The sequence below is a fragment of the Escherichia sp. E10V5 genome, assembly GCF_004212315.1.
GTDB lineage: Bacteria > Pseudomonadota > Gammaproteobacteria > Enterobacterales > Enterobacteriaceae > Escherichia.
The window spans coordinates 287,947-345,617 of record NZ_RHJM01000002.1 but is presented as its reverse complement, the minus strand read 5'-3'; the positions used below and the strand labels follow the sequence as shown (position 1 = coordinate 345,617).

Sequence of the window (57,671 nt, the reverse complement as noted above, 5' to 3'; positions counted from 1 at the left end):
GTGGCGCACCGTCTGGCAATGGGCGAGCCGATTAGCGAAATCCGCGATGTGCGTAATACCGCGATTATCGTGAAAGAGGCGCTGCCAGGCTGGAGCGGCGTGGATTCCACCCGTCTCGATACCCCGGGCAAAATCGACCCGATCCCGCATCCGTATGGCGAAGATTTGCCGTGCGCGGATAACAAACCGGTGGCGCCGAAAAAACAAGAAGCCAAAGCCGTTACCGTGCAGCCACCGCGCCCGAAACCGTGGGAAAAAACCTACGTGTTGCTGCCTTCTTTCGAGAAAGTGAAGAGCGATAAAGTCCTGTACGCCCATGCTTCGCGTATTCTGCACCACGAAACTAACCCAGGCTGCGCCCGCGCATTGATGCAAAAACATGGCGACCGCTATGTGTGGATCAACCCGCCTGCTATTCCGCTTTCTACCGAAGAGATGGACAGCGTCTTTGCACTGCCGTACAAGCGTGTGCCGCATCCTGCTTATGGTAATGCCCGTATTCCTGCTTACGAAATGATTCGTTTCTCGGTCAATATTATGCGCGGCTGCTTTGGCGGCTGCTCTTTCTGCTCTATTACCGAGCATGAAGGGCGCATTATTCAGAGCCGTTCGGAAGATTCGATCATTAATGAGATTGAAGCGATCCGCGACACCGTTCCTGGCTTTACTGGCGTGATTTCCGATCTCGGTGGGCCAACTGCCAACATGTATATGTTGCGCTGCAAATCGCCACGCGCCGAGCAAACTTGTCGCCGTTTGTCGTGCGTTTACCCGGATATTTGTCCGCATATGGACACGAATCACGAACCAACGATCAACCTCTATCGCCGTGCGCGCGATCTGAAAGGGATTAAAAAGATCCTGATCGCCTCCGGCGTGCGTTATGACATCGCCGTAGAAGATCCACGCTATATCAAAGAGCTGGCGACCCATCACGTCGGCGGTTATCTGAAGATTGCCCCGGAACATACCGAAGAAGGGCCGTTGTCGAAGATGATGAAGCCGGGCATGGGGAGCTATGACCGCTTTAAAGAGCTGTTCGATACCTATTCCAAACAGGCAGGTAAAGAGCAGTATCTGATCCCCTATTTCATCTCCGCGCACCCGGGTACGCGTGATGAAGATATGGTGAACCTGGCGCTTTGGCTGAAAAAGCATCGCTTCCGCCTCGACCAGGTACAGAACTTCTACCCATCGCCGCTGGCTAACTCGACCACCATGTATTACACCGGGAAAAACCCGCTGGCGAAGATTGGTTATAAGAGTGAAGACGTCTTCGTACCGAAGGGCGACAAACAGCGTCGTTTGCATAAAGCGTTGTTGCGTTATCACGATCCGGCAAACTGGCCGTTAATCCGTCAGGCGCTGGAAGCAATGGGTAAAAAGCATCTGATTGGCAGCCGTCGCGATTGCTTAGTGCCTGCGCCAACCATTGAAGAGATGCGCGAAGCTCGCCGTCAGAACCGCAATACCCGTCCGGCGTTGACCAAACATACGCCGATGGCGACCCAGCGTCAGACGCCTGCTACGGCAAAAAAAGCGTCGTCTACGCAATCTCGTCCGGTGAATGCTGGCGCGAAGAAACGCCCTAAAGCAGCGGTCGGACGTTAAAAAAATCCCCGGTAACAGAATGCTGCCGGGGATTGTTTTGTCATTCCGCATACATACGCAAGCAGCGCAGGCAATCGAAATAGTCCTGCGCATCAAGACGCGTATTGGCTCTGTTAGCTTCAGATTTTGCCGCATAGATTTGTGGGCGTAATGCTTTCATATCCTGCTCAAGTCGGGTGATTTTGGCATTTAATGTTTGCACATTACTCGCCAGTTGATTGACCTTTTGCTCATTGACGCACCCGTTTAATAAGCCGGTTACCAGAATTAGTGTTCCCACGCTGAAAGTCTTTTTCATTATTTATTTCTCCCTGTTTTTTATTGTTATGATTAATAGTTGATTGATGTTTAGTGGAGTATTACCACCGTGGCGGGTGCGCCCAAATTCCGTCTGGCCATCTTCCGGCATCATCCAGCCGTGTGTTAACTTTTTCTGCCGCTTCTTTCGCTACCTGAATTTCCTGACGTAAAGCGTTGATATTCTGTTGGAGTTGTTCGACTTTTATATTTATCAGATGAATATCATTTTCTACATGACTGATTTTTTCATTACTGACGCAGCCTGTGAGTATGAACATTAGAAAAAAGAGTAACAGTTGATTATTCATTTCCAGTTTCCTTTATCTGGTATTAATTATTCCGCTCACCGCTGTAATCTGGCGGCAGTCTTCGCTTCAATCTGTTTAAGTAAACTTCCGCCGCCTGGGCGGATAAAATCGGCAATTTCCCACTTACCCTCACGCCGCTGTAAAACAATTTCTTGCTCTTCGCTGTTGCCATTGGTCAATGCAAAACGAACATAAATACGAGCGGAGTCGGCAGTTTTCTCCAGCACACGAATTTCATCAACGCGTGAAAATAACGACTCTTCGCCAAAACAGATTGGGTTGTCGTAGATAAATTGCCGCTCTAATTGCATATCTTCATCGGAGTTACTGTCAGTCTTGAAGGTAGTTTTATAGAAGGCATTAACAGCCTGGCGATAGGTGTTGGAAACGACCCACGTCCAGGGCCAGCTATAATGAGTGATATGGTCAAACAACTCGGCGACATAGGCTTCAGGCTGCTCTTTTTGCAGCGATGCCAGTACCGCCAATATTTTTTCATTCTCACCGTTAACTGACTGCCAGACGCTGCCATGATTGCTGACAATATCATCAATCACCCAACGACCATTTTCTGCCACCATTTTCAGTGTTTGCGTGGTCTTTTCTTTATCGTCTTTATAGGGACGAAAGCGCACAAGGGCATCTACGTGATCGGCATCCGTTTGAGTAACCGCGACACTTTCTAACACCAGATCGCCGTAATCCTGACAATCGCAAACCGGATCGTAATCCAGCCAGCCAATATTACCCGGCAGTGTGAGATTGTCATTCAAGGTTAGTGCCTTTTGCATTCGCGTTGATGTTATTGCTTGCTCACTGTTATCAGCGAAATAAGGAACGCTAGCCCCACCGGTATAGTGTTGATAAATCTGCCTGACTGTTTGTTCAGCGGTTAGCGAGAGGGATTGCGCCTGGAGGGTAAAACTTAAAAAGGCTGCCAAAAACAGAACCATTATTTTCATCTGTTTTTCACCTCTCCATCGCGTTTATCCCTGGTGTAGATGAGTTGTTCCTTTAAGAGCTTCCAGCTCCGCATGATGATGTCCTTATATTTGGTGTTCCTGAACAGGGGAGAGTAACAACGGGCGGGAGGCGAGGGGAATAAATGATTTCTGAAAAGTCCGGTAGCGGAACATTACCGCTACCGGGAGAATTTGTGCGTTAGCCGCTGAACTGGTCGGGATCGGGGCCGAGGCGTTTACCCTGGTCGAGTTTTGCAATGTCACCAAGTTCGTCTTTGTCGAGACGGAAATCCCAGACATCGAAGTTTTCAGCAATTCGTGAAGGGGTGACCGATTTCGGGATTACGACCAGACCGTTATCCAGATGCCAGCGGATAACAATCTGTGCCGGGGTTTTGCCATACTTATCTGCCAGATCGCGAATGATTTTCTGATCGAATACGCCTTTCCCGCCCTGGGCTAATGGGCTCCAGGATTCGGTCTGGATTTTGTGTGTGGCGTTCCAGGCATGCAACTGACGTTGCTGCATCAGCGGGTGAAGTTCTATCTGGTTAATAACAGGCGCCACGCCAGTTTCATCAATCAGGCGCTGAAGATGGTGGATCTGGAAATTGCAGACGCCGATACTTTTGATTAATCCCTCTTTTTGCAGCTCAATCATTCCTTTCCATGCTTCGACATAATGGTCGATTGCGGGAACGGGCCAGTGCATTAAGTAGAGGTCGATATAATCAAGCTGGAGTTTTTTCAGACTGTTGAGTAGGGCTTCGCGGGGGCGCTTGTGGTTGTCGTTCCACAGTTTAGTGGTGATGAACAGATCTTCTCTGTTAAGTGCGGAATTTTTCAGGGCTTTACCGACACCTTCTTCGTTCTTGTAGGCTGCGGCGGTATCAATCGAACGATAACCAACTTCTAACGCTTTTTGAATAGCGGTGATAACTTCCTCATTACTTGCTTGCCAGACGCCCAGTCCCAGCTGGGGCATGACATTGCCGTCCTGTAGCTTAATAACGGTTGGATTAGCCATACGTTCCTCCTTATATGAACTCACCGGAGCAGGCTCCGGTGAGATGTTGTGAACTTAAGTCTGGACGAAATGCCCGAAAACGAAAGTTTGAGGCGTAAAAAGCTTAACGGGCGGCTTCGTAGATGCGGCGGCTGACTTCCAGCGTAATGTCATGATTTTCGCCCAGTTGGGTCATGCCGTGTTCTTCCAGTTTTTTCAGCAATGCCGGGATAGAGCTGCCGTCCAGACCGTAGTCGGAAAGATGCGTCGGCACGCCTAATTGCTCGAAGAAGTTACGGGTAGCGGCAATCGCGGCGTCAATGCGCTCGTCGTCGGAACCTTCGGTGATGTTCCAGACGCGTTCAGCGTATTGCAGCAGTTTCGCACGCTTGGTGTCGCGTTTTTCATTCCACAGAGCAGGCAGGACGATAGCCAGAGTTTGTGCGTGATCCAGACCGTGCATAGCGGTCAGTTCGTGGCCCAGCATATGCGTTGCCCAGTCCTGAGGTACACCTGCGCCAATTAAACCGTTCAGCGCTTGGGTCGCCGCCCACATAACGTTGGCGCGCACATCGTAGTTTTCTGGTTCTTTCAGGGCCTTCGGACCATCTTCGATCAGCGTCAGCAAAATACCTTCTGCGAAGCGATCCTGGATTTTGGCATCAACCGGTTTGGTTACATACTGTTCTACGGTGTGCACAAAGGCGTCCACTACGCCGTTAGCCACCTGGCGCGGCGGCAGGGTGTAGGTATAAACCGGATCTAGTACGGCAAATACCGGCTGAACATGGGCAGAATGGAACGCCTGTTTGTCGCCAGTGGTTTTACGGGAGATAACCGCGCCCGCGTTAGATTCAGAACCGGTCGCTGGCAGCGTCAGCACACAGCCCATCGGGATAGCGCTTTTAATCTCTTTACCGCCCGTTTGCAGAATGTGCCACGGATCAATATTTTCCGGATAGTTAGCCGCTGCGGCGATAAATTTGGTGCCATCCAGCACGGACCCGCCGCCAACCGCCAACAGGAAAGTCACTTTCTGTTCGCGAACCAGTTTTACGGCGTTCATCAGCGTTTCATAAGACGGGTTTGGTTCGATACCGCCAAACTCCAGCACGTCCATACCTTTCAATGCATCCAGAACTTGATCGAGGACGCCGGTTTTTTTCACACTACCACCGCCGTAGGTAATCAATACGCGGGCGCCATGAGGAATTTGCTCGCGTAAACCAGCGATTGCGCCTTTACCAAACAGAATGCGGGTTGGGGTGTGCAGATTAAAGTTGTTCATTACTTGCTCCCTTTGCTGGGTCAATATGAGGGCAGAGATCGGTCTGCCTGATGTTTTTCATTGTGGTCGCCTGCGTCGTGGCTCTCAATGCTCATTTCTGCCAATGTCTTGCCTATTTCTCCAGAGTGCTGGAGAAATGGTACAAAATTGCGCACAATCAAATTGCCGCATTATTCCTAAGAAATTACGCGATATGAAACGTGAAGAGATATGCCGCCTACTGACGGATAAAATTAATAGACTGAAAGATAAAGAAAATAGTTTGTCAGATATGTTGCCTGATGTGCGCTTATTGTATGGTGAGAACCCCGGTGCGCGTACGCCAGTGATGTATGAACCTGGCATCATAATTCTCTTTTCCGGGCATAAAATCGGTTATATCAATGAACGCGTGTTTCGCTATGACGCCAATGAATACCTGCTGCTGACGGTGCCGTTGCCGTTTGAGTGCGAAACCTATGCCACGCCAGAGGTGCCGCTGGCGGGGGTGCGTCTCAATGTCGATATTTTGCAGTTACAAGAGCTGTTGATGGACATTGGCGAAGATGAACATTTCCAGCCGTCGATGGCTGCCAGCGGTATAAATTCCGCTACATTGTCCGAAGAGATTTTATGCGCGGCGGAGCGGTTACTGGATGTGATGGAACGACCGCTGGATGCGCGCATTCTCGGTAAACAGATTATCCGCGAAATTCTTTACTATGTGCTGACGGGGCCTTGCGGCGGCGCGTTACTGGCACTGGTAAGTCGCCAGACGCATTTCAGCCTGATTAGCCGCGTGCTGAAACGAATTGAGAATAAATACACCGAAAACCTGAGCGTTGAGCAACTGGCCGCAGAAGCCAATATGAGCGTTTCGGCGTTCCACCATAATTTTAAGTCTGTCACCAGTACCTCGCCGTTGCAGTATCTGAAGAATTACCGTCTGCATAAGGCGCGAATGATGATAATCCACGACGGCATGAAGGCCAGCGCGGCGGCGATGCGTGTCGGCTATGAAAGCGCGTCGCAATTTAGCCGTGAGTTTAAACGTTATTTCGGTGTGACGCCGGGAGAAGATGCAGCCAGAATGCGGGCGATGCAGGGGAGTTAAATGCGTTCCCGGCATGGCCACCGGGAACGGAGGAAATCGTCAGGCACTAGAGTACTTTTTTTTAATCACCACGAACAGCGTGCCTAACAAGCCAGCGGTTAGCAAGGCAATCGGCAGGATCATCAGGAACGTCATCACCTGATCTTCATGGCGTTTTACAAACGGGATCATGCTTAAGGCATAGCCAAAACTGGTTACCACGCTGACCCATAACAACCCGCTTAACCAGTTGAAAAACTGGAAGCGGCGGTTTGGCAGTCCGGAAATCCCCGCCATGGTTGGCAGCAGCGTGCGGACAAAGGCGAGAAAACGTCCAGCAAGCAGCGCCAGCAGACCGTGGCGGTCAAACATACAGGTGGCGCGCTGGTGATATTTGGCCGGAAGCTGCGCCAGCCAGCCTTTCACCGTTTTGGTATTACCCAGCCAGCGCCCTTGAATGTAACTCAACCAACAACCCAGGCTGGCTGCGGCAGTCAGAATCGTGATTGTTGGCAGAAAATCCATAACCCCCTGGGCAATCAATGCGCCAGCCAGAATCAACAAGCTGTCGCCAGGCAAAAATGAGGCGGGCAGCAGGCCGTTTTCTAAAAACAGCGTGGCAAACATGACAAAGTAAACAACGCTAACAATGTGAGGGTCCGCCAGCGCGGCAAAGTCATGTTGCCAGAGCGCAGCGATAATATCTTGAATAACAGCCATGGACTTTCCTGTGGAACAGCGTTTAAGCCTTAATTTGACTATTGTACTCCTGAATCGTCCGGGACGCCTTGATCCCGGACGCAACAATTTAAGACTATTCACAATTAAATGTCTGCAAAATTGTCCAAATTGGCAACGTTACACAATTCGCGCGAAGCCGGCGTCCAGATCGGCAATCAGATCGTCGACGTTTTCCAGACCAATATGCAGGCGAATCAAGGTGCCGCTAAAATCGATCTTACCTTGCGGGCGGATGGCGGCGAGATGTTCTGGCTGGTTCGCGAGGATCAAGGATTCATACCCGCCCCATGAGAAGGCCATGCTGAATAACCTGAAGTTATCCAGATAGTTCGCCAGTTCTTCATCATTAAGTTTTTTCTTCAGGACAAAGGAAAATAGTCCGCTGCTACCTGTAAAGTCTCGTTTCCAGAACTCATGGCCTTTACTGCCTGGCAGAGCAGGGTGGTTAACTCGCTCAACCTGCGGATGTGCGGCCAGCCATTCTGCCACTTTCAGGCTGCTTTCATGATGTTGGCGCAGACGCACGCCCAGTGTACGCAGGCCACGACTGGTCATATAGGCGGTATCGGCGTCGACCATCTGCCCCATCAGATAGGCATTTTCCCGCAGTTGCTCCCAGCAACGGGCATTGCACACAGCAGTGCCAATCATCGCATCCGAATGCCCTACCAGATATTTGGTGGCGGCCTGAATAGAAACATCAATACCAAAATCAAGAGCTTTGAACAGCACTCCGGCAGCCCAGGTGTTATCGATCATAATGATGGCGTCCGGCACCACACTGCGTACGGCGGCAACAATCGCCGGAACGTCGTGGACTTCCATGGTGATGGAGCCTGGCGATTCCAGAAACACGATTTTAGTGTTTGGCTGCAGATGTTTAACGATATCGGCACCAATCAGCGGATCAAACCATGATGTCGTTACGCCCAACTTGCTGAGGATTTTGCTACAGAAATCCTGGCTCGGCTCGTAGGCGGTATTGGTCATCAACACATGATCGCCCTGTTCAACAAAAGCAAGAATGGAATTGGCAACCGCTGCCGCCCCGCAAGGAAACAGCGCGCAACCTGCGCCACCTTCCAGTTCGCACATCGCTTCTTGTAAGGAGAAATGGGTTAACGTTCCGCGCCGTCCATAGAACAACTCGCCATTGGCGCGATTGCGCGTCGCATGTTTTTTGGCTTCCACACTGTCAAAGACCAGCGAAGAGGCGCGCTGAATCACGCTATTTACCGCGCCGAGAGTGTATTTTTTGCTACGTCCTGCATTGACCAGTTGAGTATCAAGTTGTTTGTCTGCCATGTTGGGATTCCTGTTTTTATACGTCTGGATGTCTAAACTAGCACGAATGAGGTCATGCGCATCCTGAAGAATTGGCATAAAGCAGAAAAATTTCGCAAAAGGTGTACTGGTGACTTTTTTACTGCGTAAACGCAAAGAAAAGAAAGCAAAGGTACGGCAGTATGCAAATAGTAATGAGAACGACTATCAATTCGACGTCGTTTTGATATTATTGTGCGCAGATTTTGTGACTTGCGTCCTGGAGATACACAGTGGGTAATAATTTAATGCAGACGGACCTTTCCGTCTGGGGTATGTATCAGCACGCCGATATTGTCGTTAAGTGCGTGATGATTGGGCTGATTCTGGCCTCCGTAGTCACCTGGGCAATCTTTTTCAGCAAGAGCGTAGAGTTCTTCAACCAGAAGCGTCGCCTGAAGCGCGAGCAGCAACTGCTGGCTGAAGCACGCTCTTTAAACCAGGCCAGCGATATCGCCGCTGATTTTGGTAGCAAAAGCTTAAGCCTGCATTTGCTCAATGAAGCGCAGAACGAGCTGGAACTGTCAGAAGGCAGCGACGATAACGAAGGTATTAAAGAGCGTACCAGTTTCCGCCTTGAGCGTCGGGTCGCCGCAGTAGGTCGTCAAATGGGCCGCGGTAACGGTTATCTTGCTACCATCGGCGCAATTTCGCCGTTCGTTGGTCTGTTTGGTACGGTCTGGGGCATCATGAACAGCTTTATTGGTATCGCGCAAACGCAAACTACCAACCTGGCAGTGGTTGCACCGGGTATTGCAGAAGCGTTGCTGGCAACGGCAATCGGTCTGGTGGCAGCGATTCCGGCGGTCGTTATCTATAACGTATTTGCACGCCAGATTGGCGGCTTTAAAGCGATGCTTGGCGATGTCGCAGCGCAGGTATTGTTGCTGCAAAGCCGTGACCTGGATCTGGAAGCCAGCGCCGCTGCGCATCCGGTTCGTGTTGCACAAAAATTACGCGCAGGATAATGTCCGATGGCAATGCATCTTAACGAAAACCTCGACGATAACGGCGAAATGCATGATATCAACGTGACGCCGTTTATCGACGTGATGTTGGTTCTGCTGATTATCTTTATGGTGGCGGCACCGTTAGCGACGGTAGATGTGAAGGTGAACTTGCCTGCTTCTACCAGCACGCCGCAGCCGCGCCCGGAAAAACCGGTTTATCTGTCGGTGAAGGCGGACAACTCAATGTTTATCGGTAACGATCCGGTCACCGATGAAACGATGGTTACGGCGCTGAATGCGTTAACCGAAGGTAAGAAAGATACTACCATCTTCTTCCGTGCAGATAAGACCGTCGACTACGAGATGTTGATGAAGGTAATGGATAAGCTGCATCAGGCAGGTTACCTGAAGATTGGTCTGGTCGGCGAAGAAACTGCCAAAGCGAAGTAAAGAGAATTGCCTGATGCGCTACGCTTATCAGGCCTACAAAATCTATCGCAACGTGTTGAATTTGCACGAGCTGGTAGGCCAGATAAGGCGTTTACGCCGCCTCCGGCATTCGGTGCTCAATGCCTGATGCGACGCTGGCGCGTCTTATCAGGCCTACAAAATCTATCGCAACGTGTTGAGTTTTCATGAGTTTGTAGGTCGGATAAGGCGTTTACGCCGCATCCGGCAAGGTTAAAAGCACAATGATGCCCGGTTGCTATCACACAACCGGGTATTTTTTAGCCTAAATGTTCGCCGCCACACACGCCGTGCACTTCTGCGGTGACATAGCTCGACTCCTGACTTGCCAGATAAACATATACAGGGGCCAGCTCCGCCGGTTGCCCCGCACGTTTCATCGGTGTTTTCTGACCAAACTGCGGGATCTTATCCTGCGTCTGTCCGCCGGAAATTTGCAGTGCTGTCCAGATAGGGCCTGGCGCGACAATATTCACCCGAATACCTTTCTCCGCGACTTGTTTTGCCAGGCCACGGCTGTAGTTCAGAATCGCCGCCTTCGTAGCCGCATAGTCCAGCAAATGCGGGCTTGGCTGGTAGGCCTGGATTGACGAAGTGGTGATGATACTGGCGCCTTTCGGTAGCAGGGGAATTGCTTCCTGGGTTAGCCAGAACAGCGCGAAAACGTTAATGGTAAAGGTCTTTTGAAACTGTTCGCTGGTGAGGTCTGCAATATCAGGAATGGCAACCTGTTTCCCGGCGACCAGCGCCATAATATCCAGCCCGCCTAACGCCTTATGCGCGTCGTGAACCAGCGAACGGGCAAATTTCTCATCGCTTAAATCGCCCGGCAGCAGAATGGCTTTGCGTCCGCATTCTTCAATGATCTTTTTCACATCCTGAGCATCTTCTTCTTCCACGGGAAGATAACTGATCGCCACGTCAGCCCCTTCACGGGCGTAAGCGATGGCGGCAGCGCGACCGATTCCGGAATCGCCCCCTGTCACCAGTGCTTTACGATCTTTCAGGCGACCGCTACCGACATAGGTTTTCTCGCCGCAATCTGGCACGGGCGTCATCTTCGCCTGGATGCCGGGCGCTGGTTGTTTCTGTTTGGGATATTCACCAGTGTAATACTGTGTGGTCGGGTCTTTTAAATGAGACATCGCTTTTCTCCCTTCAGGTTCAACGTCCTTTAAGGGTAGACGCACGTGCCACGGTAATCAGGGAACCAGGAAGATCCCTAAACCTCGGATTTATGCGATAACGGGTTAACGTATATGTTGATTTGCTGTTGCGTGCTGTTAACTCAATTGCGATATACTGTTGCCCGTTTTAACTACACGACAGGAATGTATGGAACGTTTTCTTGAAAATGCAATGTATGCTTCTCGCTGGCTGCTTGCCCCCGTGTACTTTGGCCTTTCGCTGGCGCTGGTTGCCCTGGCGCTGAAGTTCTTTCAGGAGATTATTCACGTCCTGCCGAATATCTTCTCAATGGCAGAATCAGATTTGATCCTCGTGTTGCTGTCGCTGGTGGATATGACGCTGGTTGGCGGTTTGCTGGTGATGGTGATGTTTTCCGGTTATGAGAATTTCGTCTCGCAGCTGGATATCTCCGAGAACAAAGAGAAACTGAACTGGCTGGGGAAAATGGACGCAACGTCGCTAAAAAACAAAGTGGCAGCGTCGATTGTGGCAATCTCTTCCATTCACTTACTGCGCGTCTTTATGGATGCGAAAAATGTCCCGGATAACAAACTGATGTGGTACGTCATTATCCATCTGACGTTTGTGCTTTCTGCATTTGTGATGGGCTATCTTGACCGACTGACTCGTCATAATCACTGATCTGATTCGGGCGCGGTTCTCGCGCCCGGTATGAACTTGTTATTTATCGGAAGATGCTTGCCACAGGTTTAGCTCGCCATCGGCGATATGCTGGTCAATCTGCGCCAGTTCTTCGGCACTAAACGCCAGATTATTCAATGCCTGCACGTTCTCCTCCAGTTGCTCTGGACGACTGGCACCAATCAATACCGACGTCACTCGCTCCTCTTTCAGCAACCAGCTTAACGCCATTTGCGCCATCGACTGACCGCGCTGCTGCGCCATTTCATTCAATAACCGCAGGCTGTTGAGGTTAGCGTCGGTGAGCATTTTCGGTGTCAGGCCGCGCACTTTATGACCTTCGCGATGCATCCGTGAATCTTCAGGAATGCCGTTGAGATATTTTCCGGTCAGCAATCCCTGGGCCAGTGGGGTGAAGGCAATGCAGCCCACGCCGTTATTTTGCAGGGTATCCAGCAGGCCACTTTTATCCACCCAGCGGTTCAGTAAATTGTATGAAGGCTGATGAATTAACAGCGGAATTTTCCACTCGCGCAGCAACTCGACCATTTTTTGCGTCCGCTCTGGCGAGTATGAAGAGATCCCAACATACAGCGCCTTACCACTTTGCACCGCATGGGCAAGCGCAGAGGCGGTTTCTTCCATTGGCGTATTTTCATCGACACGGTGCGAGTAAAAGATATCGACATATTCCAGCCTCATACGCTTCAGGCTTTGGTCGAGGCTGGCGAGCAGGTATTTACGTGAGCCGCCAGAGCCGTACGGGCCGGGCCACATATCGTATCCGGCTTTGGTGGAGATAATTAACTCGTCACGATAAGGCGCAAAATCTTCCCTCAGCAGACGACCAAAGTTCTCTTCTGCGCTTCCTGGAGGTGGCCCGTAATTGTTGGCTAAATCAAAGTGCGTAATGCCTAAATCAAACGCTTTACGCAGGATCGCACGCTGTGATTCCAGCGCGTTAACGTGACCGAAATTGTGCCATAAACCGAGCGATAACGCGGGCAGGCGTAAACCGCTTTTTCCGCAATACCGGTACTGCATCTGCCCGTAACGTTCGGGGTTCGCTAACCAGACCATGACATCTCCTTTCCACCATTCAATTTCGAAACAATGTTTCTAGTCTAGCGATTTACCTGGACGTATCCCGTAGCATCGCTCACAGAGTGACGAAAAACTGGGCAAAAACACACGCTTATGCTTTGCTTAAAAAAACAACAGTTGAGGAGTAAAACGATGCCGCGTTTGACCGCCAAAGATTTTCCGCAAGAGTTGCTGGATTACTACGACTATTACGCTCACGGGAAAATATCGAAACGTGAGTTCCTCAACCTGGCAGCGAAGTACGCGGTGGGCGGGATGACGGCGTTAGCGTTGTTTGATTTGCTCAAGCCAAATTACGCGTGGGCGACCCAGGTGGAGTTTACCGACCCGGAGATTGTCGCTGAGTACATCACATATCCTTCGCCAAATGGTCACGGCGAGGTTCGTGGTTATCTGGTGAAGCCTGCGAAGATGAGCGACAAAACACCCGCTGTGGTGGTCGTGCATGAAAATCGTGGGCTGAATCCGTATATCGAAGATGTAGCACGGCGGGTGGCTAAAGCGGGATACATCGCTCTGGCACCCGACGGTTTAAGTTCCGTTGGTGGTTACCCGGGAAATGATGATAAAGGCCGCGAACTGCAACAGCAGGTTGATCCAACCAAACTGATGAATGATTTCTTTGCTGCAATTGAGTTTATGCAACGCTATCCCCAAGCCTCGGGCAAAGTTGGCATAACCGGATTTTGCTATGGCGGCGGCGTCTCGAACGCGGCTGCCGTGGCGTATCCGGAACTGGCCTGTGCGGTGCCTTTTTATGGTCGCCAGGCACCTACTGCCGATGTGGCGAAGATCGAAGCGCCTTTACTGCTCCACTATGCTGAACTGGACACCCGAATCAATGAGGGCTGGCCCGCTTACGAGGCGGCGTTGAAGGCTAATAACAAAGTCTATGAAGCGTATATTTATCCGGGGGTTAACCATGGATTCCATAATGATTCCACGCCACGTTATGACAAATCAGCCGCCGATCTTGCCTGGCAAAGGACGCTGACATGGTTCGATAAATATCTTTCCTGAAGTGTTTATCCCTTAAAGGATAACGTCCTACATGTGCAGGAAAAAATAGCGTGCGTAAAAGTCGGAGTTTGCCTAAAATATCGCTATATATACTGATATATAACGTTTGAGGTAAACGATGAATAACCATTTCGGTAAAGGCTTAATGGCGGGATTAAAAGCAACGCATGCCGACAGTGCAGTTAATGTGACTAAATTTTGCGCCGATTATAAACGTGGTTTTGTATTAGGCTACTCGCACCGGATGTATGAAAAGACCGGCGATCGCCAGCTCAGCGCCTGGGAAGCGGGTATTCTGACGCGCCGTTATGGGCTGGATAAAGAGATGGTAATGGATTTCTTTCGTGAGAATAATTCCTGTTCTACGTTGCGCTTTTTTATGGCGGGTTATCGCCTCGAAAATTGATCAAACATACGTATTATCTTGCTTTAATTAATTACACTAATGCTTATTCCCTTCGTTTTAGCGCCCCGCCGCAGTATCATTGTAATGATAACCATAATAAATGTGTGGTAAATGGCGCATCGATCGCATTATTGATTTTGCGGTTGAGGCAAAATATATGCCAGGTCTTCGCAACGGAATAACTATAAATGACTGGAGATAACACCCTCATCCATTCTCACGGCATTAATCGTCGTGATTTCATGAAGCTTTGTGCAGCATTAGCCGCCACCATGGGGTTAAGTAGCAAAGCCGTCGCAGAGATGGCCGAATCGGTCACTAACCCGCAGCGCCCGCCGGTTATCTGGATTGGCGCGCAGGAATGCACCGGTTGTACGGAATCTCTGCTTCGTGCGACGCATCCAACGGTAGAAAACCTCGTACTGGAGACTATCTCTCTGGAGTATCACGAAGTGCTTTCTGCCGCCTTCGGCCATCAGGTTGAAGAGAACAAACACAACGCGCTCGAGAAATACAAAGGGCAGTATGTGTTGGTTGTGGATGGTTCCATCCCATTAAAAGATAACGGTATTTATTGCATGGTTGCCGGTGAGCCGATTGTGGACCACATCCGCAAAGCGGCAGAAGGCGCAGCAGCCATTATCGCTATCGGTTCCTGCTCCGCGTGGGGCGGCGTCGCCGCTGCCGGGGTTAACCCGACTGGCGCGGTCAGCCTGCAAGAAGTTCTGCCAGGCAAAACCGTTATTAACATTCCAGGCTGCCCGCCGAACCCGCACAACTTCCTCGCGACCGTTGCGCACATCATCACTTACGGTAAACCGCCGAAGCTGGATAACAAAAACCGCCCGACCTTCGCTTATGGTCGTCTGATTCACGAACATTGCGAACGTCGTCCGCACTTCGATGCTGGTCGTTTTGCCAAAGAGTTCGGCGATGAAGGCCACCGCGAAGGCTGGTGCCTGTACCACCTCGGCTGTAAAGGGCCAGAAACTTACGGCAACTGCTCCACGCTGCAATTCTGCGACGTTGGCGGCGTGTGGCCGGTGGCAATTGGTCACCCATGCTATGGCTGTAACGAAGAGGGTGTCGGCTTCCATAAAGGCATCCATCAGCTTGCCAACGTCGAAAACCAGACGCCGCGTTCACAAAAACCGGATGTCAACGCTAAAGAAGGCGGCAACGTCTCTGCGGGCGCTATTGGTTTGCTCGGCGGTGTGGTTGGGCTGGTTGCCGGTGTCAGCGTGATGGCGGTGCGTGAACTGGGTCGTCAGCAAAAGAAAGATAACGCTGACTCACGGGGAGAATAACCGTGAACAGACGTAATTTTATTAAAGCAGCCTCCTGCGGGGCATTGCTGACGGGCGCACTGCCGTCTGTCAGTCATGCGGCTGCTGAAAACCGCCCGCCAATTCCGGGATCGCTGGGTATGTTGTACGACTCGACCTTGTGCGTAGGCTGTCAGGCTTGCGTCACCAAGTGTCAGGATATCAACTTCCCTGAACGTAACCCGCAAGGGGAACAGACCTGGTCGAACAACGACAAACTGTCGCCGTATACCAATAACATCATTCAGGTGTGGACCAGCGGCACGGGCGTCAACAAAGACCAGGAAGAGAACGGCTACGCGTACATTAAGAAACAGTGTATGCATTGCGTCGATCCGAACTGTGTCTCCGTGTGTCCGGTATCTGCGCTGAAAAAAGATCCGAAAACCGGCATTGTCCATTACGACAAAGATGTGTGCACCGGCTGCCGTTACTGCATGGTTGCCTGTCCGTACAACGTGCCGAAGTACGACTACAACAACCCGTTTGGTGCGCTGCATAAGTGCGAACTGTGCAACCAGAAAGGTGTGGAACGTCTCGATAAAGGCGGTCTGCCTGGCTGCGTAGAAGTATGCCCGGCGGGGGCGGTGATTTTTGGTACGCGTGAAGAGCTGATGGCGGAGGCGAAAAAACGTCTGGCGCTGAAGCCTGGCAGCGAATACCACTATCCGCGTCAGACGCTGAAATCTGGCGACACTTACCTGCATACGGTGCCGAAATATTATCCGCATCTGTACGGCGAGAAAGAGGGCGGCGGTACTCAGGTTCTGGTACTGACGGGCGTTCCTTATGAAAATCTCGACCTGCCGAAACTGGACGATCTTTCTACCGGTGCGCGTTCCGAAAATATTCAACACACCCTGTATAAAGGCATGATGCTACCACTGGCTGTGCTGGCGGGCTTAACCGTGCTGGTTCGTCGCAACACCAAAAACGACCATCACGACGGAGGAGACGATCATGAGTCATGATCCACAACCGCTGGGCGGCAAAATCATCAGTAAACCGGTCATGATTTTTGGACCGTTAATCGTCATCTGTATGCTCCTGATTGTGAAGCGTCTGGTGTTCGGTCTGGGCTCTGTCTCCGACCTGAACGGCGGCTTCCCGTGGGGCGTGTGGATCGCGTTTGACCTGTTGATCGGCACCGGCTTTGCCTGTGGCGGCTGGGCGCTGGCGTGGGCGGTATACGTCTTTAACCGTGGGCAATACCATCCGCTGGTGCGTCCGGCGCTGTTGGCAAGTCTGTTCGGTTATTCACTGGGCGGCTTGTCGATCACCATCGACGTTGGTCGTTACTGGAACCTGCCGTACTTCTACATTCCGGGTCACTTCAACGTGAACTCGGTACTGTTCGAGACGGCGGTCTGTATGACCATCTACATCGGCGTGATGGCACTGGAGTTTGCTCCGGCACTGTTTGAACGTCTGGGCTGGAAGGTTTCTCTCAAGCGTCTGAACAAGGTGATGTTCTTCATCATTGCACTTGGCGCGCTGTTGCCGACCATGCACCAGTCTTCAATGGGGTCACTGATGATCTCGGCGGGCTACAAAGTGCATCCGCTGTGGCAGAGCTATGAAATGTTGCCGCTGTTCTCGCTGCTGACGGCGTTCATCATGGGCTTCTCGATTGTCATCTTTGAAGGTTCGTTGGTGCAGGCGGGTCTGCGTGGCAATGGTCCAGATGAAAAGAGCCTGTTCGTCAAGCTGACGAATACCATCAGCGTACTGCTGGCGATTTTCATCGTGCTGCGCTTTGGCGAGCTTATCTATCGCGACAAGCTGTCGTTAGCGTTTGCCGGTGACTTCTACTCCGTGATGTTCTGGATTGAAGTCCTGCTGATGCTCTTCCCGCTGGTGGTTCTGCGTGTGGCGAAGCTGCGTAATGATTCCCGCATGCTGTTCCTGTCGGCACTGAGCGCGCTGTTAGGTTGTGCAACCTGGCGTCTGACCTATTCGCTGGTGGCATTCAACCCGGGCGGCGGTTACGCCTACTTCCCGACCTGGGAAGAACTGTTGATTTCTATTGGTTTTGTGGCTATTGAGATTTGCGCTTACATCGTACTCATTCGCCTACTGCCGATACTTCCTCCTTTAAAACAAAACGATCATAATCGTCATGAGGCGAGCAAAGCATGAGCCAGAGAATTACTATTGATCCGGTAACCCGAATTGAAGGGCATTTACGCATCGATTGCGAAATCGAAAATGGCGTCGTTTCGAAAGCATGGGCTTCCGGTACCATGTGGCGCGGCATGGAAGAGATCGTGAAAAACCGCGATCCGCGCGATGCATGGATGATTGTGCAACGTATCTGTGGCGTATGTACTACTACTCACGCACTGTCTTCCGTTCGTGCGGCAGAGAGTGCGCTGAATATCGACGTTCCGGTTAACGCGCAATACATCCGTAACATCATTCTGGCTGCGCACACCACGCATGACCATATTGTTCATTTCTATCAGCTTTCGGCGCTGGACTGGGTGGACATCACTTCTGCACTGCAAGCTGATCCAACCAAAGCCTCCGAAATGCTGAAAGGCGTTTCGACCTGGCATCTGAACAGCCCGGAAGAGTTCACCAAAGTTCAGAACAAGATCAAAGATCTGGTTGCCAGCGGTCAGTTGGGTATTTTCGCCAATGGCTACTGGGGTCACCCGGCGATGAAACTGCCGCCGGAAGTGAACCTGATTGCGGTAGCGCACTACCTGCAAGCGTTGGAGTGCCAGCGTGACGCTAACCGCGTCGTGGCGCTGCTGGGCGGTAAAACGCCGCACATTCAGAACCTGGCGGTAGGTGGTGTCGCTAACCCAATCAACCTCGACGGTCTGGGTGTGCTGAACCTTGAGCGCCTGATGTACATCAAGTCTTTCATCGACAAGCTGAGCGACTTTGTTGAGCAGGTTTACAAGGTTGATACCGCCGTTATCGCCGCGTTCTACCCGGAATGGCTGACGCGCGGTAAAGGTGCGGTGAACTACCTGAGCGTGCCGGAATTCCCGACCGACAGCAAAAACGGTAGCTTCCTGTTCCCGGGCGGCTACATTGAGAATGCGGATCTGTCCTCGTATCGTCCGATCACTTCCCATTCCGATGAATACCTGATCAAAGGGATTCAGGAAAGCGCGAAGCACTCCTGGTATAAAGACGAAGCGCCGCAGGCACCGTGGGAAGGCACCACCATTCCGGCTTACGACGGTTGGTCTGACGACGGTAAATACTCCTGGGTGAAATCGCCGACTTTCTACGGCAAAACGGTAGAAGTGGGGCCGCTGGCTAACATGCTGGTGAAACTGGCGGCAGGTCGCGAGTCTACCCAGAACAAACTGAATGAAATCGTTGCGATTTATCAGAAACTGACTGGCAACACGCTGGAAGTGGCGCAGCTGCACTCCACGCTGGGCCGTATTATTGGTCGTACCGTTCACTGCTGCGAATTGCAGGATATCCTGCAAAACCAGTACAGTGCACTGATCACCAATATCGGCAAAGGCGATCACACCACCTTTGTGAAACCGAACATTCCGGCAACGGGTGAGTTTAAAGGCGTTGGCTTCCTCGAAGCGCCGCGCGGTATGCTCTCTCACTGGATGGTGATCAAAGACGGTATCATCAGCAACTACCAGGCGGTTGTTCCATCAACCTGGAACTCCGGTCCGCGTAACTTCAATGATGACGTCGGTCCTTACGAGCAGTCGCTGGTGGGTACACCGGTTGCCGATCCGAATAAACCGCTGGAAGTGGTGCGTACCATTCACTCCTTCGACCCGTGCATGGCCTGTGCGGTACACGTAGTGGATGCCGACGGCAACGAAGTGGTTTCAGTGAAGGTTCTGTAATGCGTATTTTAGTCTTAGGGGTCGGCAATATTTTGCTGACCGATGAAGCCATCGGTGTGCGGATTGTTGAAGCGTTAGAGCAACGATACATTCTGCCGGATTATGTTGAGATCCTCGATGGCGGCACGGCGGGAATGGAGCTGCTTGGCGACATGGCAAATCGCGATCATCTGATTATCGCCGATGCCATTGTCTCGAAAAAGAACGCGCCGGGAACGATGATGATCCTGCGGGATGAAGAAGTTCCGGCGTTGTTTACCAACAAAATCTCTCCGCATCAGCTTGGCCTGGCCGACGTCTTGTCGGCCCTGCGCTTCACCGGTGAGTTTCCGAAAAAGCTGACCCTGGTCGGCGTGATCCCGGAATCGCTGGAGCCGCACATCGGCTTAACGCCGACGGTTGAAGCAATGATTGAACCTGCGCTTGAGCAGGTTCTGGCTGCGCTGCGCGAATCAGGCGTGGAAGCTATCCCACGGGAGGCAACTCATGACTGAAGAGATAGCAGGTTTCCAGACCTCCCCGAAGGCGCAAGTACAGGCAGCATTTGAAGAAATTGCCCGGCGTTCGATGCACGATCTCTCTTTTCTGCATCCTTCAATGCCGGTGTATGTTTCCGACTTTACGCTGTTCGAAGGTCAGTGGACGGGGTGTGTGATCACCCCGTGGATGCTGAGTGCAGTTATCTTCCCCGGCCCGGATCAACTTTGGCCGCTGCGCAAAGTGAGTGAAAAAATCGGTCTGCAACTGCCGTATGGCACTATGACCTTTACCGTTGGCGAACTGGACGGTGTGTCGCAATACCTCTCCTGCTCGCTGATGTCGCCGCTTTCGCACAGCATGTCGATTGAAGAGGGCCAACGCCTGACGGATGACTGCGCGCGAATGATCCTTTCGCTGCCAGTCACTAATCCGGATGTACCACATGCAGGGCGTCGCGCCCTGCTGTTTGGTCGCAGGAGTGGCGAAAATGCATGAGTTGTCGCTTTGCCAGAGCGCCGTTGAGATTATCCAACGGCAGGCGGAGCAGCACGATGTTAAGCGCGTCACCGCCGTGTGGCTGGAAATTGGCGCGCTCTCCTGCGTTGAGGAGAGCGCCGTCCGTTTTAGTTTTGAAATTGTCTGCCACGGAACGGTGGCGCAAGGGTGCGATTTACATATCGTCTATAAACCCGCCCAGGCCTGGTGCTGGGATTGCAGCCAGGTGGTGGAGATTCATCAGCACGATGCGCAGTGTCCGCTCTGTCACGGCGAGCGGTTGCGTGTCGATACCGGCGATTCGCTGATCGTCAAAAGTATTGAAGTTGAATAACCGGAGTTAACAATGTGTATTGGCGTTCCAGGCCAGGTGCTGGCTGTCGGTGAAGATATTCACCAGCTTGCGCAGGTTGAAGTATGTGGTATCAGGCGCGACGTGAATATCGCCCTGATTTGCGAAGGTAACCCTGCCGATCTGCTGGGCCAGTGGGTACTGGTGCACGTCGGATTTGCCATGAGCATCATCGACGAAGACGAAGCCAAAGCCACATTAGACGCACTGCGCCAAATGGATTACGACATTACCAGCGCGTGATGATTAAAACCGGATGCTTTCGTAGGCCTGATAAGACGCGCGAGCGTCGCATCAGGCATTGTGCTTGATTGCCGGATGCGGCGTGAACGCCTTGTCCGGCCTACATGGCTTGCTGCGATATGCACCAACCATTACCCCTGACGCTTATCTTCCGTATTTGTCTCGAAATCACTGGCGTCATGGCGCTCATGCAACTGCTCGTTCAGCGGCCCGTTGGTGCGGTTAACAATACGCCCACGTTTCACTGCCGGACGTTCGCCCACTTCTTTCGCCCAGCGTTGCACATGCTTATAACTGCCCGCATCAAGAAACTCTGCGGCATCATACACGCCACCTAACACCACGTTGCCAAACCACGGCCAAATCGCCATATCCGCAATGGTGTACTCGTCTCCCGCAACAAACTTGTGCTGCGCCAGCTGCTTATCCAGCACGTCGAGAAGACGCTTGGCTTCCATGGTAAAGCGGTTAATGGCGTACTCAATTTTCACTGGCGCGTAATGATAAAAGTGACCAAAACCACCGCCGAGGAACGGCGCAGCGCCCTGTAACCAGAACAGCCAGTTCATCGTTTCGGTACGCTTTGCCAGATCCTGCGGCAGGAAGTAGCCAAATTTCTCGGCCAGATAAAGCAGAATCGATCCTGACTCAAACACGCGGATTGGCGGGTTATGCGTATGATCGCGCAGAGCGGGAATTTTCGAGTTCGGGTTCACTTCGACAAAACCGCTGGAGAATTGATCGCCATCGCCAATGCGAATCAGCCACGCGTCGTACTCTGCGCCGGTGACGCCCAGCGCCAGCAGCTCCTCAAGCATAATCGTTACTTTCTGACCGTTCGGCGTTCCCAGCGAATAGAGTTGCAATGGGTGTTTGCCAACGGGCAGCGTTTTTTCATGTGTCGGACCAGAAACCGGGCGATTGATATTGGCGAACGCGCCGCCAGCGGATTTATCCCACGTCCAGACTTTCGCGGGCTGATAAGTATTGTCTGCCATAGTGAGTTGCCTTCTGAGTGGTAGTGTTGAAGCAGTGTAGCAGGTCACTTGCTGTACAGAATGTGAATTTTTTAACCCTTTGCGCCAGCCGCTGCGTTGAGGTGTATGATAAGTCTAACCTCTGTCCGGTTAATGTCGCTGAGCAGGTAATCAGAGCACAACAATTACGCCAACTGCTTAGGTTGTATTGTTAAAGGTAAAGTGATGAGCAAAGGAACGACCAGCCAGGATGCCCCGTTCGGGACGTTATTGGGCTACGCCCCCGGTGGTGTAGCAATCTACTCTTCAGATTACAGTTCTCTCGATCCGCAGGAATACGAAGATGATGCCGTATTCCGTAGCTATATCGACGACGAATATATGGGCCACAAATGGCAATGCGTTGAGTTTGCTCGCCGTTTTCTCTTTCTGAACTACGGTGTGGTCTTCACTGACGTGGGCATGGCGTGGGAGATTTTCTCGCTGCGCTTCTTGCGTGAAGTGGTTAATGACAACATTCTGCCATTGCAGGCATTTCCTAACGGTTCGCCGCGTGCGCCGGTCGCGGGCGCGCTTCTTATCTGGGATAAAGGCGGTGAATTTAAAGATACCGGCCATGTCGCCATCATTACGCAATTACATGGCAACAAAGTCCGTATTGCCGAACAGAACGTGATTCATTCCCCGTTGCCGCAAGGGCAACAGTGGACGCGCGAGCTGGAGATGGTGGTAGAAAACGGCTGCTATACCCTCAAAGACACCTTTGATGACACCACTATTCTGGGCTGGATGATTCAGACGGAAGATACCGAATACAGCTTGCCGCAGCCGGAAATCGCAGGCGATTTGTTGAAGATCAGTGGAGCGCGCCTGGAAGACAAAGGCCAGTTTGACGGTAAATGGCTGGATGAAAAAGATCCGCTGCAAAACGCCTACGTGCAGGCGAACGGTCAGGTGATCAATCAGGATCCGTATCATTACTACACCATTACGGAGAGCGCCGAACAGGAACTGGTTAAAGCCACCAACGAGCTGCATCTGATGTATCTTCACGCCACCGATAAAGTGCTGAAAGATGACAACCTGCTGGCGCTGTTCGATATTCCGAAAATCCTCTGGCCGCGTTTGCGCCTCTCCTGGCAGCGTCGTCGCCACCATATGATCACCGGTCGTATGGATTTTTGTATGGATGAGCGTGGCCTGAAGGTCTATGAATACAACGCCGACTCCGCCTCCTGTCATACTGAAGCGGGCTTGATCCTCGAACGTTGGGCGGAGCAGGGCTATAAAGGCAACGGCTTCAATCCGGCGGAAGGTCTGATTACCGAACTGGCTGGCGCGTGGAAACACAGTCGCGCGCGTCCGTTTGTCCATATCATGCAGGACAAAGATATTGAAGAGAACTATCACGCTCAGTTTATGGAGCAGGCGCTGCAACAGGCGGGCTTTGAAACGCGTATCTTGCGCGGTCTAGATGAACTGGGCTGGGATGCTGCCGGACAACTGATTGATGGGGAAGGGCGACTGGTTAACTGCGTATGGAAGACCTGGGCGTGGGAAACGGCGTTTGATCAGATTCGCGAAGTCAGCGACCGTGAATTTGCTGCGGTCCCGATTCGCACTGGTCATCCGCAAAATGAAGTGCGCCTGATTGACGTTCTGCTACGCCCGGAAGTGCTGGTTTTTGAACCGCTTTGGACGGTGATCCCTGGCAACAAAGCGATTCTGCCAATTCTCTGGTCGCTGTTCCCGCATCATCGTTATCTGCTGGATACCGATTTCACTGTTAATGATGAACTGGTGAAAACCGGTTACGCCGTGAAACCGATTGCCGGTCGCTGTGGTAGCAATATCGACCTGGTCAGCCATCATGAAGAGGTGCTCGACCAAACCAGCGGTAAATTTGCCGAGCAGAAAAATATCTACCAGCAACTGTGGTGCCTGCCAAAAGTGGACGGTAAATACATTCAGGTATGTACCTTCACCGTGGGCGGCAACTACGGCGGGACGTGTTTGCGCGGCGATGAATCTCTGGTCATCAAAAAAGAGAGTGATATTGAGCCGTTAATTGTGCTGAAAGAGTAATAGACTTTTTCGCAAACCCGTGCTGATTATCAAAAATAGTCAGCACGGAAAATCGTTCATGGAATGCTCAAAATATTGAATATTGAAATACATTAAGTTAATAAATTCACAATATGAATGTATTAATGATTGAAATGATTCGACATTAATTATTTCTTAAAACTTTGAATGGCAACTTATTATCTGATACTAAAGAAATAACACTCTTTTATCGTTAAAAGATGATATTTCACTTTGCCCGCGCCGTTAAAGTCACTGATAATGCGTCCGTTCGTAAATTCAAAATGGCGTAATCTAATATATGCTAAATTTATTTGTTGGCCTTGATATATACACGGGGCTTTTGTTATTACTTGCTCTGGCATTTGTGTTGTTCTACGAAGCAATCAATGGTTTTCATGACACGGCGAATGCGGTGGCAACCGTTATTTATACTCGTGCCATGCAGCCACAGCTTGCCGTGGTAATGGCGGCATTTTTTAACTTTTTTGGCGTATTGCTTGGCGGACTTAGCGTCGCCTATGCCATCGTCCATATGTTGCCAACTGATTTGTTGCTGAATATGGGGTCAACCCACGGTCTGGCGATGGTCTTTTCCATGCTGCTGGCGGCGATTATCTGGAACCTGGGAACGTGGTTCTTTGGTTTACCGGCCTCCAGTTCGCACACATTGATTGGCGCGATTATCGGCATCGGCTTAACCAACGCGCTATTGACCGCTCGTCGGTGATGGATGCGTTAAACCTGCGTGAAGTGACCAAGATTTTCTCCTCGTTAATTGTCTCCCCCATCGTCGGCCTGGTCATTGCGGGTGGTCTGATTTTCCTGCTGCGCCGTTTCTGGAGCGGGACGAAAAAGCGTGACCGTATTCACCGCATTCCTGAAGATCGCAAAAAGAAAAAAGGCAAACGTAAGCCGCCATTCTGGACGCGTATTGCGCTGATTGTTTCCGCTGCGGGCGTGGCGTTTTCGCACGGCGCGAACGACGGGCAGAAAGGGATCGGCCTGGTGATGCTGGTACTGGTGGGGATTGCCCCTGCAGGTTTCGTCGTCAATATGAACGCGTCCGGCTATGAAATTACCCGTACCCGCGATGCCGTCATCAATTTCGAACACTATCTGCAACAGCATCCTGAACTACCGCAGAAGTTGATTGCGATGGAACCTCCATTGCCTGCGGCATCGACTGATGGCACGCAAGTGACGGAGTTCCATTGTCATCCGGCAAATACCTTTGATGCGATTGCGCGCGTTAAAACGATGCTGCCGGGCAATATGGAAAGCTACGAGCCGTTAAACGTAAGTCAACGCAGTCAGCTGCGCCGTATTATGCTTTGTATCTCTGATACCTCTGCGAAGCTGGCGAAACTGCCAGGCGTTAGCAAAGAAGACCAGAGCCTGCTGAAAAAACTGCGCAGCGATATGTTAAGCACCATTGAATATGCTCCAGTGTGGATAATCATGGCGGTGGCTTTAGCACTCGGTATTGGCACCATGATTGGCTGGCGCCGTGTAGCGATGACCATCGGTGAGAAAATTGGTAAGCGCGGCATGACTTATGCGCAAGGGATGGCGGCGCAGATGACGGCGGCGGTATCTATCGGTCTTGCCAGTTATATTGGGATGCCTGTTTCCACAACTCACGTACTCTCTTCTGCGGTGGCGGGGACGATGGTGGTAGATGGCGGTGGGTTACAGCGTAAAACGGTAACCAGTATCCTGATGGCGTGGGTGTTTACCTTACCGGCGGCAATTTTTCTGTCTGGTAGTCTGTACTGGATTGCATTGCAGCTTATCTAACCTTCCTGTTAATGCCCGGTCCTGCGATCGGGCATTATCACTTCTGACTAGCGATAACCTCGCGCTGTCATAAAATCCATTATCGCTTTTTCCGCATCAACCAGCACTTGTTCCAGCGGTTGGTTGGCATCGATATCAACCAGTTGCGCGCCTCCAAAGGTTAACTTTGGCGTTATGGCAATTTTCTTCGCCAGAGATTCTCGTTTGTGGTCAGGCTTACGTGCGCAGGCCACGTCCAGGGAGACATTGAGTTTGATGACCAGATCGGGCTTATGGCTCGCCATCCAGTGAAATGCTTTACGTTCCTGACTTGCCAACCATGACACAAACCGGCCACCTTCAACGTTAGGCGGGAACAGCGTACCATCGTAAGCGCCAGGAATCTGGTCCTGTGGATAACGGTCGGTCAAAACAATTAACCCGCGACGACGACAGGCAAGCATATGACGAAAGCGCAGTAAGCGGCGGGCGACAAACGCTGTAATTACCAGCGCCGGAACTGGCCCAGGCAATTTTTTCGCTGTTTTCACTTTATTGCGTTCAATTGATTTATTAAGCGATTTTCCCATTAAGGGCAGTTTTACCACTGCACGACCGACATTTCCGGCTTGCTTTCCTAAATGAACTCTTTCTGCGGCACCATATTTTTCGACAACGGTAATGAGATGTTCACAAACCGTTGACTTGCCTGAACCATCACTACCAATAACGGCTATTAATGGAGGTGTTATAGACTGCATGAATATATCCTTAAATTTAAATATCCATCCCAAATATTTATCTGTTTAATATGTTTTAATGAAAGCGTAATTCAGGTCAATGTCACAATTAACCATTGTCACAATAAGGTTGAGCGGATATTCTGAGCACGGACCACGTAATATTCAATACATTATTTGCTGCCGGGTTTTTCGTGAATCAACGTAATATGTCAATAATTAATTCCATGCCAGTGCGTGTTATTGCCATTGTGGGATGTGATGGTTCAGGTAAATCGACCCTCACGGCAAGCCTGGTGAATGAACTGGCAGCAATAATGCCAACAGAACAAATTTATCTTGGGCAGTCTTCCGGACGAATTGGCGAATGGATTTCACAGTTCCCTATAATTGGCGCCCCTTTTGGGCGTTATCTGCGGGGTAAGGCAGCTCATGTACATGAAAAGCCCTCAACACCGCCTGGCAATATTACCGCGCTGGTTATCTATTTGCTTTCCTGCTGGCGGGCGTACAAGTTTCGCAAAATGTTGAGAAAAAGCCAGCAAGGCTTTTTGTTGATTACCGACCGTTACCCGCAGGTTGAAGTCCCTGGCTTTCGTTTTGATGGTCCACAACTGGCTAAAACTAAAGGCGGTAATGGCTGGGTAAAAATGTTAAGGCAGCGCGAGCTGAAGCTGTACCAATGGATGGCGTCTTATTTGCCCGTATTGTTGATTCGTCTTGGCATTGATGAACAAACCGCGTTTTCGCGTAAACCTGACCATCAACTGGCGGCGTTACAGGAAAAAATCGCCGTTACGCCGCAACTGACTTTCAACGGCGCCAGGATCCTTGAACTGGATGGTCGGCAACCAGCCGATGAAATCCTGCAAGCGTCACTACGTGCAATTCACGCCGCACTTTCCTGATCACTAAAATGGATAGGGGATGATTTAAAGAATGGATGCACTACAAACGCAAGCTGTTAACAGCACTACCGCGTCGCAGCCCAGCTACATTCCGGGGCTAATTGCGGTGGTCGGGTGCGATGGCACCGGCAAATCCACGCTGACCACCGATCTGGTGAAATCATTGCAACAGCACTGGCAAACCGAGCGGCGCTATCTGGGGCTACTGTCCGGTGAAGACGGCGACAAAATCAAACGATTACCGTTGGTTGGTGTCTGGCTGGAGCGGCGACTGGCGGCAAAATCCTCGAAAACCCAAAGCATGAAAACTCGCTCTCCGGCGCTCTGGGCGGCGGTGATTATGTACTGCTTCTCGCTGCGAAGAATGGCGAACCTTCGTAAGGTTCAGCGACTGGCGCAAAGCGGCGTACTGGTGGTCAGCGATCGCTTTCCGCAGGCGGAAATTTCCGGTTTTTATTATGACGGGCCGGGGATTGGCGTCGAACGCGCGACCGGGAAAATCAACCAATTTCTGGCGCAGCGCGAGCGACAGTTATACCAACAAATGGCGCAGTACCGTCCTGAATTAATCATTCGTTTGGGGATTGATATTGATACTGCCATCTCCCGCAAGCCTGACCATGACTATGCCGAGTTGCAGGACAAAATCGGCGTCATGTCGAAGATTGGCTATAACGGCACAAAAATTTTAGAGATTGATTCCAGAGCGCCCTACAGCGAAGTGCTGGAACAGGCACAGAAAGCGGTTTCTCTGGTTGCCATCGTTTCTGACCGCCGAAGCTTGACTTAAGGCAGACGGGATATTTTTCATTTTTCAACGATAAGGTCTGGCTGAATTGGCAGGTTTTAACATCAAACATTGGTTTGCAGATGGAGCCTTTCGCACCATTATTCGTAACAGCGCCTGGTTAGGTTCCAGCAATGTCGTGAGTGCCTTGCTGGGCTTACTGGCGCTTTCGTGCGCCGGTAAAGGAATGACTCCAGCGATGTTTGGCGTACTTGTCGTCATACAGTCTTATGCCAAGTCGATTAGTGATTTTATTAAGTTTCAGACATGGCAGTTGGTGGTGCAGTACGGAACGCCAGCATTAACCAACAATAATCCCCAGCAATTCCGCAATGTCGTCTCATTTTCCTTCTCGCTGGATATCGTCAGTGGTGCGGTGGCGATTGTCGGCGGCATTGCCTTACTGCCATTCCTTTCCCATTCATTAGGTCTGGATGACCAAAGCTTTTGGCTGGCGGCGCTCTATTGCACACTTATTCCTTCAATGGCTTCCTCCACGCCGACCGGCATTTTGCGTGCGGTTGATCGCTTCGACTTAATTGCTGTACAGCAGGCGACGAAACCTTTTCTGCGTGCGGCGGGCAGCGTAATCGCCTGGTATTTTAACTTTGGCTTTGCCGGATTTGTTATCGCCTGGTACGCATCGAATCTGGTTGGCGGCACTATGTACTGGTGGTTTGCCGCGCGCGAATTACGCCGCAGAAATATCCATAACGCGTTCAAATTGAATCTGTTTGAGTCTGCCCGACACATCAAAGGCGCATGGAGTTTTGTCTGGTCAACCAACATTGCCCATTCCATTTGGTCGGCGCGTAATTCATGTAGCACGGTACTGGTGGGGATCGTATTAGGGCCAGCTGCTGCCGGGTTATTTAAAATCGCCATGACATTCTTCGATGCTGCCGGGACGCCCGCCAGTTTGTTGGGTAAGAGTTTTTACCCTGAAGTCATGCGATTAGATCCACGAACTACCCGACCGTGGCTCCTGGGCGTGAAGTCTGGATTACTGGCTGGTGGGATTGGCATTCTGGTGGCGCTGGCCGTGTTAATCGTTGGCAAGCCACTTATTTCACTGGTGTTTGGTGTTAAGTATCTCGAAGCGTATGACCTGATCCAGGTGATGCTCGGAGCCATTGTTATTTCGATGCTGGGCTTCCCACAGGAGTCATTATTGCTAATGGCTGGGAAACAGCGTGCTTTTCTCGTGGCGCAAACCATCGCCTCTATCGGCTACATCGTGTTGCTGTTCATGTTCTGCCATCTGTTTGGCGTGCTGGGGGCAGCATTTGCTTACTTCGGTGGGCAATGTCTTGATGTGGTGCTCTCGTTAATTCCGACATTAAAGGCGTTCTTTCAACGCCATTTATTGGCCTATAACGCAGTGGGAGAAAAATCCCAATGATGAAAAAATATTTTCCACTTGAGGTCAGTGAGCGTTTATTTATCGCGGTCGAAGAAGATGATGTTGTTGACGCTCAAGTTAGCTTACCACCAACGATCGCACTGCGTTGTTCATCGGAAATTATTCATGATAATTATGCATTATGCCTGAGATTCTGGTTGGACGGAGTCAATCGCAAGGCGTTACTCCACCTGACCCTGAAGCAGGCTAAAGGTGACCCTCTTACCGACGAAGAACGCAAACAGTATAAATACATGCGAGCGCGCTACAAGCATCTGCGTTTTGCGCAACGGCTGTATTTAAAGAAGCATCAGGCTGGTTTTTTATTTGGCAAAACGACCGTTTTTCTGGGGCGTTTTCAGGATGGTTTTCGTAACGGTAAGAAAAATATTGTGTCGTATTACGGCAACCTGTTACGTATTTATTTAAGCTCTCCTGTCTGGTGGCTGGTGAACTATTCATTACGCCATAGCCAGCTAGAAAGCGTTAATGGTTTTATCGCTTATCGGCAGAAGCAAATGCGCATCCTGAAAGAAATTATTGCCAGGCCGCAGCTAACCGGCAGGGAATTTCATGATGTGCGAAAAATCATCAGTCAGCAGGTTTCTTATTACGACACTCTAAGATCGCTTGATCCCGAAAATACAGAGGCGTTGCAGATTTCCCGCTTCCTGGCGGCCATTAATGGCCTGATGGGGGATAAGCACGACGACATGGTGGCGGATGATTTGGACAATCGCCAATCGTATGATGCGCCAGTGGCACTCGACAGCGATACTCGTCAGCGCTTAGAACTGCTGATTTCGCGTTTTCCGCTATAACCGGAGTAATGATGTCCTCTCGTCTGATTACTGCGCTGATATTTTCACTCTTCTCGTTCGGCGCTACTGCGCACAATTTCGTCATCGGAAAACCGGTCACACCTGTTTATATTCAGGACGGTGGCGAATTACTGCTCAAAAATGACGAAATTTACTATCAAAAGTGGAACAGCACGCAGCTGAAGGGAAAAGTCCGCATTATTCAGTATATCGCCGGACGAAAGTCAGCGAAGAAGAAGAACTCTCTGTTAATCAAAGCAGTAGAAACAGCAAACTTTCCTCAGGATCGTTTTCAGCCCACCACCATTGTGAACACCGATGATGCCATCTTCGGCACCGGCTATTTTGTGACAGGTAAAATTGAAAAAAATAAACGTCGTTATCCGTGGGCGCAATTCGTAATCGACGGCAGCGGTCTGGGGCGCGTTGCCTGGCAACTGCCGGAACAGAGTTCAACCATTCTGGTGCTGAATAAATACGGGCAAATTCAGTGGGCGAAGGACGGCAGCCTGACGCCAGAAGAGGTTGATCAGGTCATTGCGTTGGCGCAGAAGCTGATCAATGAATAAAAAACTCAAAGGATTGAGGACGTTAGTGAGATGAAGCGGGTTGAACACTACATCATGCGTGGTACGCGCCGTCTGGTGCTGATTATCGTTGGTTTTTTGATCTTTATCTTCGCCAGTTACTCTGCACAGCGTTACCTGACCGAAGCAGCCAATGGGACTTTAGCGCTTGATGTAGTACTTAATGTTGTTTTCTACAAAGTGCTGATAGCGCTTGAAATGTTACTTCCAGTGGGCCTGTATGTGTCGGTTGGTGTGACACTTGGGCAGATGTATACCGACTCGGAAATTACCGCTATCTCTGCGGCGGGCGCCAGTCCCGCACGTTTGTATAAAGCCGTTCTGTATCTGGCAATTCCATTAAGTATTTTTGTCACGCTGTTGTCGATGTATGGTCGGCCCTGGGCTTATGCGCAGATTTATCAACTGGAACAACAGTCGCAGTCGGAGCTGGATGTTCGCCAGTTGCGGGCAAAGAAATTTAACACTAACGATAACGGACGAATGATCATTTCGCAGACGGTTGATCAGGATAATAATCGCCTGACTGACGCGCTGATTTATACTTCTACTGCCAATCGAACCCGTGTTTTCCGCGCCCGTTCGGTTGATGTGGTTGACCCATCACCCGAGAAACCGACCGTTATGTTGCACAACGGGACCGCCTATCTTCTTGATCATCAGGGTCGTGACGACAACGAACAGATCTACCGTAATCTGCAATTACATCTTAATCCACTGGATCAAAGTGCCAACGTCAAACGTAAAGCAAAATCGGTCGCGGAACTGGCGCGCTCTGTATTTCCTGCCGATCATGCCGAACTGCAATGGCGACAAAGCCGTGGCCTGACAGCGTTGTTGATGGCTCTGCTGGCCATCTCTTTAAGTCGGGTAAAACCGCGGCAAGGGCGATTTTCAACGTTACTGCCACTGACGTTGCTGTTTGTTGCCATTTTTTATGGCGGTGACGTCTGCCGTACGCTGGTGGCTAACGGCACGATTCCCCTCATTCCTGGTTTGTGGTTAGTGCCCGGACTCATGCTAATGGGCCTGTTGATGCTGGTCGCACGCGACTTCTCCTTGCTGCAGAAATTTTCCCGATGAATGTTTTCAGTCGCTATTTAATCCGCCATCTCTTCCTCGGTTTTGCTGCCGCTGCCGGGCTACTGCTGCCGCTTTTTACCACCTTCAATCTGATTAACGAACTGGATGATGTCAGCCCCGGTGGTTATCTCTGGACTCAGGCGGTGCTGGTGGTACTGATGACCTTACCGCGCACACTGGTCGAACTTTCGCCGTTTATCGCGTTATTGGGTGGGATTGTTGGTCTCGGGCAGTTATCGAAAAATAGTGAACTTACCGCCATTCGCAGCACGGGGTTTTCTATCTTCCGTATTGCACTGGTGGCGCTGGTCGCCGGGATACTGTGGACTGTTTCGTTAGGCGCGATTGATGAGTGGGTGGCGTCGCCATTGCAGCAACAGGCGCTGCAAATCAAATCGACTGCCACCGTGTTGGGGGAGGACGATGACATTACCGGCAATATGCTGTGGGCCAGGCGCGGCAATGAATTTGTAACGGTGAAATCGCTAAATGAACAGGGCCAGCCGGTAGGCATAGAGATATTTCACTATCGCGACGATCTCTCGCTCGAATCCTACATTTATGCACGCAGTGCCACCATTGAAGACGGCAAAACGTGGATCCTGCACGGCGTGAATCATAAAAAATGGCTGAATGGCAAAGAAACGCAGGAAACATTAGCCAATCTTGGCTGGCAATCGGCATTCACCAGTATGAACCTTGAAGAGTTATCGATGCCGGGGAATACTTTTTCTGTCCGTCAGCTCAATCATTACATCCATTATTTGCAGGAAACCGGACAACCCAGCAGCGAATGCCGCCTTGCACTGTGGGAGAAGCTGGGGCAACCCATTTTAACTCTGGCAATGATTTTACTGGCTGTGCCCTTTACCTTTAGCGCCCCGCGCTCACCGGGGATGGGTAGCCGTCTCGCTGTAGGCGTCATCGTTGGCTTGCTTACCTGGATTAGCTATCAAATCATGGTCAATCTGGGATTGCTATTTGCGTTGAGTGCGCCCGCTACCGCACTCGGTTTACCAGTAGCGTTTGTGCTGGTGGCGTTAATGCTGGTGTATTGGTACGACAGGCAACATTAATAATCCCGCCGTGGGGTAACACCACGGCGGCCAATATTACTGCTTCAGGGTCGCAAATGCCTGAATGATGGCATCGATTTGTTCACAACTGTGGGCAGCGTTTACGCTACAGCGCAACAGCGTAATACCCGCAGGCGCGGCAGGTGGCAGGATAAGATTCACATACACGCCCAGCGAAATAAGCTCACGCCAGATGCGTAAACCTTCCTCTTTCGAACCGATTATTACCGGCACTACCGGACTAATATGTGAGCTTAACTCGTAACCCAGTTTTTGCAGCCCGTCATACAGATGGTTGGCATTATCCATCAGTTTTTGCCGCAGCTCTGGTTGAGTGGCAATGGTTCTTAACGACGAGCGCACGGTTGCAATGCAGGAAGGAGAAGGGGAGGCGGTAAAAATATACGGACGGCTGCCGTAGCGCAGCACTTCCATCGCTTCCGAACCCACGGCAAAACCACCAATAGAAGCCAGGCTTTTACTGAAGGTGCCAACGATAATATCCACATCATCTTCAACGCCAACGGCTTCAACCAGTCCGCGCCCCGTTGCGCCTAACACGCCAAATGAATGCGCTTCATCGACAATCAAATAACCGCCGAGACGACGTTTGATATCAACGATTTCCGCCAGCGGCGCAACGTCACCGAGCATACTGTAGATGCCCTCAACGATGATAATCGCCTCTTTTGCCCGTTCACCGAGGCGAACCATGCGACGTTCCAGATCGTTGGCGTCATTATGGCGGAAACGAATAATTTCCGCGCCGCCGAGAGAACAGGCGTCATAAATACTGGCGTGGCTGTCAGCATCCAACAACACCACGGCGTTATGGTCGGCAAGTGCGCTGATGACACCTAAATTAGCGGTATAACCGGTTGAAAAAACGATAGCGGTAGGACGATTGAAAAACTCGGCGATCTCTTTCTCTAACGCCAGATGCGGCGCATAACTACCATTAGCCATACGTGAACCGGTGGTGCCGGTGCCTTGCGTTGCTAGCGCTGCCTGACCATCGGCGATGGCATTATGATTGAAGGTTAAACCGAGATAATTATTGGTCCCGGCCAGAATCACTTTTTTATCGCCAATGCGCCCTTCGGTGGCGGAGTACACTTCATCAATACAGGTGCCAAACGGCGTTAACCCGTTATCGCTAAATTGCAGTCGCTCGCCCGCAAGACGCGCATATTTATCGTATAGCCCCATTATTTATTCTCCAGCCATGGAAGTAGTGTTTCCATTAATTGCACAGGGGTTTTGACATCCAGCAGAATATTAATAGGAATGGAAATATCAAATCTGTCTTCCAGCATCATTAAGAGATCCATCACTTTAATCGACTCCAGGCCGAGATCGTTGACGAGATCGCTGTCAGGCTTAATTTCCACACCGTTTTCGACCAAATCCTGTAAACAGGAAAGGATGTAATCCATTACTATTTCACGATTTACCATAGAAACGTTAACACACCTTTAAACAAGACAATCAAAATAGCCCGTTGCGTAATGCGTGTTCCAGGCTAATCCCGGGAAACCAATTAATATCTTCAGAAATACGGTTATTACTTGCCGACCAGTCGGCGTGGGTTAATTCACGAATTTTCGAGCGGGTCAGCATAGGTTCTTTACCTGCCAGGCGACTCAACGCGGTACTGACATCTGCAAGGCAGGTGAGCAACGGCAGAGGAATGCCGACCATCCGTACAGCTCCTTGACGGGCGGCGGCGGCCAGTTGTTGCACGCGCTGCCAGTCATAGCCACCGGCGACACCATCACATAATTCATACGTTTGCATCTGTACGGAATCGGTGCTTAACCACTGACCCACGGCTTGCGCGAAATCGGTGACGTGCAGGAAAGAGAGCTGTGTATCTGGTGCGCCCAGCCGTGGCAGCAGGCCGCGCAGCATCCAGTCAAACAGTGGTTTTAACTCTTTATCGCCGGGGCCATAGACTGCTGTTGGGCGAAAAATGCCCAGCGTAATTTCGTCCGCCATTGCTGCTAGTCGTTGTTCGGCGACGTGTTTGGATTTCGCGTACCAGGAGAGTTCGGGATGGCGCGCCGCCAGCGAAGAGATAAAAAGAAAACGTTGGCAAAAGCCACTCTCTTTTGCCGCCTGCATCAGGCGCAGACTGCCGTCAACGTTACAGCGAGTAAAGACATCCTCTTTGTGTCCGCGTACTTGCCCGGCGCAATGGACCACAGCACCGGCACCGGCAACCAACTCGCTAAGTGAATGCGTATCTTCCAGCGAACCGCGTACCCAGATGAGATTATCGCTGACGTGAGCGCGGGAAGTACGCGTCAATGCGCGGACGTGAAAGCCGCGGGCGAGCAGGTTATCGACAATATATTTACCGATAAACCCGGTAGCGCCCGTTACCGCGACAGTTTGATTCATGCGAGAGATTCCTGCACATGGAAACTGGCGGCAACGGCCTTCTGATAACGTTTTTTGGCTTCTGCGCGGGCGGGCTTGCCGGAAGATGTGCGAGGAATGCTGTGGGGCGGTAACAGGTCGATAGCCGCGGTTACGCCAAATTCGCTTTGTATCCGCGCCGCCAGCGAGTGGATAAGCTGCGTGCGGCGCTCTGCGTCGCTGATCCGACACTGGATCTGCAAAATGATTTTTTCCTGGGCGGTAACAAACGCAATGGCATCGCCAGAGTGAATTTCTGGCTCCTGTTCCGCAATGTATTCAATATCCTGCGGCCAGATATTACGCCCACGAATAATAATCAGGTCTTTAATGCGCCCGGTGACATACAGATAACCGTCCAGCAGATAGCCGAGATCGCCGGTATCTAACCAGCCCGTCGCGGTAATTTCGTCTTGTGAAGCCTGATCGCCAAAGTAACCGCTCATCAGGCTGGGGCCGGAGATGCAAATATGGCCCACCACACGTTCCGCTACTGGTATACCTGCTTCATTACGGATTTCAATGCCATGTTCCGGCAACGCCTTACCACAGTTGACGAAAGTTGATACGGCACGTGTTTCAACACCTGGCGTCACGGCTTTACCCTGGTATTCGAGGATATCGCGATCCACTTCATTGACCACAACTCCGGAGGCTTCATCGGAGAAGCTGACGGCCAGCGCGTTTTCTGCCAGTCCGTAGCAGGGCATAAACGTTTTATCGTCAAAGTTAACCTGACGAAAACATTCAGAAAATTGATGGAGTTGTTCTGCGGAGATGGGTTCAGCGCCAATACCCGCGACGCGCCAGCAGGAGAGATCCAGCTCAGCGAGATCTTTTTCATTCACGCGGCGCTGGCACAATTCATAGCCAAACGGCGGCGCAACGGAAACAGTGCCACGATTTTTACTGATCAATTTAAGCCATTGCAGTGGGCGCATGGCGAAATCCTGGGTGCGCAAATAATCCACCGAAAGCTGCGTGGCTACAGGTGTCAGGAGAAAACCGACCAGCCCCATATCATGGTAGAAAGGCAGCCAGGAGACGCAGCGGTCGCCAGGGCGTAATTTAATGCCATCGTGGCTGATGGCGCGTAGATTAGCCATCACTTCGCGGTGAGTGATGATGACGCCACGGGGAAAACGGGTGCTGCCGGAGGTGTACTGGAGGTAGGCGATATCGTCTAAAACTGGACGCTGGAGTGCAACATCGGCTTCCGGTAATGCCTTAAACCAGGCGTGGCTTAAAACATGTAATTCGGGGTTATCATGCGTCGCGGCATTGACCAGCGGCAACCATTCATCGCCAGTGATTATCGCGGCTGGTTGGCAGCTTGCCAGTAAACCTTGCAGTTTGGTGCTCCAGGAATCCCTCTGACCGACGCCCATTGGAATCGCCAATGGTACGGCAACTAATCCAGCATACTGGCAGGCAAAAAATGCCTCGACAAACCCGCTACTGGTTTCGGCAATCAGCGCCACGCGATCGCCTTTTTTCAGGTTCAGCGATAGCAGCCGCCTGGCTCCTGTTTCCGCGCGCACTTTTAAAGTGTGATATTCCAGTTCATCTTCAAGCTGGCTACGCCTGTCATAAAAATTCATTCCGGCGTTACTCAGAGCGGCATAGTCCAAAGCATCAACCAGCGTTGGAAAATCGGCATAGCGCATAGGCAAAGAATGCGTAAAGATTTTATTGGACATATACACCACAAGAAAATTGGATATCAAAAATAAAATGACAATAATGCGGTGGATTATATATGCATAAAAGATAAATGAGATAGTATTTTCATCGTTGTGATATTGAACATTGATTAAGATAATAAGTTCTGCTCTGTTATTTTTTATTGTGAATAATATTTAATTTATGAATGTATTAAGGTGATGCCTTGTCGGGTCGCTTAAGTCTATAAGAGACATTATTGACTGTTTAACGCAGTCACTGGTTTTATCAACATCATTAATAAATATTGTTTTGTCTTCGTTTGTATTCATTGGGTGGATTATTAAGGTGCCATTCGTTGCGGTTACTGCCTGTTTTTCACCGTTAATTATTTGTTATCCACGTAAATATGGAATGCGATCTGCTGATGATTAAAATTGAAAAAGTAATAAATAAAAACGACTTAAAAGCATTTATCGCTTTTCCGTCGTCACTTTATCTCGATGATCCAAACTGGATCCCTCCTTTATGCATTGAACGCAGTGAGCATTTGTCACAAAAGAATCCGGGAACGGACCATATCATCTGGCAGGCATGGGTGGCGAAAAAAGAGGGGCAGGTAGTAGGGCGCATTACCGCGCAAATCGATACCTTGCACCGCGAGCGTTACGGCGAGGATACCGGTCATTTCGGCATGATTGACGCCATTGATGATTTGCAGGTTTTTAAAGCTTTATTTGGCGCAGCGGAAGCATGGCTGAAGTCACAAGGTGCACGCAACATCACCGGGCCTTTTAGCCTGAATATCAATCAGGAAAGCGGATTACTGATTGAAGGTTTTGACACTCCACCCTGTGCGATGATGCCGCACGGTAAACCGTGGTATGCCGCGCATATTGAACAACTGGGTTATCACAAAGGTATTGATTTACTGGCGTGGTGGATGCAGCGAACCGATCTCACTTTCTCTCCGGCGCTAAAAAAACTGATGGATCAGGTGCGCAAAAAGGTGACCATTCGCTGTATTAATCGTCAGCGGTTTGCCGAAGAGATGCAGATCCTGCGTGAGATTTTCAACTCCGGCTGGCAGCACAACTGGGGATTTGTGCCGTTTACCGAACATGAATTTGCGACCATGGGCGATCAACTTAAGTATCTGGTGCCGGACGATATGATCTACATCGCCGAGATTGATTCTGCACCCTGCGCGTTTATTGTCGGCTTACCGAACATCAACGAGGCGATTGCCGATCTGAACGGATCGCTCTTTCCCTTCGGCTGGGCAAAATTGCTGTGGCGCTTGAAAGTCAGCGGTGTGCGGACCGCGCGAGTGCCGCTAATGGGGGTTCGCGACGAGTATCAGTTCAGCCGCATCGGCCCGGTGATTGCGCTGTTATTGATTGAAGCCTTACATGATCCGTTTGCCCGCCGGAAGATCGATGCGCTGGAAATGTCATGGATCCTCGAAACCAATACAGGCATGAATAACATGCTGGAACGCATTGGGGCGGAGCCGTACAAGCGTTACCGCTTGTATGAAAAGCAGATTTGACTCCAGCTAACTCTGGTTCATTTCCAGCGGCACCGCCGAACGAATCAAATGGTGGCCTTCCAGTTCGATATCGTGGAGATTCTTTTTCACGGTCATCACATGATCGCGGGCGGCGCGCTGGGCGACATGCGGGAGTCGCTGCAACACCGCGTTATAGATCCGCGCATGCTGGCGATCGATCTGCTTTTTTTGCTGTGGTCGATGGTAGAGATTATTCACGCTGGCAAACACCGAATTAAACATTAGATCGGTCAATGATTGCAGCGTAAACACCAGCACCTGATTGTGGGAAGCCTGACAAATGGCGAGATGGAAAGCGTGATCCAGCTGTGCATGTTCGATCAGCGAAAGCTCTTTGTTGTGCTCACTGGCAGCGAGCATTTTTTCATAACAGCGAGTTATCAAAACAAAATCAGCCTGGGTTCCCAGCGTAGCCGCCAACCTTGCCGATTCGCCCTCCAGCAATGCGCGAACGTCAAGCAGATCGTACAGCGTTCGCGGCTGCGTGCTGAACAGATGAATTAGCGGGCTGGTGTCCTGGACCCGATTAAGCCGCGCGACCCGAGAATCGCGACCCTGCGCTGTTTCAATAATCCCGCGCCCGCGCAGCACGGTCAGCCCTTCACGCAGTGCGGAACGCGAGAAGCCGAGCTTTTCGCACAGCCGACGCTCCGAGGGAAGCGGCTGACCGACCTTCAGTACGCCGTCGATAATTAACCGTTCGATACTCTCAGCAACTACTTCGCAAATAGGGCGACGTTCATCTTTCATTCCCGGACCTCGTGCACAGGTAGGACCAATTTTTCTGTTCTTAACTCGCGAAACACGTACATCACGTAAGTGATTATGTTACATCAATTTAACATTAAGTTAACCAACGCGAAGTCACAGAGATGGAAAAAAAATGGTCTGACCGGTAGCTAAAGAGATAGACGAAAACGAAAACCCCGCTTAATAACTGTTCACAGAAGCAGCGCGCAAAAATCAGCTGCCACACAACACAACAAAGCGAACCCTACTCATGAGCATCTTGTACGAAGAGCGTCTTGATGGCGCTTTACCCGATGTCGACCGCACATCGGTACTGATGGCACTGCGTGAGCATGTCCCTGGACTGGAGATCCTGCATACCGATGAGGAGATCACTCCTTACGAATGTGACGGGTTGAGCGCGTATCGCACGCGTCCATTACTGGTTGTTCTGCCTAAGCAGATGGAACAGGTGACGGCGATTCTGGCCGTTTGCCACCGCCTGCGTGTGCCGGTGGTGACCCGTGGCGCAGGCACCGGGCTTTCTGGCGGCGCGCTGCCGCTGGAAAAAGGTGTGTTGTTGGTGATGGCGCGCTTTAAAGAGATCCTCGACATTAACCCCGTCGGGCGCCGTGCGCGCGTGCAGCCGGGCGTGCGTAACCTGGCGATCTCCCAGGCCGTAGCACCGCATAATCTCTATTATGCACCGGACCCTTCCTCGCAAATCGCCTGTTCGATTGGCGGCAATGTGGCGGAGAACGCGGGGGGCGTCCACTGCCTGAAATATGGGCTTACTGTACATAACCTGCTGAAAATTGAAGTGCAAACGCTGGACGGCGAGGCGCTGACGCTGGGATCGGACGCGCTGGATTCGCCTGGTTTTGACCTGCTGGCGCTGTTCACCGGATCGGAAGGTATGCTCGGCGTGACCACCGAAGTGACGGTAAAACTGCTGCCGAAGCCGCCCGTGGCGCGTGTGTTGTTAGCCAGCTTTGACTCGGTAGAAAAAGCCGGACTTGCGGTTGGTGACATCATCGCCAATGGCATTATCCCCGGCGGGCTGGAGATGATGGATAACCTGTCGATCCGCGCGGCAGAAGATTTTATTCATGCCGGTTATCCCGTCGACGCCGAAGCGATTTTGTTATGCGAGCTGGACGGCGTGGAGTCTGACGTACAGGAAGACTGCGAGCGAGTTAACGACATCTTACTGAAAGCGGGCGCGACTGACGTCCGTCTGGCACAGGATGAAGCAGAGCGCGTACGTTTCTGGGCTGGCCGCAAGAACGCTTTTCCGGCGGTGGGGCGCATCTCTCCCGATTACTACTGCATGGACGGCACCATCCCACGCCGCGCGCTGCCTGGCGTACTGGAAGGCATTGCCCGTTTATCGCAGCAATATGATTTACGCGTCGCCAACGTCTTTCATGCCGGAGACGGCAACATGCACCCGTTAATCCTTTTCGATGCCAACGAACCCGGTGAATTTGCCCGCGCGGAAGAGCTGGGCGGGAAGATCCTCGAACTCTGCGTTGAAGTGGGCGGCAGCATCAGTGGGGAACATGGCATCGGGCGCGAAAAAATCAATCAAATGTGCGCCCAGTTCAACAGCGATGAAATCACGACCTTCCATGCAGTCAAGGCGGCGTTTGATCCCGATGGTTTGCTGAACCCAGGAAAAAACATCCCCACGCTACACCGCTGTGCTGAATTTGGTGCCATGCACGTGCATCACGGCCATTTACCTTTCCCTGAACTGGAGCGTTTCTGATGCTACGCGAGTGTGATTACAGCCAGGTACTGCTGGAACAGGTGAATCAGGCGATTAGCGATAAAACGCCGCTGGTGATTCAGGGAAGCAATAGCAAAGCCTTTTTAGGCCGCCCTGTCACCGGGCAAACGCTGGATGTGCGTTGCCATCGCGGTATTGTGAATTACGACCCGACCGAGCTGGTGATTACCGCGCGTGCCGGAACGCCGCTGGTGGCGATTGAAGCGGCGCTGGAAAGCGCGGGGCAAATGCTCCCCTGCGAGCCGCCGCATTATGGTGAAGAAGCTACCTGGGGCGGGATGGTCGCCTGCGGGCTGGCGGGGCCGCGTCGCCCGTGGAGCGGTTCGGTCCGCGATTTTGTCCTCGGCACGCGCATCATTACCGGCACAGGAAAACATCTGCGTTTTGGCGGCGAAGTGATGAAAAACGTTGCCGGATACGATCTCTCGCGATTAATGGCCGGAAGCTACGGTTGTCTTGGCGTGCTCACTGAAATCTCAATGAAAGTGTTACCGCGACCGCGCGCCACCTTGAGCCTGCGTCGGGAAATCAGCCTGCAAGAAGCCATGAGTGAAATCGCCCAGTGGCAACTTCAGCCGCTACCCATTAGTGGCTTATGTTACTTCGACAACGCGTTGTGGATCCGCCTTGAAGGCGGTGAAGGATCGGTGAAAGCGGCACGTGAACTGCTGGGGGGCGAAGAGGTTGCGGGTCAGTTCTGGCAGCAATTGCGTGAACAACAACTGCCGTTCTTCTCGTTACCAGGTACCTTATGGCGCATTTCATTACCCACTGATGCGCCGATGATGGATTTACCCGGCGAACAACTGATCGACTGGGGCGGCGCGTTACGCTGGCTGAAATCGACAGCCGATGACAATCAAATCCATCGCATCGCCCGCAACGCTGGCGGTCATGCAACCCGCTTTAGTGCCGGAGATGGCGGCTTTGCCCCGCTACCGGCTCCTTTATTCCGCTATCACCAGCAGCTTAAACAGCAGCTCGATCCTTGCGGCGTGTTTAACCCCGGTCGCATGTACGCGGAACTTTAAGGAGCAGGCTATGCAAACCCGGTTAACCGAAGAGATGCGGCAGAACGCGCGAGCGCAGGAAGCTGACAGCATCCTGCGCGCCTGTGTTCACTGCGGATTTTGTACCGCAACCTGCCCAACCTATCAGCTTCTGGGCGATGAACTGGACGGGCCGCGCGGGCGCATCTATCTGATTAAACAGGTGCTGGAAGGCAACGAAGTCACGCTTAAAACACAGGAGCATCTCGATCGCTGTCTCACTTGCCGTAATTGTGAAACCACCTGTCCTTCTGGTGTGCGCTATCACAATTTGCTGGACATCGGGCGTGATATTGTCGAGCAGAAAGTGAAACGCCCACTGCCGGAGCGAATGCTGCGCGAAGGGCTGCGTCAGGTGGTGCCGCGTCCGGCGGTCTTTCGCGCATTGACGCAGGTAGGGCTGGTGCTGCGACCGTTTTTGCCAGAACAGATAAGAGCAAAATTACCCGCTGAAACGGTGAAAGCCAAACCGCGTCCACCGCTGCGCCATAAGCGCCGGGTTTTAATGCTGGAAGGTTGCGCCCAGCCTACACTTTCGCCCAACACTAACGCGGCAACCGCGCGGGTGCTGGATCGTCTGGGGATCAGCGTCATGCCAGCTAACGAAGCAGGATGTTGTGGCGCGGTGGACTATCATCTTAATGCGCAAGAGAAAGGGTTAGCGCGGGCGCGAAATAATATTGATGCCTGGTGGCCCGCGCTTGAAGCAGGTGCCGAGGCAATTTTGCAAACCGCCAGCGGCTGCGGCGCGTTCGTTAAAGAGTATGGGCAGATGCTGAAAAACGATGCGTTGTATGCCGATAAAGCGCGTCAGGTCAGTGAGCTGGCGGTCGATTTAGTCGAACTTCTGCGCGAGGAACCGCTGGAAAAACTGGCAATTCGCGGCGATAAAAAACTGGCCTTCCACTGCCCGTGTACCCTACAACATGCGCAAAAGCTGAACGGCGAAGTGGAAAAAGTGTTGCTTCGTCTTGGATTTACCTTAACCGATGTTCCCGACAGCCATCTGTGCTGCGGGTCGGCGGGAACATATGCGTTAACGCATCCCGATCTGGCGCGCCAGCTGCGGGATAACAAAATGAATGCGCTGGAAAGCGGCAAACCGGAAATGATCGTCACCGCCAACATTGGTTGCCAGACGCATCTGGCGAGCGCCGGTCGAACCTCTGTGCGTCACTGGATTGAAATTGTAGAACAAGCCCTTGAAAAGGAATAACAAAATGAAAACTAAAGTCATTCTTAGCCAGCAAATGGCGAGTGCAATTATTGCGGCAGGTCAGGAAGAAGCGCAGAAAAATAACTGGTCTGTTTCCATTGCTGTTGCCGATGACGGCGGTCATCTGCTGGCGTTAAGTCGCATGGACGATTGCGCGCCGATAGCGGCCTACATCTCTCAGGAGAAAGCGCGTACTGCCGCGCTGGGGCGTCGCGAAACTAAGGGCTATGAAGAGATGGTGAACAACGGACGTACCGCGTTCGTGACTGCGCCGTTACTGACGTCGCTGGAAGGTGGCGTACCGGTTGTTGTTGATGGACAAATTATTGGTGCCGTGGGCGTTTCTGGTTTAACCGGAGCACAGGATGCGCAGGTCGCGAAAGCGGCAGCAGCGGTGTTGGCGAAATAAGCGAAAACGAGGAGATAAACAATGAGTCAAACCATAACCCAGGGCCGTTTACGCATTGACGCCAATTTTAAACGTTTTGTGGATGAAGAAGTTTTACCGGGAACAGGGCTGGACGCTGCGGCGTTCTGGCGCAATTTTGATGAGATCGTTCACGATCTGGCGCCAGAAAATCGTCAATTACTGGCAGAGCGCGATCGCATTCAGGCGGCGCTGGACGAATGGCATCGCAGCAATCCGGGGCCGGTAAAAGACAAAGCGGCTTATAAATCTTTCCTGCGTGAACTGGGCTATCTCGTGCCGCAGCCGGACCACGTTACGGTGGAAACCACGGGCATCGACAGTGAAATCACCAGTCAGGCGGGGCCGCAGCTGGTGGTTCCGGCGATGAACGCCCGCTACGCGCTGAACGCGGCGAATGCTCGCTGGGGCTCACTGTACGATGCGTTATACGGCAGCGACATCATCCCGCAGGAAGGGGCGATGGTCAGCGGCTACGATCCGCAGCGCGGTGAGCAGGTTATCGCCTGGGTTCGGCGTTTCCTCGATGAATCTCTACCGCTGGAAAACGGCAGCTATCAGGATGTGGTGGCGTTTAAGGTGGTCGACAAACAATTACGTATCCAGTTGAAAAATGGTAAAGAAACCACGTTACGTACTCCGGCACAGTTTGTCGGTTACCGTGGCAACGCCGCTGCGCCGACCTGCATTTTGCTGAAAAATAACGGCCTGCATATTGAGCTGCAAATCGATGCCAACGGGCGGATTGGCAAAGACGATCCGGCGCACATCAACGATGTTATCGTCGAAGCTGCTATCAGTACCATTCTCGACTGTGAAGATTCAGTCGCTGCGGTTGATGCGGAAGATAAAATCCTGCTGTACCGCAACTTGCTGGGCCTGATGCAGGGGACTCTGCAAGAGAAAATGGAGAAAAACGGTCGGCAAATCGTGCGTAAACTGAATGACGATCGTCAGTACACCGCCGCCGATGGCTCTGAAATTTCTCTGCACGGACGCTCGTTGCTGTTTATCCGCAACGTAGGTCATTTGATGACCATTCCCGTAATTTGGGACAGCGAAGGCAATGAAATCCCGGAAGGCATTCTTGATGGCGTCATGACTGGCGCGATTGCCCTCTATGATTTAAAAGTGCAGAAAAACTCGCGCACTGGCAGCGTCTATATTGTGAAGCCGAAAATGCACGGTCCGCAGGAAGTGGCGTTCGCCAACAAACTGTTTACCCGCGTTGAGACAATGCTCGGTATGGCACCGAATACCCTGAAAATGGGCATTATGGATGAAGAACGTCGGACCTCGCTGAACTTGCGTAGCTGTATCGCTCAGGCGCGCAACCGCGTGGCGTTCATCAATACCGGTTTCCTCGACCGTACTGGCGATGAGATGCATTCGGTGATGGAAGCTGGCCCGATGCTGCGTAAAAACCAGATGAAATCGACGCCGTGGATCAAAGCCTACGAGCGCAATAACGTGCTTTCCGGTCTGTTCTGCGGGCTGCGCGGTAAAGCGCAAATCGGCAAAGGCATGTGGGCAATGCCGGACCTGATGGCAGACATGTACAGCCAGAAGGGCGACCAGTTACGTGCCGGGGCAAACACGGCCTGGGTTCCGTCGCCAACTGCAGCTACGCTCCATGCGCTGCACTACCACCAAACCAACGTACAGAGCGTGCAAGCCAACATTGCCCAGACCGAGTTCAATGCTGAATTTGAACCGCTGCTGGACGATCTGCTGACCATTCCGGTTGCTGAAAATGCTAACTGGTCGGCGCAAGAGATCCAACAAGAGCTGGATAACAACGTGCAGGGAATTCTGGGCTACGTGGTGCGTTGGGTAGAGCAGGGGATTGGTTGTTCAAAAGTGCCGGATATTCACAACGTGGCGCTGATGGAAGACCGTGCAACGCTGCGCATCTCCAGCCAGCATATTGCCAACTGGTTACGCCACGGCATTCTGACCAAAGAGCAGGTGCAGGCGTCACTGGAGAATATGGCGAAAGTGGTTGATCAGCAAAACGCTGGCGATCCGGCTTATCGTCCGATGGCGGGGAATTTCGCTAACTCGTGTGCCTTTAAAGCTGCCAGCGATTTGATCTTCCTCGGCGTGAAACAGCCAAACGGTTATACCGAACCGTTATTACACGCCTGGCGTTTACGCGAAAAAGAAAGTCATTAATAGCGTCAAAAAAAGCCCCGGCAAGTTTTATTGTCGGGGCTATTATAGTAACTGCGGTAGTACATTTATCCCGGAAATAACCGGAGCGATTATCAGGGTTTAACAAAATTAAATACCCGCAGCGCATTACTAGCGGGCCTAAAACAACAATATGGACATCTTAACGATACTCTGCACCTGCGTGTGCGGAACAGAAACCCTTACCCGATATACTTGTTATGCCAGAGGTAGCAATTGCGTTAGCAGCGTACTGTTGCTGTAAAGTATAACGCCTATATTTTACAGTTCAGTCCTCTTTTGCTTATTACAACCTTAATCATATCAAGCATATAAAGATAATAAGAGACTGAACAATATGGTTACCTGGACCCAAATGTATATGCCGATGGGAGGACTGGGGCTATCCGCTCTGGTTGCCCTGATCCCAATAATATTCTTCTTCGTTGCACTTGCGGTATTACGTCTGAAAGGGCATGTCGCTGGAGCAATAACCCTTATATTATCTATCCTGATTGCGATATTCGCCTTTAAAATGCCGATTGATATGGCATTTGCTGCTGCGGGCTATGGCTTTATTTATGGATTATGGCCAATTGCCTGGATTATTGTCGCGGCGGTTTTCCTGTATAAATTAACCGTTGCCAGCGGTCAGTTTGATATTATCCGCAGCTCGGTTATCTCCATCACCGACGATCAGCGTTTGCAGGTGTTACTGATTGGTTTCTCCTTTGGCGCGTTGCTGGAAGGGGCGGCAGGCTTTGGCGCACCGGTGGCAATTACAGGGGCATTGCTGGTGGGCCTGGGCTTCAAACCGTTATACGCGGCGGGGCTGTGTCTGATTGCTAACACTGCGCCGGTGGCGTTTGGTGCGTTGGGCGTGCCAATTCTGGTCGCCGGTCAGGTGACCGGAATCGATCCGTTCCACATTGGTGCAATGGCGGGACGTCAGTTGCCGTTCCTGTCGGTACTGGTGCCGTTCTGGCTGGTAGCAATGATGGACGGCTGGAAAGGGGTGAAAGAGACGTGGCCCGCGGCGCTGGTTGCAGGGGGAAGCTTCGCTGTCACTCAGTTCTTTACCTCTAACTATATTGGCCCGGAACTGCCGGATATTACTTCGGCGCTGGTGAGTATCGTCTCACTGTCTTTATTCCTTAAAGTCTGGCGACCGAAAAATACCGAAACGGCAATCAGCATGGGGCAATCCGCAGGTGCGATGGTGGTGAATAAACCGTCTTCTGGCGGTCCCGTGCCTTCAGAATATAGTCTGGGGCAAATCATTCGCGCGTGGTCACCGTTTTTAATCTTAACGGTGCTGGTCACCATCTGGACCATGAAGCCGTTTAAAGCGTTATTTGCTCCGGGCGGTGCGTTTTATTCGCTGGTGATTAATTTCCAGATCCCTCATTTGCATCAACAAGTCTTGAAAGCGGCCCCCATTGTCGCCCAGCCGACGCCAATGGACGCGGTGTTTAAATTCGACCCGCTCTCTGCTGGCGGCACCGCTATTTTCATTGCAGCGATTATCTCTATCTTCATCCTCGGCGTGGGGATCAAGAAAGGTATTAGTGTCTTTGCCGAAACGCTAATTAGCCTGAAGTGGCCGATACTGTCGATTGGCATGGTGCTGGCATTTGCCTTCGTGACCAACTATTCCGGTATGTCTACCACGCTGGCGCTGGTACTGGCGGGTACTGGTGTGATGTTCCCGTTCTTTTCGCCATTCCTCGGCTGGCTGGGGGTATTCCTTACCGGCTCGGACACCTCCTCGAACGCTCTGTTTGGTTCACTACAATCAACCACGGCGCAGCAAATCAACGTCTCTGACACTCTGCTGGTGGCAGCAAATACCAGCGGCGGCGTAACTGGCAAGATGATCTCCCCGCAATCTATCGCCGTGGCCTGCGCCGCGACGGGCATGGTGGGCCGAGAATCTGAACTGTTCCGCTACACCGTGAAGCACAGTCTGATTTTTGCCAGCGTTATCGGCATTATCACCCTGCTGCAGGCATATGTGTTTACCGGAATGTTAGTTTCGTAAGTCAATAATGCCGGATGATCGTCAATATCATCCGGCTTCTTTCTACTCTCGTTTCATTACAACGAGATTATCAATCTTTCGTTGTCCAATGGCGAGACGTTGAGCGAAGGCGATCAAACCTTTGAGCAGGAAAACGAATTTCTTGCGCAGCTTAAATCCAGGCAGGCTAAAAAGATTGATACAGCGATTTGTAACAACCAACGAGCCCACTCTGGATTCAGAGTGGTTTGTTAATCGCGTCATAAAGATGGTTCAACGTTGTTAAGCGCTTTCTGTATATTTCTCTCAGGCAGGGTTTGTCACTGCCACAACGGCGTCGTTCTGTCAGCCACTGTGCCTGTGATTCTTTTAGTTCCCCGGCGGCACCCATTGCGTAAAGCCCATGGAGAAATTTGTATTTAACGCTCATCTCCACATCCATGTCATTGAGGGTACGCGATGCACAAATCGCTTTTTCATCCGCACTGCGGGCCAGTCGACAGTCAAAACTGGCTGCCGTGACAGAGAAAGCAGGCAACGTAATGATGAGAAATGCCGTAAGTATATTTTTCACTGGTTGGCTCCTTCAGATCGAATAACTGGCCCTGGAGCCATGGTCAGGGCTCTGTTTCTCGTCAGCCTGAATCCTGTTGCTTCCCCGGTTTTTACTGACAGTTGACATTCGAAGTGAAACGACGTCCAGCTAATCCCCCTACGGTACTGGCCATTGCCTGTCAGTAGTGCAGGTGAGAGCAGTCGCTGCATATTATGTTTTCCCTGATCGAAAATAACCTTATCTACGTCGGGGTACTGCTTCTGCAGCTCTTTTAGTGCGAGCGGTCGGCAAATAAATTCGGCTACGCGCTGAGCTTCAGTCCAGTTGTTATTAACAAAATTACGGTCATTCGTCCCTTTTACCTCACGATTGATGACACTATTCAGATGTTTTACCTGGACAGAGTTCAATGTGACGTTCGTTGCAAATGCAAATCCGGTATACATACAGGATATCGCAGTAATAACAACCAAATACTTACTAATCCGAAATACTCCATTACGCATAAGTACCTACTTTTACTGTGCAATTACAATGTCTATGTGAATATAAGTGGTGAAAATAAATAATTTGCTGCGCTGCATCAATGTTTATGCTTAATCAGTGTATTCCTGAAGAGGCTTCTGGATGCAAAAATGCAAAATTCCGATTGCCTGAAATAAAAATATTAATAAGTAAACCTTCTTTCTACGGTATTTAACCTAATAGAAACTGGTTTGACTTTAAGCTGGAGCGTGCAAAGAGAAAATGCCAGTGCACGGTGAATATTCACGGTTTACTTTAGTGATAGGTTTTATATACAAACGAATTACTTCGATATTACATCGCAAAAACACTCAGGACTACCGCCTGAGGATTATGAAGAATGTTGTTATATAATAAGTCAGCATTTCGCACTTTGTACAATCTTGGTTAGGGTATAAAAAATAATGTAGTTACGTAATGAAAATATAATTCAGAACATGTATAGAGTCGTTTTTAATTGCTTGATATGTCTGAAATTATTTTTGTTTTTTGGCAGATTTCTTATTGTTTTTTATACTCAATTTATTGATCTATATTGTTTTTTTGAAATTGATATTGCCCTAGTATCTGGTTAAGGAAATATTGTTGTTAATTTGACTTTAACTGAATTACGTGAGGGAACTATGAGTGACAGCTTCCAGCGGGAGATCCCGAAGGCCCGTATTAATCTAAAATTAGAACTGCATACAGGTGGCGCAAGCAAAAAAATGGAATTACCCCTTAAGTTACTTATTGCGGGTGATTTTAGTAATGGTCAGGAATCCGCGCCATTATCAGAACGTAAAAAAGTTAATCTTAACAAAAATAACTTTGATGCAGTCCTTTTTGATTATTCTCCAAAAGTAAATCTTATCGTTAAAAATACGCTTGCTGATGACGATAGCGAAGACAGCATCAAACTGACATTCCGCAGTATAAAGGATTTCTCCCCGGAACAAGTCTCCCGACAAATACCGCAGCTGAAGGCCATGCTTTCCATGCGTAATTTACTTCGTGATTTAAAAGCAAATCTTCTGGATAACCAGGCTTTCCGCAAAGAACTGGAAAATATTCTGCTGGACCCGGCATTAAGCGCAGAACTCAGAGCCGAACTCTCAGCCCTGGCCCCAAAACAGCCATAACGATCATGACGATTTAACGGATTAATAAGGAATATGTTGATGTCTGTAAATAATGAGAATGCCACTGCTGGCGAGAGTGTGGTCCTTGAACGTCCTGTGGCAAGTGGAGTTTATGCGTCCCTGTTTGAAAAAATTAATCTGAGCCCAGTCTCAGAGTTGAGTGCACTGGATATTTGGCAGGATGCACAGGCGATGTCAGATGCGACCGCGGATGAACGTTTAACGGCCGGGATGCAAGTGTTCCTGGAATGTCTGACTAAATCCGGCTCTAAAGTTGAAAAGCTCGACAAAAATTTGATTGACCACCATATCGCTGAACTGGATTACCAGATAAGTCGTCAACTTGATGCAGTTATGCATCATGAGGCCTTTCAGGCGGTAGAAAGCCTGTGGCGGGGCGTGAAATCGTTGGTTGATAAAACCGATTTCCGCCAGAACGTGAAAGTTGAACTGCTGGATATCTCTAAAGAAGACCTGCGCCAGGATTTTGAAGATAGCCCGGAAATTATCCAGAGTGGTTTGTACAAACACACATACATCGATGAGTATGACACTCCGGGCGGCGAGCCGATTGCCGCGCTGATTTCCTCTTACGAGTTTGATGCTTCTGCGCAGGACGTGGCGCTGATGCGTAATTTGTCGAAAGTGTCTGCTGCGGCACATATGCCCTTTATCGGTTCTGCGGGGCCGAAATTTTTCCTGAAAGAGTCAATGGAAGAGGTCGCGGCCATCAAAGATATTGGTAACTACTTTGATCGCGCCGAGTACATTAAATGGAAAAGTTTCAGGGATACGGATGACTCCCGATACATGGGGCTGGTCATGCCTCGCGTGCTGGGCCGTTTGCCGTATGGCCCGGACACAGTACCGGTACGTAGTTTTAACTATGTTGAAGAAGTAAAAGGCCCGGATCACGATAAATACCTGTGGACCAATGCCTCTTTCGCTTTTGCGGCCAACATGGTGAAAAGCTTCATCAACAACGGCTGGTGCGTGCAAATCCGTGGCCCACAGGCCGGGGGGGCAGTGCAGGACTTGCCCATTCATCTGTATGATCTCGGTACGGGGAATCAGGTCAAAATTCCGTCAGAGGTGATGATCCCGGAAACCCGCGAATTTGAATTCGCAAATCTTGGATTTATTCCCCTGTCGTACTACAAAAACCGCGATTATGCCTGTTTCTTCTCGGCGAACTCCACGCAAAAACCTGCGCTCTACGACACTGCTGATGCCACTGCAAATAGCCGCATCAATGCGCGTTTGCCGTACATCTTCCTGCTGTCGCGAATCGCTCATTACCTGAAGCTGATTCAACGGGAAAACATTGGTACAACCAAGGATCGTCGTCTGCTGGAACTGGAGCTTAATACCTGGGTTCGTGGTCTTGTGACAGAAATGACCGATCCGGGCGATGACTTGCAGGCTTCTCACCCGCTGCGTGACGCGAAAGTGCTGGTGGAAGATATCGGGGATAACCCAGGCTTCTTCCGCGTGAAACTCTTTGCTATCCCCCACTTCCAGGTGGAAGGGATGGACATCAACCTATCACTGGTTTCCCAGATGCCAAAAGCCAAGTCGTAAGGCGAGGGGAAATCAAGGATGAAAATTTTTCGCCCACTTTGGGAGGACGGGGTTGCGCTGGCCCCGCAACAGTTCCAGCAGCAGGCCCGCTGGAATGCGCACGTTGCCGATACCGTTGCAAGGATGGGGATTTCCCATCCCTGGGGCGTGGTGAATGCTGAATTTGACACCGCCGCCCTGGCGCTGTCACGGCTAAATGCTACCCGTCTGGTGGTACGTTTCCAGGATGGCACGATCGTTGATACCGACCTGGCGGATAATCTTCCTCCGGTTTGTGATTTATCCGTCGCAATGTCGGCGACCACCTTGCCTTATACCACCATCTTACTGACACACCGGCAGAACCTAAACTCCAGGCCCAACAGCGTCTGCGCGCTGATGGTGCACTGCTGGATGACTGGCATCGTCGCGGTGAGCCTGTGCGTTATCGCCTCGGACTGTATCAGGGACTGCGTCTTGTACCTGTTATTGAAGCCGTCATGGATGACCTGGCACCACCGTCGTTCTCTTCACCTGTTATCCAAAAAATCGTCCCGGGGCAGAAGATTATCCGCCTCGACAGTATGTCGCTATTTGATTCCGGCAAATCGGTGCTGAAGGCCGGGGCCACCAAAATGTTGGTTAATTCACTGGTGGGAGTCAGAGCAAAACCGGGCTGGTTGATTGTGGTCGCTGGCCACACGGATAACACCGGGAACGCACAACTAAACCAGACGCTTTCTCAGAAACGTGCCGAAGCGGTGCGCGTCTGGATGCATGAAACCGGTGACGTACCGGAAAGCTGTTTTGCGGTACAGGGCTATGGCGAAAGCCGTCCGGTCGCAACCAATGACACCCCAGAGGGCCGTGCGCTCAACCGGCGTGTCGAAATCAGTCTGGTACCGCAGGCTAATGCCTGTCAGATACCTGGACACACCCTGGCGTCATCGCAGGATGATGGCGCATCACAACATAATGGAGAGTAATTCCATGGCAATACCTGTTTATCTTTGGCTGAAGGACGATGGCGGCGCGGACATCAAAGGGTCTGTGGACGTTAAGGATCGTGAAGGCAGCATCGAAGTCGTGGCTCAGGAACACAACCTGTACATCCCGACTGATAACAACACAGGCAAACTGACCGGCACCCGTATCCATACCCCGTTCCTGTTCACCAAGGAAATCGACTCCTCCAGCCCGTACTTGTACAAGGCAGTGACCACCGGTCAGACCCTCAAGTCTGCCGAATTCAAGTGGTACAAAATCAACGACGCAGGCCAGGAAGTGGAGTACTTCAACACCAAACTTGAGAACGTGAAAGTGGTGAAGGTGAATCCTGAAATGTATGACATCAAGGATCCTTCTAAAGAGAAGCACAACCACCTTGAGCGCATTGAACTGCGTTACGAAAAAATCACCTGGACCTACAAAGACGGCAACATTATTCATTCCGATTCCTGGAACGAACGCGCCACCGCCTAAGCCACGAGCGGACAGAGTTTCTCTGTCCGTTTTTTGTTTTTGCTGAACGTCTGAAGCCAACGGGCTTTCAGCAAAAACTCCACAATCTGTCAGCACGACCGTATGCGCTTTGGTCTTCCTCACGGAAAACAGCGAGGGGCGGTAGCGTGTTCAGAAACCGACAAAGAGAGATATTCATGGAAAATCCAGCCATTTTGCTGCGACGTCTGAACCCTTATTGCGCCCGTGCGATGGAAGGCGCGGCTTCACTCTGTCAGATTCGCGCGCATGCGGAAATTTTGCCAGAGCATTGGCTACTGAAACTTCTTGAGCAGGGCGAGGGGGATCTCACAGTGTTGGCACGCCGCTACGAGTGGGACATGGACACTCTCTGGCAAGATTTGCTTGCCTGGCTCGACAAACAACCGCACTCGGTGCGCCATCGCCCGCAGCTTTCAGAAAATATCCAGGTATTGATGCAACAAGCCTGGCTGATTGCCTCACTGGCGGGAGAAGAACAGATTCGAAGTCACCACCTGCTGATGGTGATGGTGGCTAACCAGAAGCTGGTGCGCTGCGATGGTCTGTGGCCATTGCTGACTCTGGGACAGAGCCAGTTAGAGTGCCTGCGCCCGCTACTGGATGCTCAGTCAGACGAGCGTGCGCAAGTACAGCAGGAAGCCGAAATTACGGGGAGCCATGGTGGGGACGTGGAGTTTATCGGGCGTCCAGTAGGGAGTGAGATGAAAGATGGGGAACTGAGTCCGGCGCTGCAGAATGCGCTGGATAAATTCACCCATGACGTCACCGCCCAGGCGCGTGAAGGTAAAATTGATCCGGTATTTGGCCGCGATAGTGAAATCCGCCAGATGGTGGACATTCTTTCTCGTCGCCGAAAAAATAACCCAATCCTGGTCGGTGAGCCAGGTGTCGGGAAAACCGCACTGGTTGAAGGTCTGGCGCTCAGAATCTCTGACGGTAATGTCCCTGAATCCCTCAAACCGGTGGTGCTACGCACTCTTGACCTCGGGCTGCTGCAGGCGGGGGCGGGAGTGAAGGGGGAATTTGAGCAGCGCCTGAAAAACGTGATTAATGCTGTACAGCAGTCTCCGGTACCTATCTTGCTGTTTATCGATGAGGCCCATACCATCATCGGCGCAGGTAACCAGGCAGGTGGTGCTGATGCTGCCAATCTGCTGAAACCAGCCCTTGCGCGCGGTGAGTTACGTACCATCGCCGCGACGACCTGGTCTGAGTATAAACAATACTTTGAGCGCGATGCCGCACTCGAACGCCGCTTCCAGATGGTGAAAGTTGACGAGCCGGACGACGACACGGCTTGTCTGATGTTGCGTGGCCTGAAATCCCGTTATGCCGAACATCATAATGTGCACATCACTGATGATGCGGTGTGCGCTGCCGTTACGTTATCCCGACGTTATCTGACAGGCCGTCAACTCCCGGACAAAGCCGTTGACCTGCTCGACACTGCAAGCGCTCGCGTGCGTATGAGTCTCGACACCGTACCCGAACAGTTGACCCGTATCCGTTCCAGGATTACCTCTCTTAAAATGGAGAGACAAGCTCTACAGGAAGACATTACCGTCGGTAATCAAAACCACGGTGAACGCTTGACGGCAATTGAACAGGAAGAGAAAAACGTCATCGTTGAACTCCACGAACTTGAAACCCAGTACGGCCAGGAACTGAAACTTACTGAACAACTACGGGAATGCCGCCAGGACATTTCCCGTCAGAGCGAAACGCATGCCCTGCAACAGGAGCTGAACGGTTTACAGCAGGGCAATCCGTTGTTGTCGGTGGATGTGGATGTGCGCACTGTTGCAACAGTGATTGCCGACTGGACCGGCGTGCCGCTTTCTTCGCTGATGAAAGACGAACAGACTGAACTGCTTACCCTGGAAAATGAAATCGGTAAACGTGTAGTCGGTCAGAATATTGCGCTTGAAGCCATCGCCCGGCGCCTGCGCGCCGCTAAAACTGGCCTCACCTCTGAGAACGGTCCACAGGGTGTATTCCTGCTGGTTGGTCCAAGCGGTGTAGGAAAAACTGAAACCGCGCTGGCGCTGGCGGATGTGCTGTACGGTGGCGAAAAATCGCTGATTACCATTAACCTGTCGGAATACCAGGAGCCACACACAGTTTCCCAGCTGAAAGGTTCTCCACCTGGTTACATCGGCTACGGCCAGGGCGGCATCCTTACCGAAGCCGTACGTAAGCGTCCGTACAGTGTGGTGCTGCTCGATGAAGTCGAAAAAGCGCACCGTGACGTGATGAATCTGTTCTATCAGGTATTCGATCGTGGTTTTATGCGCGACGGCGAAGGGCGAGAAATCGACTTCCGCAATACCGTTATTCTGATGACCTCCAACCTCGGTAGCGACCACCTGATGCAGTTGCTGGACGAACAACCGGAAGCCACCGAGGCAGACCTGCACGAACTGCTGCGCCCGATACTGCGCGACCACTTCCAGCCTGCGCTGCTCGCCCGTTTCCAGACCGTGATTTACCGTCCGCTGGCAGAAGCAGCCATGCACACGATTGTGGAGATGAAACTCTCCCAGGTCAGCCAGCGCTTACAGCGCCACTACGGCCTGACCACGCTGATTGACGAAAGTCTGTACGACGCGCTGACCGCAGCCTGCCTGTTACCGGACACCGGGGCGCGCAATGTCGACAGCTTACTCAACCAACAAATTCTGCCGGTGCTGAGTCAGCAATTGCTGACTCATATGGCGGCGAAACAAAAGCCAGCGTCGTTGACGCTGGGGTGGAATGATGAAGAAGGGGTTGTGCTGGAGTTTAAATATGACTGAAGGAACCTTATGAGTCTGACAGATACCATCTTCAGCACGGCGAAAGTGGCAGTGACAGACCCGGTCGCCAGCACGAACCGTGATGCGGTGGAGGTCAATTGATGAGCACGTTAAATGCCCTGGTTAGCGCCTGTCAGACAGAGCCGACGACACTCCTTGACGCTACCCGTGAGCGAGTGGTGCAGTGGAGCAATTGGCTGCAGCCGTTACCCGGAGAGTCATCAGTGGGGGATGACCCAGGTTATGACGATGGCTTCCAGCAAATGCGCGAGGAGGTCAACAAACTTTCCGGGGTGGATACTGAGCTTATCTGCCAGTTGGCGGAGAAAGTGCTCACCACCACTGCTAAAGACATTCGTGTGGCGACGTATTACTGCTGGGCCAGGTTGCATCGTGAAGGCGAGCAGGGGCTGGCAGAGGGACTCGAACTGCTGGCGGGTCTGATAGACCGTTTCGGTGTGCAACTGCATCCACAGCGCAACCGCAGCCGTAAGGCAGCACTGGAGTGGCTGGCAGGTTCACGCATGACGGATTCTCTTTCACTGTATCCGGAAGTGGTCAGGGAAGATGCGCTGCGCACCATCGGTGCGCTGCTACTGATAGCGCAGCTCACCGAAAATGAGCCGGATGAAACCCGCCCAGAACTTAACGCGCTGTATGGTGCACTGGAAAACCGCCTGCAGAAAGCGGGCGGTGTGGATGCAGTTGTACCGCAAAACGCCAGTACTACTGAGACACTTTCCACTGCGAGTCACAGCGATGCCCCAGCTATCGGGAGAATCACTTCCGGTCAGGATTTGCTGGCGCAGGCGCGCACACTCAGCGAATACCTGCGCGAACAGCCCGACGGTTGGTTGTCGGCGCACCATCTGATGAAAAGTCTGCGTCACGATACCCTGCAGGCTATTCCGGCTCCAGATGCACAGGGGCGAACTCGCATCGAACCCCCAAGAGCAGACCAGCGAGCGCTGCTCAAACGTCTGTACCTGCAGCAAAACTGGGCTGAAATTCTGGAAACGGCAGACAGTACCTTTTCCCGCGGTGCTAACCACCTGTGGCTGGATCTGCAATGGTATATCCACCAGGCGCTGACGAAGTCCGGTAAGGAGATAGTGGCTGACATTATTGCCGCTGATCTGAAGGGGCTACTGACTCGACTATCCGGGCTGGAGACGCTGGCAT

Annotated in this window: 52 protein-coding genes and 3 pseudogenes (2 of these 55 only partly in view); 38 read left to right on the top strand and 17 right to left on the bottom strand. The window is 51.4% G+C overall.

The window, feature by feature from the left end; translation table 11 throughout:
* Positions 1-1,611, top strand: the 3' portion of a protein-coding gene (locus tag D9738_RS02040; protein WP_130259452.1) for a YgiQ family radical SAM protein. The gene continues 609 nt to the left of window position 1, outside the view; the window shows 1,611 of its 2,220 coding nt (coding positions 610-2,220); its start codon lies off the left edge, out of view; its stop codon occupies positions 1,609-1,611.
* 40 nt (positions 1,612-1,651) lie between these two features.
* On the opposite strand, the gene yqhH is transcribed toward D9738_RS02040, so the two are convergent.
* From yqhH to yqhD, 5 genes are all read right to left on the bottom strand, one after another.
* The gene (yqhH, locus tag D9738_RS02035) at positions 1,652-1,909 is read right to left on the bottom strand and encodes a lipoprotein YqhH (RefSeq protein ID WP_130210313.1); all 258 of its coding nucleotides are present in this window, start codon (positions 1,907-1,909) and stop codon (positions 1,652-1,654) included.
* Positions 1,910-1,970: 61 nt separating this feature from the next.
* Entirely contained in the window at positions 1,971-2,219 is a 249-nt protein-coding gene (locus tag D9738_RS02030; protein WP_130259451.1) for a hypothetical protein, read from the bottom strand.
* Positions 2,220-2,254: 35 nt separating this feature from the next.
* Positions 2,255-3,181 carry a YbjP/YqhG family protein gene (locus tag D9738_RS02025; protein WP_130259450.1) on the bottom strand — a complete coding sequence of 309 codons (927 nt, stop codon included), beginning with the start codon at positions 3,179-3,181 and terminating at the stop codon, positions 2,255-2,257.
* A gap of 199 nt (positions 3,182-3,380) precedes the next feature.
* Positions 3,381-4,208: a 2,5-didehydrogluconate reductase DkgA gene (gene dkgA, locus D9738_RS02020; RefSeq protein ID WP_130259449.1), complete on the bottom strand. Its 828-nt coding sequence runs from the start codon at positions 4,206-4,208 to the stop codon at positions 3,381-3,383.
* A gap of 103 nt (positions 4,209-4,311) precedes the next feature.
* On the bottom strand, positions 4,312-5,475 hold the full coding sequence (gene yqhD / locus D9738_RS02015; protein ID WP_130208043.1) for an alcohol dehydrogenase: 1,164 nt from the start codon (positions 5,473-5,475) through the stop codon (positions 4,312-4,314).
* 193 nt (positions 5,476-5,668) lie between these two features.
* Between yqhD and yqhC the strand changes: the two genes are divergently transcribed.
* Entirely contained in the window at positions 5,669-6,568 is a 900-nt protein-coding gene (gene yqhC / locus D9738_RS02010; RefSeq protein ID WP_138158408.1) for a DNA-binding transcriptional regulator YqhC, read from the top strand.
* Between the two features lie 39 nt (positions 6,569-6,607).
* Here the strand turns inward: yqhC and yghB are convergent, their stop codons facing one another.
* Both yghB and metC read right to left on the bottom strand, forming a co-directional pair.
* Positions 6,608-7,267, bottom strand: a complete 660-nt coding sequence (yghB, locus tag D9738_RS02005) for a DedA family general envelope maintenance protein YghB (RefSeq protein ID WP_064529651.1) — start codon at positions 7,265-7,267, stop codon at positions 6,608-6,610.
* Between the two features lie 138 nt (positions 7,268-7,405).
* The gene (gene metC / locus D9738_RS02000; RefSeq protein ID WP_130208039.1) at positions 7,406-8,593 is read right to left on the bottom strand and encodes a cystathionine beta-lyase; all 1,188 of its coding nucleotides are present in this window, start codon (positions 8,591-8,593) and stop codon (positions 7,406-7,408) included.
* Positions 8,594-8,844: 251 nt separating this feature from the next.
* Here metC and exbB point away from each other — a divergent pair, with 251 nt between their 5' ends.
* Positions 8,845-9,579 carry a tol-pal system-associated acyl-CoA thioesterase gene (exbB, locus tag D9738_RS01995; RefSeq protein WP_130208037.1) on the top strand — a complete coding sequence of 245 codons (735 nt, stop codon included), beginning with the start codon at positions 8,845-8,847 and terminating at the stop codon, positions 9,577-9,579.
* 6 nt (positions 9,580-9,585) lie between these two features.
* A complete protein-coding gene (exbD, locus tag D9738_RS01990) occupies positions 9,586-10,011 on the top strand; it encodes a TonB system transport protein ExbD (protein ID WP_130208035.1) in 426 nt (141 codons plus the stop codon).
* Positions 10,012-10,289: 278 nt separating this feature from the next.
* Here exbD and yghA read toward each other — a convergent pair whose 3' ends face one another.
* Positions 10,290-11,174, bottom strand: coding sequence for an NADP(+)-dependent aldehyde reductase (gene yghA, locus D9738_RS01985; RefSeq protein WP_130259448.1), 885 nt, complete (start codon positions 11,172-11,174; stop codon positions 10,290-10,292).
* 190 nt (positions 11,175-11,364) lie between these two features.
* Here yghA and D9738_RS01980 point away from each other — a divergent pair, with 190 nt between their 5' ends.
* Positions 11,365-11,859, top strand: coding sequence for a TIGR00645 family protein (locus tag D9738_RS01980; RefSeq protein WP_000439331.1), 495 nt, complete (start codon positions 11,365-11,367; stop codon positions 11,857-11,859).
* Positions 11,860-11,898: 39 nt separating this feature from the next.
* Here D9738_RS01980 and gpr read toward each other — a convergent pair whose 3' ends face one another.
* On the bottom strand, positions 11,899-12,939 hold the full coding sequence (gpr, locus tag D9738_RS01975; RefSeq protein ID WP_130259447.1) for an L-glyceraldehyde 3-phosphate reductase: 1,041 nt from the start codon (positions 12,937-12,939) through the stop codon (positions 11,899-11,901).
* Positions 12,940-13,095: 156 nt separating this feature from the next.
* Here gpr and yghX point away from each other — a divergent pair, with 156 nt between their 5' ends.
* The 10 genes from yghX (at position 13,096) to hybG (ending at position 21,123) form a co-directional block, all read left to right on the top strand.
* Entirely contained in the window at positions 13,096-13,983 is an 888-nt protein-coding gene (gene yghX, locus D9738_RS01970) for a YghX family hydrolase (RefSeq protein ID WP_130259446.1), read from the top strand.
* Between the two features lie 118 nt (positions 13,984-14,101).
* Positions 14,102-14,389, top strand: a complete 288-nt coding sequence (yghW, locus tag D9738_RS01965; RefSeq protein WP_001059136.1) for a DUF2623 family protein YghW — start codon at positions 14,102-14,104, stop codon at positions 14,387-14,389.
* Positions 14,390-14,577: 188 nt separating this feature from the next.
* Positions 14,578-15,696 carry a hydrogenase 2 small subunit gene (gene hybO, locus D9738_RS01960; protein WP_130259445.1) on the top strand — a complete coding sequence of 373 codons (1,119 nt, stop codon included), beginning with the start codon at positions 14,578-14,580 and terminating at the stop codon, positions 15,694-15,696.
* A gap of 2 nt (positions 15,697-15,698) precedes the next feature.
* Positions 15,699-16,685, top strand: a complete 987-nt coding sequence (gene hybA, locus D9738_RS01955; RefSeq protein ID WP_001081870.1) for a hydrogenase 2 operon protein HybA — start codon at positions 15,699-15,701, stop codon at positions 16,683-16,685.
* Positions 16,675-17,853, top strand: coding sequence for a Ni/Fe-hydrogenase cytochrome b subunit (gene hybB / locus D9738_RS01950; protein WP_000017694.1), 1,179 nt, complete (start codon positions 16,675-16,677; stop codon positions 17,851-17,853). Before hybA ends, hybB begins: the two co-directional genes overlap by 11 nt.
* Positions 17,850-19,553 (top strand): hydrogenase 2 large subunit, encoded by a 1,704-nt coding sequence (hybC, locus tag D9738_RS01945; RefSeq protein WP_000083065.1) that lies wholly within the window; start codon positions 17,850-17,852, stop codon positions 19,551-19,553. Before hybB ends, hybC begins: the two co-directional genes overlap by 4 nt.
* The gene (locus D9738_RS01940; protein ID WP_001221940.1) at positions 19,553-20,047 is read left to right on the top strand and encodes a HyaD/HybD family hydrogenase maturation endopeptidase; all 495 of its coding nucleotides are present in this window, start codon (positions 19,553-19,555) and stop codon (positions 20,045-20,047) included. The genes hybC and D9738_RS01940 overlap by 1 nt, the downstream gene beginning before the upstream one ends.
* Complete coding sequence (hybE, locus tag D9738_RS01935) at positions 20,040-20,528, top strand: hydrogenase-2 assembly chaperone (RefSeq protein ID WP_000134014.1); 489 nt, start codon at positions 20,040-20,042, stop codon at positions 20,526-20,528. Before D9738_RS01940 ends, hybE begins: the two co-directional genes overlap by 8 nt.
* Positions 20,521-20,862, top strand: a complete 342-nt coding sequence (hypA, locus tag D9738_RS01930) for a hydrogenase maturation nickel metallochaperone HypA (protein WP_000544953.1) — start codon at positions 20,521-20,523, stop codon at positions 20,860-20,862. Before hybE ends, hypA begins: the two co-directional genes overlap by 8 nt.
* A 12-nt stretch (positions 20,863-20,874) precedes the next feature.
* Entirely contained in the window at positions 20,875-21,123 is a 249-nt protein-coding gene (gene hybG / locus D9738_RS01925) for a hydrogenase maturation factor HybG (RefSeq protein ID WP_000334900.1), read from the top strand.
* Positions 21,124-21,254: 131 nt separating this feature from the next.
* Here the strand turns inward: hybG and yghU are convergent, their stop codons facing one another.
* Positions 21,255-22,121: a glutathione-dependent disulfide-bond oxidoreductase gene (gene yghU, locus D9738_RS01920; protein ID WP_126665286.1), complete on the bottom strand. Its 867-nt coding sequence runs from the start codon at positions 22,119-22,121 to the stop codon at positions 21,255-21,257.
* Between the two features lie 204 nt (positions 22,122-22,325).
* Here yghU and gss point away from each other — a divergent pair, with 204 nt between their 5' ends.
* Both gss and pitB read left to right on the top strand, forming a co-directional pair.
* On the top strand, positions 22,326-24,185 hold the full coding sequence (gss, locus tag D9738_RS01915) for a bifunctional glutathionylspermidine amidase/synthase (protein WP_130208023.1): 1,860 nt from the start codon (positions 22,326-22,328) through the stop codon (positions 24,183-24,185).
* Positions 24,186-24,486: 301 nt separating this feature from the next.
* Positions 24,487-25,985 (top strand): annotated as a pseudogene (gene pitB, locus D9738_RS01910) (inorganic phosphate transporter PitB).
* A gap of 47 nt (positions 25,986-26,032) precedes the next feature.
* On the opposite strand, the gene D9738_RS01905 reads toward pitB, so the two are convergent.
* Complete coding sequence (locus tag D9738_RS01905) at positions 26,033-26,725, bottom strand: dTMP kinase (protein ID WP_130259444.1); 693 nt, start codon at positions 26,723-26,725, stop codon at positions 26,033-26,035.
* A gap of 173 nt (positions 26,726-26,898) precedes the next feature.
* On the opposite strand from D9738_RS01905, the gene D9738_RS01900 reads away from it, so the two are divergent.
* Genes D9738_RS01900 through lptG form a run of 7 tightly spaced genes read left to right on the top strand, consistent with a single transcriptional unit; the run spans position 26,899 to position 33,368 of the window.
* A complete protein-coding gene (locus tag D9738_RS01900; protein WP_130259443.1) occupies positions 26,899-27,612 on the top strand; it encodes a dTMP kinase in 714 nt (237 codons plus the stop codon).
* A gap of 31 nt (positions 27,613-27,643) precedes the next feature.
* Positions 27,644-28,402: a hypothetical protein gene (locus tag D9738_RS01895; protein ID WP_130259442.1), complete on the top strand. Its 759-nt coding sequence runs from the start codon at positions 27,644-27,646 to the stop codon at positions 28,400-28,402.
* 46 nt (positions 28,403-28,448) lie between these two features.
* Complete coding sequence (locus D9738_RS01890) at positions 28,449-29,801, top strand: lipopolysaccharide biosynthesis protein (protein ID WP_130223985.1); 1,353 nt, start codon at positions 28,449-28,451, stop codon at positions 29,799-29,801.
* Positions 29,798-30,622 (top strand): hypothetical protein, encoded by an 825-nt coding sequence (locus D9738_RS01885; RefSeq protein ID WP_130259441.1) that lies wholly within the window; start codon positions 29,798-29,800, stop codon positions 30,620-30,622. Before D9738_RS01890 ends, D9738_RS01885 begins: the two co-directional genes overlap by 4 nt.
* Before the next feature lie 11 nt (positions 30,623-30,633).
* A complete protein-coding gene (locus D9738_RS01880; RefSeq protein WP_130259458.1) occupies positions 30,634-31,191 on the top strand; it encodes a YtfJ family protein in 558 nt (185 codons plus the stop codon).
* A 30-nt stretch (positions 31,192-31,221) separates the two neighbouring features.
* On the top strand, positions 31,222-32,292 hold the full coding sequence (gene lptF, locus D9738_RS01875; RefSeq protein WP_130259440.1) for an LPS export ABC transporter permease LptF: 1,071 nt from the start codon (positions 31,222-31,224) through the stop codon (positions 32,290-32,292).
* Positions 32,289-33,368 (top strand): LPS export ABC transporter permease LptG, encoded by a 1,080-nt coding sequence (gene lptG / locus D9738_RS01870; RefSeq protein ID WP_130259439.1) that lies wholly within the window; start codon positions 32,289-32,291, stop codon positions 33,366-33,368. The genes lptF and lptG overlap by 4 nt, the downstream gene beginning before the upstream one ends.
* A gap of 36 nt (positions 33,369-33,404) precedes the next feature.
* Here the strand turns inward: lptG and D9738_RS01865 are convergent, their stop codons facing one another.
* Genes D9738_RS01865 through D9738_RS01850 form a run of 4 tightly spaced genes read right to left on the bottom strand, consistent with a single transcriptional unit; the run spans position 33,405 to position 37,489 of the window.
* Positions 33,405-34,577 (bottom strand): aminotransferase class I/II-fold pyridoxal phosphate-dependent enzyme, encoded by a 1,173-nt coding sequence (locus tag D9738_RS01865; protein ID WP_130259438.1) that lies wholly within the window; start codon positions 34,575-34,577, stop codon positions 33,405-33,407.
* Positions 34,577-34,825, bottom strand: a complete 249-nt coding sequence (locus D9738_RS01860) for an acyl carrier protein (RefSeq protein ID WP_001697422.1) — start codon at positions 34,823-34,825, stop codon at positions 34,577-34,579. Before D9738_RS01860 ends, D9738_RS01865 begins: the two co-directional genes overlap by 1 nt.
* Positions 34,826-34,856: 31 nt before the next feature.
* Positions 34,857-35,771: an NAD-dependent epimerase/dehydratase family protein gene (locus D9738_RS01855; protein ID WP_130259437.1), complete on the bottom strand. Its 915-nt coding sequence runs from the start codon at positions 35,769-35,771 to the stop codon at positions 34,857-34,859.
* Positions 35,768-37,489 carry a fatty acyl-AMP ligase gene (locus D9738_RS01850; protein WP_240780572.1) on the bottom strand — a complete coding sequence of 574 codons (1,722 nt, stop codon included), beginning with the start codon at positions 37,487-37,489 and terminating at the stop codon, positions 35,768-35,770. The genes D9738_RS01855 and D9738_RS01850 overlap by 4 nt, the downstream gene beginning before the upstream one ends.
* A 371-nt stretch (positions 37,490-37,860) precedes the next feature.
* Between D9738_RS01850 and yghO the strand changes: the two genes are divergently transcribed.
* Entirely contained in the window at positions 37,861-39,003 is a 1,143-nt protein-coding gene (gene yghO, locus D9738_RS01845) for a protein YghO (protein ID WP_171021407.1), read from the top strand.
* A 6-nt stretch (positions 39,004-39,009) separates the two neighbouring features.
* Here the strand turns inward: yghO and glcC are convergent, their stop codons facing one another.
* A complete protein-coding gene (gene glcC / locus D9738_RS01840; RefSeq protein WP_130208005.1) occupies positions 39,010-39,774 on the bottom strand; it encodes a transcriptional regulator GlcC in 765 nt (254 codons plus the stop codon).
* Between the two features lie 250 nt (positions 39,775-40,024).
* Here glcC and glcD point away from each other — a divergent pair, with 250 nt between their 5' ends.
* The 6 genes from glcD to glcA all read left to right on the top strand — a co-directional run bounded on the left by glcD (position 40,025) and on the right by glcA (position 48,450).
* Entirely contained in the window at positions 40,025-41,524 is a 1,500-nt protein-coding gene (gene glcD / locus D9738_RS01835; RefSeq protein ID WP_125097517.1) for a glycolate oxidase subunit GlcD, read from the top strand.
* A complete protein-coding gene (gene glcE / locus D9738_RS01830) occupies positions 41,524-42,576 on the top strand; it encodes a glycolate oxidase subunit GlcE (RefSeq protein ID WP_130259436.1) in 1,053 nt (350 codons plus the stop codon). The genes glcD and glcE overlap by 1 nt, the downstream gene beginning before the upstream one ends.
* 10 nt (positions 42,577-42,586) lie before the next feature.
* On the top strand, positions 42,587-43,810 hold the full coding sequence (gene glcF / locus D9738_RS01825; protein WP_130208001.1) for a glycolate oxidase subunit GlcF: 1,224 nt from the start codon (positions 42,587-42,589) through the stop codon (positions 43,808-43,810).
* Positions 43,811-43,814: 4 nt separating this feature from the next.
* The gene (locus D9738_RS01820) at positions 43,815-44,219 is read left to right on the top strand and encodes a GlcG family protein (RefSeq protein WP_000853256.1); all 405 of its coding nucleotides are present in this window, start codon (positions 43,815-43,817) and stop codon (positions 44,217-44,219) included.
* A 21-nt stretch (positions 44,220-44,240) separates the two neighbouring features.
* Positions 44,241-46,412: a malate synthase G gene (gene glcB / locus D9738_RS01815; RefSeq protein ID WP_130259435.1), complete on the top strand. Its 2,172-nt coding sequence runs from the start codon at positions 44,241-44,243 to the stop codon at positions 46,410-46,412.
* A gap of 355 nt (positions 46,413-46,767) precedes the next feature.
* Complete coding sequence (gene glcA / locus D9738_RS01810; RefSeq protein ID WP_130207997.1) at positions 46,768-48,450, top strand: glycolate permease GlcA; 1,683 nt, start codon at positions 46,768-46,770, stop codon at positions 48,448-48,450.
* A 217-nt stretch (positions 48,451-48,667) separates the two neighbouring features.
* On the opposite strand, the gene D9738_RS01805 is transcribed toward glcA, so the two are convergent.
* Positions 48,668-49,003 carry a lysozyme inhibitor LprI family protein gene (locus D9738_RS01805; RefSeq protein WP_130207945.1) on the bottom strand — a complete coding sequence of 112 codons (336 nt, stop codon included), beginning with the start codon at positions 49,001-49,003 and terminating at the stop codon, positions 48,668-48,670.
* Positions 49,004-50,133: 1,130 nt separating this feature from the next.
* Between D9738_RS01805 and tssB the strand changes: the two genes are divergently transcribed.
* From tssB to tssA, 7 genes and pseudogenes are all read left to right on the top strand, one after another.
* Complete coding sequence (gene tssB, locus D9738_RS01795; protein WP_130207941.1) at positions 50,134-50,631, top strand: type VI secretion system contractile sheath small subunit; 498 nt, start codon at positions 50,134-50,136, stop codon at positions 50,629-50,631.
* A gap of 33 nt (positions 50,632-50,664) precedes the next feature.
* Positions 50,665-52,212, top strand: a complete 1,548-nt coding sequence (tssC, locus tag D9738_RS01790; RefSeq protein ID WP_130207939.1) for a type VI secretion system contractile sheath large subunit — start codon at positions 50,665-50,667, stop codon at positions 52,210-52,212.
* A gap of 18 nt (positions 52,213-52,230) precedes the next feature.
* Positions 52,231-52,497, top strand: a pseudogene (tssK, locus tag D9738_RS01785) (type VI secretion system baseplate subunit TssK); the annotation flags it as partial.
* A 2-nt stretch (positions 52,498-52,499) separates the two neighbouring features.
* Positions 52,500-53,177: pseudogene (locus D9738_RS01780) on the top strand (OmpA family protein); the annotation flags it as partial.
* A gap of 4 nt (positions 53,178-53,181) precedes the next feature.
* Positions 53,182-53,673: a type VI secretion system effector Hcp gene (gene hcp, locus D9738_RS01775; protein ID WP_130259433.1), complete on the top strand. Its 492-nt coding sequence runs from the start codon at positions 53,182-53,184 to the stop codon at positions 53,671-53,673.
* A 176-nt stretch (positions 53,674-53,849) separates the two neighbouring features.
* Positions 53,850-56,489 (top strand): type VI secretion system ATPase TssH, encoded by a 2,640-nt coding sequence (gene tssH, locus D9738_RS01770; protein ID WP_130207937.1) that lies wholly within the window; start codon positions 53,850-53,852, stop codon positions 56,487-56,489.
* A 101-nt stretch (positions 56,490-56,590) separates the two neighbouring features.
* Positions 56,591-57,671, top strand: the 5' portion of a protein-coding gene (gene tssA, locus D9738_RS01765; RefSeq protein ID WP_130259432.1) for a type VI secretion system protein TssA. It continues 515 nt past the right edge of the window; 1,081 of the gene's 1,596 nt are visible here — the first part of the coding sequence; it begins with the start codon at positions 56,591-56,593; its stop codon lies beyond the right edge, outside the window.

What these genes read in the sequence shown, in the direction of transcription:
- yghU (WP_126665286.1), bottom strand. Translation starts at nt 22,121, where the DNA reads ATGGCAGACAATACTTATCAGCCCGCGAAAGTCTGGACGTGGGATAAA.
- lptF (WP_130259440.1), top strand. Translation starts at nt 31,222, where the DNA reads ATGAAGCGGGTTGAACACTACATCATGCGTGGTACGCGCCGTCTGGTG.
- hybG (WP_000334900.1), top strand. Translation starts at nt 20,875, where the DNA reads ATGTGTATTGGCGTTCCAGGCCAGGTGCTGGCTGTCGGTGAAGATATT.
- glcF (WP_130208001.1), top strand. Translation starts at nt 42,587, where the DNA reads ATGCAAACCCGGTTAACCGAAGAGATGCGGCAGAACGCGCGAGCGCAG.
- D9738_RS01855 (WP_130259437.1), bottom strand. Translation starts at nt 35,771, where the DNA reads ATGAATCAAACTGTCGCGGTAACGGGCGCTACCGGGTTTATCGGTAAA.
- tssC (WP_130207939.1), top strand. Translation starts at nt 50,665, where the DNA reads ATGTTGATGTCTGTAAATAATGAGAATGCCACTGCTGGCGAGAGTGTG.
- tssH (WP_130207937.1), top strand. Translation starts at nt 53,850, where the DNA reads ATGGAAAATCCAGCCATTTTGCTGCGACGTCTGAACCCTTATTGCGCC.
- dkgA (WP_130259449.1), bottom strand. Translation starts at nt 4,208, where the DNA reads ATGGCTAATCCAACCGTTATTAAGCTACAGGACGGCAATGTCATGCCC.
- yghO (WP_171021407.1), top strand. Translation starts at nt 37,861, where the DNA reads ATGGAATGCGATCTGCTGATGATTAAAATTGAAAAAGTAATAAATAAA.
- yqhC (WP_138158408.1), top strand. Translation starts at nt 5,669, where the DNA reads ATGAAACGTGAAGAGATATGCCGCCTACTGACGGATAAAATTAATAGA.
- D9738_RS01860 (WP_001697422.1), bottom strand. Translation starts at nt 34,825, where the DNA reads ATGGTAAATCGTGAAATAGTAATGGATTACATCCTTTCCTGTTTACAG.
- hybC (WP_000083065.1), top strand. Translation starts at nt 17,850, where the DNA reads ATGAGCCAGAGAATTACTATTGATCCGGTAACCCGAATTGAAGGGCAT.
- glcB (WP_130259435.1), top strand. Translation starts at nt 44,241, where the DNA reads ATGAGTCAAACCATAACCCAGGGCCGTTTACGCATTGACGCCAATTTT.
- yghX (WP_130259446.1), top strand. Translation starts at nt 13,096, where the DNA reads ATGCCGCGTTTGACCGCCAAAGATTTTCCGCAAGAGTTGCTGGATTAC.
- D9738_RS01885 (WP_130259441.1), top strand. Translation starts at nt 29,798, where the DNA reads ATGATGAAAAAATATTTTCCACTTGAGGTCAGTGAGCGTTTATTTATC.
- exbD (WP_130208035.1), top strand. Translation starts at nt 9,586, where the DNA reads ATGGCAATGCATCTTAACGAAAACCTCGACGATAACGGCGAAATGCAT.
- D9738_RS01850 (WP_240780572.1), bottom strand. Translation starts at nt 37,489, where the DNA reads ATGTCCAATAAAATCTTTACGCATTCTTTGCCTATGCGCTATGCCGAT.
- D9738_RS01880 (WP_130259458.1), top strand. Translation starts at nt 30,634, where the DNA reads ATGTCCTCTCGTCTGATTACTGCGCTGATATTTTCACTCTTCTCGTTC.
- metC (WP_130208039.1), bottom strand. Translation starts at nt 8,593, where the DNA reads ATGGCAGACAAACAACTTGATACTCAACTGGTCAATGCAGGACGTAGC.
- tssB (WP_130207941.1), top strand. Translation starts at nt 50,134, where the DNA reads ATGAGTGACAGCTTCCAGCGGGAGATCCCGAAGGCCCGTATTAATCTA.
- yqhH (WP_130210313.1), bottom strand. Translation starts at nt 1,909, where the DNA reads ATGAAAAAGACTTTCAGCGTGGGAACACTAATTCTGGTAACCGGCTTA.
- D9738_RS01905 (WP_130259444.1), bottom strand. Translation starts at nt 26,725, where the DNA reads ATGCAGTCTATAACACCTCCATTAATAGCCGTTATTGGTAGTGATGGT.
- yqhD (WP_130208043.1), bottom strand. Translation starts at nt 5,475, where the DNA reads ATGAACAACTTTAATCTGCACACCCCAACCCGCATTCTGTTTGGTAAA.
- yghW (WP_001059136.1), top strand. Translation starts at nt 14,102, where the DNA reads ATGAATAACCATTTCGGTAAAGGCTTAATGGCGGGATTAAAAGCAACG.
- gpr (WP_130259447.1), bottom strand. Translation starts at nt 12,939, where the DNA reads ATGGTCTGGTTAGCGAACCCCGAACGTTACGGGCAGATGCAGTACCGG.
- glcC (WP_130208005.1), bottom strand. Translation starts at nt 39,774, where the DNA reads ATGAAAGATGAACGTCGCCCTATTTGCGAAGTAGTTGCTGAGAGTATC.
- glcE (WP_130259436.1), top strand. Translation starts at nt 41,524, where the DNA reads ATGCTACGCGAGTGTGATTACAGCCAGGTACTGCTGGAACAGGTGAAT.
- hybO (WP_130259445.1), top strand. Translation starts at nt 14,578, where the DNA reads ATGACTGGAGATAACACCCTCATCCATTCTCACGGCATTAATCGTCGT.
- hcp (WP_130259433.1), top strand. Translation starts at nt 53,182, where the DNA reads ATGGCAATACCTGTTTATCTTTGGCTGAAGGACGATGGCGGCGCGGAC.
- D9738_RS01820 (WP_000853256.1), top strand. Translation starts at nt 43,815, where the DNA reads ATGAAAACTAAAGTCATTCTTAGCCAGCAAATGGCGAGTGCAATTATT.
- gss (WP_130208023.1), top strand. Translation starts at nt 22,326, where the DNA reads ATGAGCAAAGGAACGACCAGCCAGGATGCCCCGTTCGGGACGTTATTG.
- glcA (WP_130207997.1), top strand. Translation starts at nt 46,768, where the DNA reads ATGGTTACCTGGACCCAAATGTATATGCCGATGGGAGGACTGGGGCTA.
- D9738_RS01940 (WP_001221940.1), top strand. Translation starts at nt 19,553, where the DNA reads ATGCGTATTTTAGTCTTAGGGGTCGGCAATATTTTGCTGACCGATGAA.
- glcD (WP_125097517.1), top strand. Translation starts at nt 40,025, where the DNA reads ATGAGCATCTTGTACGAAGAGCGTCTTGATGGCGCTTTACCCGATGTC.
- D9738_RS02030 (WP_130259451.1), bottom strand. Translation starts at nt 2,219, where the DNA reads ATGAATAATCAACTGTTACTCTTTTTTCTAATGTTCATACTCACAGGC.
- D9738_RS01980 (WP_000439331.1), top strand. Translation starts at nt 11,365, where the DNA reads ATGGAACGTTTTCTTGAAAATGCAATGTATGCTTCTCGCTGGCTGCTT.
- yghA (WP_130259448.1), bottom strand. Translation starts at nt 11,174, where the DNA reads ATGTCTCATTTAAAAGACCCGACCACACAGTATTACACTGGTGAATAT.
- yghB (WP_064529651.1), bottom strand. Translation starts at nt 7,267, where the DNA reads ATGGCTGTTATTCAAGATATTATCGCTGCGCTCTGGCAACATGACTTT.
- hypA (WP_000544953.1), top strand. Translation starts at nt 20,521, where the DNA reads ATGCATGAGTTGTCGCTTTGCCAGAGCGCCGTTGAGATTATCCAACGG.
- D9738_RS02025 (WP_130259450.1), bottom strand. Translation starts at nt 3,181, where the DNA reads ATGAAAATAATGGTTCTGTTTTTGGCAGCCTTTTTAAGTTTTACCCTC.
- D9738_RS01895 (WP_130259442.1), top strand. Translation starts at nt 27,644, where the DNA reads ATGGATGCACTACAAACGCAAGCTGTTAACAGCACTACCGCGTCGCAG.
- hybB (WP_000017694.1), top strand. Translation starts at nt 16,675, where the DNA reads ATGAGTCATGATCCACAACCGCTGGGCGGCAAAATCATCAGTAAACCG.
- lptG (WP_130259439.1), top strand. Translation starts at nt 32,289, where the DNA reads ATGAATGTTTTCAGTCGCTATTTAATCCGCCATCTCTTCCTCGGTTTT.
- D9738_RS01865 (WP_130259438.1), bottom strand. Translation starts at nt 34,577, where the DNA reads ATGGGGCTATACGATAAATATGCGCGTCTTGCGGGCGAGCGACTGCAA.
- hybE (WP_000134014.1), top strand. Translation starts at nt 20,040, where the DNA reads ATGACTGAAGAGATAGCAGGTTTCCAGACCTCCCCGAAGGCGCAAGTA.